This window comes from Geodermatophilus sp. SYSU D00867, assembly GCF_054050315.1.
This window is the reverse complement of sequence record NZ_JBJGZC010000006.1, coordinates 57,672-113,449: the sequence shown is the minus strand read 5'-3', so window position 1 is coordinate 113,449 and position 55,778 is coordinate 57,672. Positions and strand designations below refer to the sequence as shown.

57 protein-coding genes and 1 pseudogene (1 of these 58 only partly in view) are annotated in these 55,778 nt (G+C 75.6%); 16 read left to right on the top strand and 42 right to left on the bottom strand.

The features are described from left to right. The 8 genes from ACI8AK_RS07475 to ACI8AK_RS07440 all read right to left on the bottom strand — a co-directional run. Positions 1-404, bottom strand: partial view of an AAA family ATPase gene (locus ACI8AK_RS07475; protein ID WP_387989840.1) — the 5' portion only. 43 nt of this gene lie to the left of the window's left edge; 404 of the gene's 447 nt are visible here — the first part of the coding sequence; the start codon lies at positions 402-404; its stop codon lies beyond the left edge, outside the window. A 146-nt stretch (positions 405-550) separates the two neighbouring features. Next, the gene (locus ACI8AK_RS07470) at positions 551-817 is read right to left on the bottom strand and encodes a hypothetical protein (RefSeq protein ID WP_456955685.1); all 267 of its coding nucleotides are present in this window, start codon (positions 815-817) and stop codon (positions 551-553) included. Positions 818-902: 85 nt separating this feature from the next. Further along, complete coding sequence (locus tag ACI8AK_RS07465) at positions 903-2,228, bottom strand: AI-2E family transporter (protein WP_456955683.1); 1,326 nt, start codon at positions 2,226-2,228, stop codon at positions 903-905. A 71-nt stretch (positions 2,229-2,299) separates the two neighbouring features. Continuing rightward, positions 2,300-2,698 (bottom strand): ankyrin repeat domain-containing protein, encoded by a 399-nt coding sequence (locus ACI8AK_RS07460; RefSeq protein WP_456949616.1) that lies wholly within the window; start codon positions 2,696-2,698, stop codon positions 2,300-2,302. Then, positions 2,695-3,462: a dienelactone hydrolase family protein gene (locus tag ACI8AK_RS07455; protein ID WP_456902987.1), complete on the bottom strand. Its 768-nt coding sequence runs from the start codon at positions 3,460-3,462 to the stop codon at positions 2,695-2,697. Before ACI8AK_RS07455 ends, ACI8AK_RS07460 begins: the two co-directional genes overlap by 4 nt. 47 nt (positions 3,463-3,509) lie before the next feature. Further along, positions 3,510-4,049, bottom strand: a complete 540-nt coding sequence (locus ACI8AK_RS07450) for a hypothetical protein (RefSeq protein ID WP_387989826.1) — start codon at positions 4,047-4,049, stop codon at positions 3,510-3,512. A 68-nt stretch (positions 4,050-4,117) separates the two neighbouring features. Further along, on the bottom strand, positions 4,118-4,663 hold the full coding sequence (locus ACI8AK_RS07445; protein WP_456955681.1) for a hypothetical protein: 546 nt from the start codon (positions 4,661-4,663) through the stop codon (positions 4,118-4,120). A gap of 61 nt (positions 4,664-4,724) precedes the next feature. Next, on the bottom strand, positions 4,725-5,189 hold the full coding sequence (locus tag ACI8AK_RS07440) for a PPOX class F420-dependent oxidoreductase (protein ID WP_387989820.1): 465 nt from the start codon (positions 5,187-5,189) through the stop codon (positions 4,725-4,727). A 78-nt stretch (positions 5,190-5,267) separates the two neighbouring features. Here ACI8AK_RS07440 and ACI8AK_RS07435 point away from each other — a divergent pair, with 78 nt between their 5' ends. Both ACI8AK_RS07435 and ACI8AK_RS07430 read left to right on the top strand, forming a co-directional pair. Beyond that, positions 5,268-6,641, top strand: a complete 1,374-nt coding sequence (locus ACI8AK_RS07435; RefSeq protein ID WP_456955679.1) for an AI-2E family transporter — start codon at positions 5,268-5,270, stop codon at positions 6,639-6,641. Between the two features lie 85 nt (positions 6,642-6,726). Beyond that, positions 6,727-7,680 carry a proteasome assembly chaperone family protein gene (locus ACI8AK_RS07430; RefSeq protein WP_456955677.1) on the top strand — a complete coding sequence of 318 codons (954 nt, stop codon included), beginning with the start codon at positions 6,727-6,729 and terminating at the stop codon, positions 7,678-7,680. On the opposite strand, the gene ACI8AK_RS07425 is transcribed toward ACI8AK_RS07430, so the two are convergent. The 8 genes from ACI8AK_RS07425 to ACI8AK_RS07390 form a co-directional block, all read right to left on the bottom strand. After that, positions 7,677-8,984: an MFS transporter gene (locus ACI8AK_RS07425; protein ID WP_456955675.1), complete on the bottom strand. Its 1,308-nt coding sequence runs from the start codon at positions 8,982-8,984 to the stop codon at positions 7,677-7,679. The two genes, ACI8AK_RS07430 and ACI8AK_RS07425, sit on opposite strands and share 4 nt — an antisense overlap. 163 nt (positions 8,985-9,147) lie before the next feature. After that, complete coding sequence (locus ACI8AK_RS07420) at positions 9,148-10,812, bottom strand: catalase (protein WP_387989809.1); 1,665 nt, start codon at positions 10,810-10,812, stop codon at positions 9,148-9,150. Then, a complete protein-coding gene (locus ACI8AK_RS07415) occupies positions 10,809-11,309 on the bottom strand; it encodes a Fur family transcriptional regulator (protein ID WP_387989806.1) in 501 nt (166 codons plus the stop codon). Before ACI8AK_RS07415 ends, ACI8AK_RS07420 begins: the two co-directional genes overlap by 4 nt. A gap of 106 nt (positions 11,310-11,415) precedes the next feature. Continuing rightward, the gene (gene purU / locus ACI8AK_RS07410; RefSeq protein ID WP_456955673.1) at positions 11,416-12,300 is read right to left on the bottom strand and encodes a formyltetrahydrofolate deformylase; all 885 of its coding nucleotides are present in this window, start codon (positions 12,298-12,300) and stop codon (positions 11,416-11,418) included. 46 nt (positions 12,301-12,346) lie between these two features. Beyond that, complete coding sequence (gene ligD, locus ACI8AK_RS07405) at positions 12,347-13,267, bottom strand: non-homologous end-joining DNA ligase (protein ID WP_387989800.1); 921 nt, start codon at positions 13,265-13,267, stop codon at positions 12,347-12,349. Positions 13,268-13,277: 10 nt separating this feature from the next. After that, on the bottom strand, positions 13,278-14,261 hold the full coding sequence (ligD, locus tag ACI8AK_RS07400) for a non-homologous end-joining DNA ligase (protein WP_456955671.1): 984 nt from the start codon (positions 14,259-14,261) through the stop codon (positions 13,278-13,280). Between the two features lie 9 nt (positions 14,262-14,270). Continuing rightward, positions 14,271-15,257: a non-homologous end joining protein Ku gene (gene ku, locus ACI8AK_RS07395; RefSeq protein ID WP_387989794.1), complete on the bottom strand. Its 987-nt coding sequence runs from the start codon at positions 15,255-15,257 to the stop codon at positions 14,271-14,273. A 131-nt stretch (positions 15,258-15,388) separates the two neighbouring features. Continuing rightward, positions 15,389-16,003, bottom strand: a complete 615-nt coding sequence (locus ACI8AK_RS07390; RefSeq protein ID WP_387989791.1) for a DUF1360 domain-containing protein — start codon at positions 16,001-16,003, stop codon at positions 15,389-15,391. 155 nt (positions 16,004-16,158) lie between these two features. Between ACI8AK_RS07390 and ACI8AK_RS07385 the strand changes: the two genes are divergently transcribed. Both ACI8AK_RS07385 and ACI8AK_RS07380 read left to right on the top strand, forming a co-directional pair. Beyond that, positions 16,159-16,674, top strand: coding sequence for a hypothetical protein (locus tag ACI8AK_RS07385; protein WP_387989788.1), 516 nt, complete (start codon positions 16,159-16,161; stop codon positions 16,672-16,674). Positions 16,675-16,935: 261 nt separating this feature from the next. Beyond that, on the top strand, positions 16,936-17,334 hold the full coding sequence (locus ACI8AK_RS07380) for an STAS domain-containing protein (protein ID WP_387989785.1): 399 nt from the start codon (positions 16,936-16,938) through the stop codon (positions 17,332-17,334). Between the two features lie 64 nt (positions 17,335-17,398). On the opposite strand, the gene ACI8AK_RS07375 is transcribed toward ACI8AK_RS07380, so the two are convergent. Continuing rightward, on the bottom strand, positions 17,399-18,409 hold the full coding sequence (locus tag ACI8AK_RS07375) for a DNA topoisomerase IB (protein ID WP_387989782.1): 1,011 nt from the start codon (positions 18,407-18,409) through the stop codon (positions 17,399-17,401). A gap of 55 nt (positions 18,410-18,464) precedes the next feature. Further along, positions 18,465-20,324: a SpoIIE family protein phosphatase gene (locus ACI8AK_RS07370; RefSeq protein WP_456902984.1), complete on the bottom strand. Its 1,860-nt coding sequence runs from the start codon at positions 20,322-20,324 to the stop codon at positions 18,465-18,467. A gap of 250 nt (positions 20,325-20,574) precedes the next feature. Between ACI8AK_RS07370 and ACI8AK_RS07365 the strand changes: the two genes are divergently transcribed. Together ACI8AK_RS07365 and ACI8AK_RS07360 are read left to right on the top strand one after the other, a co-directional pair. Beyond that, positions 20,575-21,072, top strand: a complete 498-nt coding sequence (locus ACI8AK_RS07365; protein WP_456902983.1) for an ATP-binding protein — start codon at positions 20,575-20,577, stop codon at positions 21,070-21,072. A 62-nt stretch (positions 21,073-21,134) separates the two neighbouring features. Next, entirely contained in the window at positions 21,135-22,142 is a 1,008-nt protein-coding gene (locus tag ACI8AK_RS07360; RefSeq protein WP_456955669.1) for an RNA polymerase sigma factor SigF, read from the top strand. Positions 22,143-22,181: 39 nt separating this feature from the next. On the opposite strand, the gene ACI8AK_RS07355 is transcribed toward ACI8AK_RS07360, so the two are convergent. Together ACI8AK_RS07355 and ACI8AK_RS07350 are read right to left on the bottom strand one after the other, a co-directional pair. After that, a complete protein-coding gene (locus ACI8AK_RS07355; RefSeq protein WP_387989770.1) occupies positions 22,182-23,396 on the bottom strand; it encodes an SPFH domain-containing protein in 1,215 nt (404 codons plus the stop codon). 78 nt (positions 23,397-23,474) lie between these two features. Next, a complete protein-coding gene (locus tag ACI8AK_RS07350; RefSeq protein ID WP_387989767.1) occupies positions 23,475-23,915 on the bottom strand; it encodes an NfeD family protein in 441 nt (146 codons plus the stop codon). A gap of 67 nt (positions 23,916-23,982) precedes the next feature. Here ACI8AK_RS07350 and ACI8AK_RS07345 point away from each other — a divergent pair, with 67 nt between their 5' ends. Next, entirely contained in the window at positions 23,983-24,723 is a 741-nt protein-coding gene (locus tag ACI8AK_RS07345) for a hypothetical protein (protein ID WP_387989764.1), read from the top strand. 52 nt (positions 24,724-24,775) lie between these two features. Here the strand turns inward: ACI8AK_RS07345 and ACI8AK_RS07340 are convergent, their stop codons facing one another. The 5 genes from ACI8AK_RS07340 to ACI8AK_RS07320 all read right to left on the bottom strand — a co-directional run bounded on the left by ACI8AK_RS07340 (position 24,776) and on the right by ACI8AK_RS07320 (position 29,462). Continuing rightward, a complete protein-coding gene (locus tag ACI8AK_RS07340; protein WP_387989761.1) occupies positions 24,776-25,612 on the bottom strand; it encodes a class I SAM-dependent methyltransferase in 837 nt (278 codons plus the stop codon). Positions 25,613-25,732: 120 nt separating this feature from the next. Beyond that, positions 25,733-26,875 (bottom strand): ferrochelatase, encoded by a 1,143-nt coding sequence (locus ACI8AK_RS07335; RefSeq protein WP_456955667.1) that lies wholly within the window; start codon positions 26,873-26,875, stop codon positions 25,733-25,735. Between the two features lie 68 nt (positions 26,876-26,943). Then, positions 26,944-27,717 carry an enoyl-ACP reductase FabI gene (gene fabI / locus ACI8AK_RS07330; RefSeq protein ID WP_387989756.1) on the bottom strand — a complete coding sequence of 258 codons (774 nt, stop codon included), beginning with the start codon at positions 27,715-27,717 and terminating at the stop codon, positions 26,944-26,946. Then, positions 27,717-28,421, bottom strand: coding sequence for a 3-oxoacyl-ACP reductase FabG (gene fabG, locus ACI8AK_RS07325; protein ID WP_387989753.1), 705 nt, complete (start codon positions 28,419-28,421; stop codon positions 27,717-27,719). Before fabG ends, fabI begins: the two co-directional genes overlap by 1 nt. A gap of 60 nt (positions 28,422-28,481) precedes the next feature. After that, the gene (locus tag ACI8AK_RS07320) at positions 28,482-29,462 is read right to left on the bottom strand and encodes a patatin-like phospholipase family protein (protein WP_456955665.1); all 981 of its coding nucleotides are present in this window, start codon (positions 29,460-29,462) and stop codon (positions 28,482-28,484) included. A gap of 66 nt (positions 29,463-29,528) precedes the next feature. Here ACI8AK_RS07320 and ACI8AK_RS07315 point away from each other — a divergent pair, with 66 nt between their 5' ends. Continuing rightward, positions 29,529-29,732: a zinc-ribbon domain-containing protein gene (locus tag ACI8AK_RS07315; protein WP_387989747.1), complete on the top strand. Its 204-nt coding sequence runs from the start codon at positions 29,529-29,531 to the stop codon at positions 29,730-29,732. Between the two features lie 34 nt (positions 29,733-29,766). On the opposite strand, the gene ACI8AK_RS07310 is transcribed toward ACI8AK_RS07315, so the two are convergent. Both ACI8AK_RS07310 and ACI8AK_RS07305 read right to left on the bottom strand, forming a co-directional pair. Continuing rightward, a complete protein-coding gene (locus tag ACI8AK_RS07310) occupies positions 29,767-30,102 on the bottom strand; it encodes a cytochrome P450 (RefSeq protein WP_456955663.1) in 336 nt (111 codons plus the stop codon). 577 nt (positions 30,103-30,679) lie between these two features. Beyond that, positions 30,680-30,733 (bottom strand): annotated as a pseudogene (locus tag ACI8AK_RS07305) (ferredoxin); the annotation flags it as partial. Positions 30,734-31,241: 508 nt separating this feature from the next. Here ACI8AK_RS07305 and ACI8AK_RS07300 point away from each other — a divergent pair. Beyond that, positions 31,242-31,421 carry a hypothetical protein gene (locus tag ACI8AK_RS07300; protein ID WP_387989744.1) on the top strand — a complete coding sequence of 60 codons (180 nt, stop codon included), beginning with the start codon at positions 31,242-31,244 and terminating at the stop codon, positions 31,419-31,421. Between the two features lie 4 nt (positions 31,422-31,425). Here ACI8AK_RS07300 and lhgO read toward each other — a convergent pair whose 3' ends face one another. After that, on the bottom strand, positions 31,426-32,643 hold the full coding sequence (gene lhgO, locus ACI8AK_RS07295) for an L-2-hydroxyglutarate oxidase (RefSeq protein WP_456955661.1): 1,218 nt from the start codon (positions 32,641-32,643) through the stop codon (positions 31,426-31,428). 100 nt (positions 32,644-32,743) lie between these two features. After that, positions 32,744-34,039 (bottom strand): 3-deoxy-7-phosphoheptulonate synthase, encoded by a 1,296-nt coding sequence (locus ACI8AK_RS07290; RefSeq protein WP_456955659.1) that lies wholly within the window; start codon positions 34,037-34,039, stop codon positions 32,744-32,746. A 94-nt stretch (positions 34,040-34,133) separates the two neighbouring features. Here ACI8AK_RS07290 and ACI8AK_RS07285 point away from each other — a divergent pair, with 94 nt between their 5' ends. The 3 genes from ACI8AK_RS07285 to msrA all read left to right on the top strand — a co-directional run bounded on the left by ACI8AK_RS07285 (position 34,134) and on the right by msrA (position 36,772). Further along, on the top strand, positions 34,134-35,051 hold the full coding sequence (locus tag ACI8AK_RS07285; protein WP_456955657.1) for a hypothetical protein: 918 nt from the start codon (positions 34,134-34,136) through the stop codon (positions 35,049-35,051). 266 nt (positions 35,052-35,317) lie between these two features. Further along, positions 35,318-36,142, top strand: coding sequence for an alpha/beta fold hydrolase (locus ACI8AK_RS07280; protein WP_456955656.1), 825 nt, complete (start codon positions 35,318-35,320; stop codon positions 36,140-36,142). Between the two features lie 114 nt (positions 36,143-36,256). Next, positions 36,257-36,772 (top strand): peptide-methionine (S)-S-oxide reductase MsrA, encoded by a 516-nt coding sequence (msrA, locus tag ACI8AK_RS07275; protein WP_387989729.1) that lies wholly within the window; start codon positions 36,257-36,259, stop codon positions 36,770-36,772. A gap of 416 nt (positions 36,773-37,188) precedes the next feature. Here the strand turns inward: msrA and ACI8AK_RS07270 are convergent, their stop codons facing one another. After that, positions 37,189-37,707 carry a hemerythrin domain-containing protein gene (locus ACI8AK_RS07270; RefSeq protein ID WP_387989726.1) on the bottom strand — a complete coding sequence of 173 codons (519 nt, stop codon included), beginning with the start codon at positions 37,705-37,707 and terminating at the stop codon, positions 37,189-37,191. Positions 37,708-37,821: 114 nt separating this feature from the next. On the opposite strand from ACI8AK_RS07270, the gene ACI8AK_RS07265 reads away from it, so the two are divergent. Further along, on the top strand, positions 37,822-38,793 hold the full coding sequence (locus ACI8AK_RS07265; protein WP_387989723.1) for a quinone oxidoreductase family protein: 972 nt from the start codon (positions 37,822-37,824) through the stop codon (positions 38,791-38,793). A gap of 40 nt (positions 38,794-38,833) precedes the next feature. On the opposite strand, the gene ACI8AK_RS07260 is transcribed toward ACI8AK_RS07265, so the two are convergent. The 7 genes from ACI8AK_RS07260 to ACI8AK_RS07230 all read right to left on the bottom strand — a co-directional run bounded on the left by ACI8AK_RS07260 (position 38,834) and on the right by ACI8AK_RS07230 (position 46,977). Continuing rightward, entirely contained in the window at positions 38,834-39,793 is a 960-nt protein-coding gene (locus tag ACI8AK_RS07260; RefSeq protein WP_456902970.1) for a VWA domain-containing protein, read from the bottom strand. Between the two features lie 31 nt (positions 39,794-39,824). Next, on the bottom strand, positions 39,825-40,844 hold the full coding sequence (locus tag ACI8AK_RS07255) for a DUF58 domain-containing protein (protein WP_387989718.1): 1,020 nt from the start codon (positions 40,842-40,844) through the stop codon (positions 39,825-39,827). Beyond that, entirely contained in the window at positions 40,841-42,139 is a 1,299-nt protein-coding gene (locus ACI8AK_RS07250) for an AAA family ATPase (RefSeq protein ID WP_456955654.1), read from the bottom strand. Before ACI8AK_RS07250 ends, ACI8AK_RS07255 begins: the two co-directional genes overlap by 4 nt. Positions 42,140-42,528: 389 nt before the next feature. Continuing rightward, positions 42,529-43,959, bottom strand: a complete 1,431-nt coding sequence (locus ACI8AK_RS07245) for a C40 family peptidase (RefSeq protein WP_456955652.1) — start codon at positions 43,957-43,959, stop codon at positions 42,529-42,531. Between the two features lie 147 nt (positions 43,960-44,106). Then, positions 44,107-45,645 carry an AMP-binding protein gene (locus ACI8AK_RS07240; RefSeq protein ID WP_456902967.1) on the bottom strand — a complete coding sequence of 513 codons (1,539 nt, stop codon included), beginning with the start codon at positions 45,643-45,645 and terminating at the stop codon, positions 44,107-44,109. Between the two features lie 65 nt (positions 45,646-45,710). Further along, positions 45,711-46,139 carry a DUF1772 domain-containing protein gene (locus ACI8AK_RS07235; protein ID WP_456902966.1) on the bottom strand — a complete coding sequence of 143 codons (429 nt, stop codon included), beginning with the start codon at positions 46,137-46,139 and terminating at the stop codon, positions 45,711-45,713. A gap of 79 nt (positions 46,140-46,218) precedes the next feature. Then, the gene (locus ACI8AK_RS07230) at positions 46,219-46,977 is read right to left on the bottom strand and encodes an SIR2 family NAD-dependent protein deacylase (protein ID WP_456955650.1); all 759 of its coding nucleotides are present in this window, start codon (positions 46,975-46,977) and stop codon (positions 46,219-46,221) included. Between the two features lie 140 nt (positions 46,978-47,117). Here ACI8AK_RS07230 and ACI8AK_RS07225 point away from each other — a divergent pair, with 140 nt between their 5' ends. From ACI8AK_RS07225 to ACI8AK_RS07215, 3 genes are read left to right on the top strand one after another with little or no spacing between them, the layout of a single operon-like run. Next, positions 47,118-49,970, top strand: coding sequence for an aconitate hydratase (locus tag ACI8AK_RS07225; RefSeq protein WP_456902965.1), 2,853 nt, complete (start codon positions 47,118-47,120; stop codon positions 49,968-49,970). 18 nt (positions 49,971-49,988) lie between these two features. Next, positions 49,989-50,744, top strand: a complete 756-nt coding sequence (locus tag ACI8AK_RS07220; protein ID WP_387992886.1) for an SDR family oxidoreductase — start codon at positions 49,989-49,991, stop codon at positions 50,742-50,744. Continuing rightward, positions 50,741-51,448, top strand: a complete 708-nt coding sequence (locus ACI8AK_RS07215; RefSeq protein ID WP_387992889.1) for a sirohydrochlorin chelatase — start codon at positions 50,741-50,743, stop codon at positions 51,446-51,448. Before ACI8AK_RS07220 ends, ACI8AK_RS07215 begins: the two co-directional genes overlap by 4 nt. Positions 51,449-51,457: 9 nt before the next feature. Here the strand turns inward: ACI8AK_RS07215 and ACI8AK_RS07210 are convergent, their stop codons facing one another. The 5 genes from ACI8AK_RS07210 to ACI8AK_RS07190 all read right to left on the bottom strand — a co-directional run bounded on the left by ACI8AK_RS07210 (position 51,458) and on the right by ACI8AK_RS07190 (position 55,774). Further along, on the bottom strand, positions 51,458-52,291 hold the full coding sequence (locus ACI8AK_RS07210) for a sulfurtransferase (RefSeq protein ID WP_456955648.1): 834 nt from the start codon (positions 52,289-52,291) through the stop codon (positions 51,458-51,460). Then, the gene (locus ACI8AK_RS07205) at positions 52,288-52,755 is read right to left on the bottom strand and encodes an SgcJ/EcaC family oxidoreductase (protein WP_387992895.1); all 468 of its coding nucleotides are present in this window, start codon (positions 52,753-52,755) and stop codon (positions 52,288-52,290) included. Before ACI8AK_RS07205 ends, ACI8AK_RS07210 begins: the two co-directional genes overlap by 4 nt. A 43-nt stretch (positions 52,756-52,798) precedes the next feature. Beyond that, the gene (locus ACI8AK_RS07200; protein WP_387992898.1) at positions 52,799-54,691 is read right to left on the bottom strand and encodes an ABC transporter ATP-binding protein; all 1,893 of its coding nucleotides are present in this window, start codon (positions 54,689-54,691) and stop codon (positions 52,799-52,801) included. Positions 54,692-54,767: 76 nt separating this feature from the next. After that, positions 54,768-55,550: an enoyl-CoA hydratase/isomerase family protein gene (locus ACI8AK_RS07195; protein ID WP_456902962.1), complete on the bottom strand. Its 783-nt coding sequence runs from the start codon at positions 55,548-55,550 to the stop codon at positions 54,768-54,770. Beyond that, positions 55,547-55,774, bottom strand: coding sequence for a helix-turn-helix domain-containing protein (locus ACI8AK_RS07190; protein WP_387992902.1), 228 nt, complete (start codon positions 55,772-55,774; stop codon positions 55,547-55,549). Before ACI8AK_RS07190 ends, ACI8AK_RS07195 begins: the two co-directional genes overlap by 4 nt. Between the last annotated feature and the right edge of the window lie 4 nt (positions 55,775-55,778).

Here is a 55,778-nt window from a genome sequence, read left to right as displayed (position 1 = left end):
CGCGCGGCGTCACCCCGCACGACGTCGACCCGGTCGAAGCCCTCGGCCGCGGTGGGCGGGGCGAACCGCGCGCGGGCGGCGTGCACGCCGACCAGCGGCACCGGCGACTCGCGGGCCGCGTTGCGGGCCAGGCACTCCTCGAGCGGGGTGTCCACCCAGACCGCGCGCACCGGCACGCCGGCCGCGCGGGCCGCGGCGACCAGCGGCGCGCGCTCCTCCGGCGAGGGGCTGGTGTTGTCCACGACGACGCTGCGCCCGGCCGCCAGCAGCCCGGCGACGAGCCGCTGCTGCCGGGTCTCCCGCCGCCGGGCGCGGGGCCAGTGGTCCTTGCTCACCACCTCGTGCGTCGCGGCGAGGGTCCGCTGCACCCAGGTCGACTTGCCCGCTCCCTGCAGGCCGACCATCACCACCAGCTCGGGTGAGCTGCCGGAACGGCCTCCCTGCAGGGGCCCGCTGGGAGCCTCGACCGGCCTCCCTGCAGGGTCCCGCCGCGAGCCTGCGAGTGGCGGGGGGCAGGAGGGTCCTTCGAGGGGGGCAGGGAGGTCCTCCCTCACGCGCTGCGGCGCAGCGGGGTCACCGGCTCGTCGTCGTCCTCGAACGCCGGGCGGGCCGCCGGGTGCTCGACCAGCGCGAGCACCCTCCCGGACATGAAGCGTGCGGTGCGCACGGGCGTGCCGCCGCGGGTGGTCTCGGTGACCTCCACGACGCCGCGGCCGTGGGACACGTCCACCCGGCGCCCGGCGCGGGTGGCCTCGATCTCGTAGGTTCGGGTGTCGCCACCGGCGTCGATGACGACCTCGACACGATCGCCCTTCACGGGTCCTCCTCGGGGTCTCGCCGGGACCGTTCCCCGGCTTGTGGACAACGTCCTCCCGACCCCTGACATTCCCCGAACGCGCTGGTCAGTCCCCGGATCCACGCCGCGAGGGCCAGTGCGGGTGCAGCGCGCGGACCGAGGCCAGCGCCGCCCGCCGGGCCTGCGCGCGCTGCCGTGCGCGGCTGGTCCGCGGGGCTCTCGGCTCCTCCCGCAGCAGCGCGTCGAGCCAGTGCCCGCGCGGGTCGACGTCGACCAGCAGCGCCTTCACCAGCAGCGTGAGCGGGATGGCCAGCAGCGCGCCCAGCGCGCCCAGCACCCAGCCCCAGAACAGCAGCGCGAGGAAGGTGACCGTCATCGACAGGCCCACCGAGTCGCCGACGAAGCGCGGCTGGATGAGCGTCTGCACGACGAAGTTGAGCAGCGAGTAGACGACGATGACCACCCAGAACTCGGTCCAGCCGCCGGCGAGCAGCCCGAGCAGCGCCGGCGGGATGACGCCGAGCACGAACCCGATGTTGGGCACGTAGTTGGTGATGAACGACAGCAGGCCCCACAGCACCGGCAGCGGGACCTCGAGGATCGCCAGCGCGACGGTGTCGCCCACCGCCACGATCGCGCCGAACACCGTGCTCACCAGCAGGTAGCTGCGGGTGCCGCGGGCGAACAGGCCGAGCGCGATGGGCAGGTGCGGCCGGTCCTCGGCGACCAGCGCCAGCCGGCGGCCGAACCCGCCGGACTCGATGGCGAGGAAGACCATCGCCGACAGCAGCAGCACCAGCGTGCTGGCGGTGTCGGTGACCCGGGCGAGCAGGTCGGTGGCCAGGCCCACGAGCTGGCCGTAGTCGAACCGGTCGACCAGGTCCTGGATCTGCGTCGAGGACAGCCCGGCCTCGTCGAGCCGCTGCACCGTGTCGTCCAGCAGCACCGCGAACTGCGGGGCGTAGTCGGGCAGCAGGACGGCGAACTGGGCGATCGCGACGACCAGCAGCGACCCGAGACCGAGCAGCACGCCCCACACGAGCAGCAGCAGGACGCCGGCCGCCGCCCAGCGCGGCACGTGGTGGCGCAGCAGCCAGCGCTGCACCGGCATGAGCGCCACGACGACGACCAGCGCCAGGAGCACCGGCGCGACCAGCCAGGCGATCTCGCGCACCCCGGCGACGGCGATCGTCGCGGCCGCGGCGCCGACCAGCAGCACCAGCCAGCGGGGCAGCCCGCCCGGGCCGGTGAGCGGGGCGGCCGGTCCCGGCGCCGGGCCGCCGTCGACGGGTGCGAGCGGGACGTCGGCGGCCAGGGGCAGCCCGTCGGCGAGGTCCCCCGGCAGCTCGGTGGGCTCCGGGGGGACCACCCGGGAGGCGCCGGAGCGCGCCCGCTCCGTACCCGGCTCGGGCAGGTGCGAGTGCGCGACCATGGACGTCCTCCCCCCGTGACGGCGCCGTGACGCCCCAGGGTGTCACGGCGGTGCGGCTCCCGCGGGGAGCCTCAGCCGGTGCGGCCCTCGAGCAGCGCGGCCATCTCCGGCAGGTCGAAGAACGCCGCGGTCTCGCGCGCGCTCGGCCCGCCGGCGTCGGGGTCGGCGCCGGCGGCCAGCAGCGTCCGCACGCCGGCCTCCGAGCGGCGGAACACCGCCGCGGCCAGCGCCGTCTGGCCCCGGTCGTTGGCCCGGCCCGGGTCGGCGCCGCGCTCGAGCAGCGCGGCCACCGTCCCCGGGTGGTCGTGGTAGGCGGCGAGGATCAGCAGCGTGTCGCCCTTGTCGTTGGTGAGGTCCACCGGGACGCCGGCGTCGACGTAGGCGACCAGCTCCTCGGTGTGGCCGAAGCGGGCGAGGTCGAAGACCCGCGCGGCCAGCTCGATGACCCCGGGGTCGATCGGCTCGCTCACGACCGCACCCCCGCCCCGAGGCCGTCGACGAGGGCCAGGATCCGCCGCCAGGCGTCCTGGCAGGCCTCCTCCCACTCGGGCGCGGCGCGGTCGAAGAAGGAGTGTGGGGCGCCGTCGTAGACCGCGGTCTCGACGTCGGCGCCCGCGGCGCGCATCGTCTCCGCGAGGGCGAGCTGGTCCTCGACGGGGGTGGCGGCGTCGGCACCGGCGATCACCATCAGCGTCGGGCGCGAGGCCCGCGCGGCGGCGTCGCCGACCATGGCCGGCCGGCCGTAGAAGCCCACGCAGGCGGCGACGTCGAGGTCGCCGCCGGACTGCCGCCAGGAGTGGCTGCCGCCGAAGCAGAAGCCGACGGTGACCACCGGCAGGTCGGGCCGGGTGCGCCGGCGCAGCTCGGCGACGGCCGCGGTGAGGTCGGCGTCGACGCCCTCGGGCGTGGTCTGCGGGACGTGCGTCTGCCAGTCGAAGCCCGCGTCGCGCGTGCCGCTCCCGGCCGTGCCGGCGGTGCGGCCGAAGTAGTCGAGGGCGACGGCGGGCACGCCGGCCTCGGCGAAGCGCTCGGTCAGCGCGACGTAGTACGGGTGCAGCCCGCGGATGTCCGGGAGGACCACCACGCCGGCGGGCGCGGCCGCGACGTCGGCGGGCAGCGCCCAGGCGGCGGAGACCTCCGTGCCGTCGGCCGCGGTGAGCACGGTGAGGCCGCGGTCGCCGACCTCCCCCGTGCGCGGCGGGGCGGGCGGGCGGCTGGCGGGGTCGTGGCACATGACCCTGTGCTACCAGGCGGCGCGGAGCACCGCGCGAGGGACCCGGGTCAGACGCCGCCGGTGCGCTCGGCGGCCCCCGCGCGGCCGCCGAAGACGGCGGCGGCCACCTCGCGGCGGGCGTCGGTGAGCCACGAGTACTGCCGGTGCGCCTGGTCGATGAGCCGGTCGAGCTCGGCCCGGTCCAGGCGGTCGTCGGCCTCGGCGACGATCCGCAGCGTCTCGAAGCCGCTGCGCTTGGCGCGCACCCCGGAGGCGAGGAACTCGAACTCGACGAGGTCCGACAGCGGCGAGCGGGACAGCAGCCGGCCGTTGAGCTTGGCGCGGGTGATCTTCTCCGCCAGCCAGACGCCGAGCTGCTTGTACTGCCGCACCGGGATGCCGAGCGCCCGGGCCGTGGCCAGCAGCGAGGACTTCTCCTCGCGCAGCTCGCCGAGCAGCTGGGTCAGCGGCGCCTCCCAGCGCGAGCCGCGGTGCACGCCCAGCATCCGGCAGACCAGCTCGATGCCGCCGGTGGCCGAGGCGAGGTGGTCGTTGACGTAGACGCCGAGGAGCTCGGCGTTGCGCAGCGGCTGCACGGGTTCGGACACGGGACCTCCTGCGGGGTGGGACGACCCCATCCTCCGCGACCGGTGATCACCGCGCGCGGCGGCGTCCCTCAACCGGGCGGCCGGCCGGCGGCGCGGGCGAGCAGCCGCGCGGCGGCCGGCCGCAGCTCCAGCTCCAGCTCCCAGGACCCGGCGGCCAGGCGCTGTGCGACCGCCTGCCGGGAGACGCCCAGCTCGGCGGCCGCGGCGGCCCGCGTGGCGCCGGCCGCGACCAGGTCGACGGCGGCCCAGGCCGCGGCGCTGCGGCGGGCGAGGAGGACGGCGAGCGCGGTGAGCACCGCCTGGGCGTCGGCGGCGGCCTCGGCGTCGGACCCGCGCACGGCCAGCCGCGCCGGGCGGCGCCCGGCGGCCTCCAGGGCGCGGCGCGCGGCGAGCAGCACCGGGCCGTCACCGGGACCGGCCGGCGCGGCGCCGATGCCGATCCGCCGGCCGCCCTCCCGCACCAGCGCGACGACGGTGTCGACCGCGACCGGGGCGTCGTCGAGGACGGCCGCCCAGCCCTCCCCCACCGCCCGCGCGCCGGCCCCGAGGACCGCCGGGGGCGCGCCGGCGGCGGGGCCCGCGGTCAGCGGGGCGCAGGCGACGGCCAGGGGCACGCGCGCAGCGTCGCCGCCGGCCGGGCCGGGTGCAAGCTCCTGGGCTTGCCCGGCGCGCCGGTCAGTCCTGCGCGAGCTCGGGCGGGAAGCCGCCGGTGGCCACCGGGCCCCAGCGCTCGATCGTGACGCGCAGCAGCGACTTCCCCTGCCGGGCCATCGCGGCGCGGTACTCGTCCCAGTCGGGGTGCTCGCCGCTGATCGACCGGAAGTACTCGACCAGCGGCTCCAGCGCCTCCGGCAGGTCCAGCACCTCGGCCCGGCCGTCCACCTGCACCCACGCGCCGTCCCAGTCGTCGGACAGCACGCAGAGGGAGACGGCGGGGTCGCGGCGGGCGTTGCGCACCTTGGCGCGCTGCGGGTAGGTGCTGACGACGACCCGCCCCTCGGCGTCGACGCCGTAGGTCACCGGGGACAGCTGCACCCCGCCCTCGCGGCGCCGGGTGAGCAGCACCGCGCGGTGCCGCGGGCGGAGGAAGTCGAGCAGCTCGGCGCGCTCGACCCGGTCGGCTCTGGCGGTCCTGGGCACGTCCCCGACGCTAGCCGCGGCCTGCGCCCCTCCCGCCGTCGGGCGGTGGGCCGCGGTGATCCGTGGTGCGATGTGACCATGAGGTTCCGCCTGTCCGGACGCCGGGACGACGCCCCGGCCGGTGGCGGCGCGTCCGCCGCCGGTGCTCCCCCGGCCCGGGACCGCGCGGCAGGCGCTGCGCCCGGCGACGTGCCCGGCGGCCGGCCGGTCGGCGACGAGCGCGCCACCCCCACGCTCACCGGCGAGGGCGGCCCGGGCGACCCGCGCGCCGACGACCACGACGCCACGGCGGCCCCCGCCCCGGCCTGGCAGCGCGGCGAGCGGGCGGTGTCGGCCACCCGCACGCTCGCCGTCGCCTCCGCGCAACTGCTGCTCATCAGCGCGGCACTGGTGGTGATCGGCTGGGTCCTCGGCAAGCTGTGGGTCATCCTGCTGCCGGTCATCCTCGGCCTGCTGTTCGCCACCGTGCTGTGGCCGCCCACCCGGTTCCTGCGCCGGCACGGCTGGCCCCCCGCCCTGGCCGCGGCGGTCGTGCTGCTGCTGTTCCTGGGCCTCATCGGAGGGCTCATCGCGGTCATCGCGCCGCAGGTCGCCGACCAGGTCACCGAGCTCGCCGACCAGGCCGCCAGCGGCCTGGAGCAGGTCCAGCAGTGGCTGCAGGGGCCGCCGCTGAACATCGACGAGGAGCAGATCGGCCAGTACGTCGACCAGGCCATCGACTCGGTGCAGTCGAACGCCTCCAACATCGCGGGCTACGCCGCCACCGGCGCCTCCGCCGTCGGCAACGGCCTGCTCAACCTGCTGCTGGCGCTGGTGCTGGCGTTCTTCTTCATCAAGGACGGGCCGCGCTGGGTGCCGTGGCTGGCCGCGCAGACCGGGCCGAAGGCCGCCCCGCACGTGGCCGCGCTGTCGCAGAAGACCTGGTCGACCCTGTCGGAGTTCATCAAGCAGCAGGCCCTCGTCGGCTTCGTCGACGCCTTCTTCATCGGCCTCGGGTTGTGGATCCTCGACGTGCCGCTGGTCGTGCCGCTGGCCGTGCTGACCTTCTTCGGCGCGTTCGTCCCGATCATCGGCGCGTTCGTCGCCGGCGCCTTCGCGGTGCTGATCGCCCTGGTCGACGAGGGCTTCACGGTGGCGCTGATCGTCTTCGGGATCGTGCTGCTGGTGCAGCAGATCGAGGGCAACGTGCTGCAGCCGATCATCCAGGGCCGCGGGTTCAACCTGCACGCCGCGGTGGTCATCCTCGCCGTCACCGCCGGCGGCAGCCTGGCCGGGATCGTCGGCGCCTTCCTCGGGGTGCCGGTGGCCGCGCTGATCGCCGTCGTCTACCGGTACACCCGCGACGCGCTCGACGGCCGCCATCCCGAGGTCGCCGACGACGGCACCCGCCACGAGGTGTCCGGCGACGATGACGGCGCCGTCCTGACCCGCTCCCCCGCGCCGCCGGCCTGACCGGACGGGAATGCCGGCCGGGCCGCCGTCGCTGTCGCCTGACGACGTCCGATCAGCAGGCGTCCGACCAGCAGGAGGTGCCCCCGTGGCGCAGCGACCGGAGGAGCTCGTCGAGCTCACTCCCGAGGCCGATCCGTTCGTCGCCGCCGAGGCGGCGGTCACCGGGGCCGCGCAGCGGCGGGGCCTGGTGCTCGTGCACGCCCTCGCGGGCGACTTCGACGCCGCCTCGTCCGCCCAGCTCGCCGCCTCGCACCTGCTGGCCTCGCTGCCGCACCGCACCGTCGCGCGCTTCGACGCGGACCTGCTGGTCGACTACCGCGCCCGCCGGCCGCGGATGACGTTCAACGGCGACCACTACGAGGACTTCGCCGCGCCGGAGATCGTGCTCTCGGCGCTGGAGGACGACGCCGGCGAGCCGTTCCTGCTGCTGCACGGCCCCGAGCCGGACTACCGGTGGGAGGGCTTCGCCGCCGCCGTCGTCGGGACGGTCGAGCGGCTCGGGGTGACCTCGGTGGTGGCGCTGCAGGCCATCCCGATGCCGGTGCCGCACACCCGGCCGGTGACGGTCACCGCGCACGCCACGCGCCGGCAGCTCATCGAGACCTACCCCGTCTACTGGGGCGAGCTGCGCGTCCCGGGCAGCGCCTCGGCGCTGCTGGAGCTGCGCCTGGGCGAGGCCGGCGTGGACGCCCTCGGGGTGGCCGCGCACGTGCCGCACTACCTGGCGCAGGCCAGCTACCCGGCCGCCACCCTCACCCTGCTCGAGGAGCTGGGCCGGCTCACCGGGCTGCTGCTCCCCACCGAGACGCTGCGCGAGGCGGCGCAGCAGCACCGCACCGAGGTCGACGAGCAGATCGCCCGCTCGGCCGACAACACCGCCGTCGTGGCGGCGCTGGAGCAGCAGTACGACCAGTTCGCCGCCGCCCGCGAGGGCGAGGACCTGCTCGGCGGGGCCGGTGAGGTGCCCAGCGGCGACGAGATCGGCGCGGAGTTCGAGCGCTTCCTCGCCGAGCAGGACCGCCGCGGTCGAAGCGACTAGCGCGCGGGGCGCCGTGTCCGGGTGACGCTCAGGGCCAGCGCGCCCAGCGCGCCGACGACGGCGAACACGTAGAAGCCCCACGGGAAGGCGATGCCCGCCGTCACCAGCGCGCCGGTGACCACCGGCCCGACGATCGCGCCGATCCGGCCGGCGCCGGCCGACCAGCCCAGCGCGGTGGCGCGCACGGCCGGCGGGTGGTTGGCGCTGGTGAACGCGTAGACGAGCACCTGCGCCGAGAAGACGAAGCAGCCGGTGAGGAAGCACATCAGGTAGAGGCCCGCGGTGGGCAGCTCGACCGACAGCAGCGCCAGGAACAGCGCGCCGGAGGCGAACCAGATCATCCCGGCGGTGCGGGCGCCGATGCGGTCGGCGACCGTGCCGGCCACCAGCAGGCCGACGATGGCGCCGACGTTGAGCACCAGCAGGAACGCCAGCGAGTCGCCGAGGTCGTAGCCGGCCTCGCGCATGATCGTCGGCAGCCAGTTGTTCAGGCCGTAGACCAGCAGCAGCCCCATGAACGAGGTCACCCCGATGGCCACGGTGTTGCGGGCGAACCCGCCGGTGAACAGCGAGCGGACGGTCGAGGCGGCGCCTGCGGTGGCGCCGGCCGGTGCCGGGCCGGGCCTGCTCTCCAGCTCCAGCCCGTGGCGGCGGGCCACCTCCTCGGCCTCCGCCCGCCGGCCGGCGGCCTGCAGGAAGGACGCCGACTCCGGCAGCCGGGCGAGCATGAGCGGGACGAGCACCAGGGCCGGGGCCGCGCCGATGACGAACATCCACCGCCAGCCCAGCGACGGGATGACCGGGATGGCCAGGGCCGCGGTGGCCACGGCGCCGACGTGGTAGCCGGTCATGATCGTCGTGGTGGCCCGGCCGCTGCGCCCGGCGCGGGTGAACTCGTTGACCATGGCGATGGCCGTCGGCAGGCAGCCACCCAGGCCCAGGCCCGCGAGGAAGCGCAGCAGCCCGAACACGACCTGGTTGGGCGCGAACGCGCACAGCAGGGTGAACAGCGAGAAGGACGCCACGGCGCCGATGAGCGCCTTGCGGCGGCCGACCAGGTCGGTGAGCGTGCCGATGGTCAGCGCGCCGATCATCATGCCGACCAGGCCGACGGTGATCACCGCGGTGGCGCCGGTACCGGTGAGGCCGAACTCCTCCGGCTCCTGCAGCGTGGGGACGACGGTCCCGACGACGACCAGGTCGAAGCCGTCGAGCAGCACCGCGATCCAGCACAGCGGCGCCACCCACCCGGCGGCGCGGGCGGCGGCGCCGGGCGTCGTCGAGCGGACGGGGGTCGAGCTCATCGGTGTCCTCCACGGCGACGGCGTCGGGGGTCGACCGACGGTAGGAGTGCCCCGCGCCGCGGCCCAATCGGCTCCCGCCCAGCGGAAGTCGGCCCGCCTGGAACGACAGCGGGCCGCGCCCGGGGATCCCGGACGCGGCCCGCTGCGGTGTGCCCTGCGGTGATCAGGCCTCGACGGTGACGTGCTCGTTGGGCACGCAGTGCGTCATCTGGTGGCCGGTGACGTCGCGCGGACCGTTCTTGCCGAGGTTGGCGGCGCGCTGCAGCTCCTCCTCGGTGAGGGTCTGCGTCTGCAGCGGCTCCAGGCCGCGGACGTCGTCGGCGGTGATGCCCAGGCCGTCGCCGACCCGCTGGCCCCACTCGTCGTCGCACATGAAGAAGTGCCAGACCATCCGCTCCTGGATCTCGCGGCGGCACTGCGAGAGGGCGTCGACCAGGTTCTTCACCAGGTCGTCCTTCTCCCACTGCTCCGAGAGCTGGTAGCGCTCGCCGGCCTGCGCGTAGTCGTTCGTGCGCGGGATCCGCTTGCGGGTGAGCCGGCCGGTGATGACCGGGCCCTGCTCGTCGTGCGTCGGGTATTGCGCCTCCCGCAGGCCGCCGAGGATCGACGGCTCGTAGTTCACGTGCGGGTTGGTGCCCTCGGCCCGGTCCACGCCGTAGGCCATCTGGCCGTCGCGCTGGTTGGTGGCCACCCGGGCCTTCGGCGCGTTCACCGGCAGCTGCAGGTAGTTCGGGCCGACCCGGTAGCGCTGGGTGTCGGAGTAGGAGAACGTCCGGCCGACGAGCATCTTGTCGTCGGAGAAGTCCAGGCCGTCGACCAGCACACCGGTGCCGAACGCGATCTGCTCGTTCTCGGTGAAGTTGTCCACCGGCATCCGGTTGAGCGTCATCGTCCCGACCTTGCGGACCGGGAACAGCTCCTCGGGCCAGACCTTGGTGTCGTCGAGCGGGTCGAAGTCCAGCTCCGGGTGCTCGTCGTCGCTCATGATCTGCACGTAGAGGTCCCACGACGGGTGGTCGCCGGCGGCGATGGCGTCGTGCAGGTCCTTGGTGTGCGTGCCCAGGCTCTTGGCCTGCGCGGCCGAGGCGTCCGCGGCGGTCCAGGACTTCACGCCCTGCTTCGGGTACCAGTGGTACTTGACCAGGACGGTCTCACCCTGGGCGTTGACCCACTTGTAGGTGTTCACGCCGAAGCCCTGCATGTGCCGGTAGCTGGCCGGCGTGCCCCGGGGGCTGAAGACCAGCGAGATCATGTGCATGGCCTCGGGGGTCTGGCTGAAGAAGTCGAACGCCCGCTCGGCGACGCTCGCCTCGAAGGTGACCGGGTCCGGCTTCTGGGAGTGGATGAAGTCGGGGAACTTGATGGCGTCGCGGATGAAGAAGACGCCGAGGTTGTTGCCGACGAGGTCCCAGTTGCCCTCCTCGGTGTAGAACTTCACGGCGAACCCGCGCGGGTCACGCGCGGACTCCGAGGAGTCGCGGCCACCGGCCACGGTGGAGAACCGCAGCGCGACGTCGGTGCGCTTGCCCTTCTCCTGGAACAGCTTGGCGCGCGTGTACCGGCTGATCGGCTCGTCGCCGACGGTGCCGTCGGCCTCGAAGTAGCCGAACGCGGTGATGCCGCGCGCGTGCACGACGCGCTCGGGGATCCGCTCCCGGTCGAAGTGGCTGATCTTCTCGAGGAACTGGTAGTTCTCCAGCGTCGCCGGGCCGCGCGCGCCCACCGTCCGCTGGTTCTGGTTGTCGTAGACCGGGTGGCCCTGACGGTTGGTCAGGACCGGGCGGTCCGCCTCGCTCGGGGCCGGGCCCTGCGATGCGACGTCGGTCATGCTCCTGCCTCTCCTCGGGTGTGGTGCTGTCCGGCCGTGGAACGGACGCGGACGGACGGGCCGGGGACGCCGGCCGGGTGGCCGGCGCCCCGGCAGTCGGGGCACAGGCCCCAGAACACGACCTCGGCCTCGTCGACGACGAAGCCGGCCGTGTCCGACGGGACCAGGCACGGTGCCGCGCCCACGGTGCAGTCGACGTCGGCGACCGCACCGCACGAGCGGCAGACCAGGTGGTGGTGGTTGTCCCCCACGCGGACCTCGTACAGCGCCGGCGCGCCCGCGGGCTCGACCCGGCGGGCCAGCCCGACGGCGACCAGCGCCTTGAGGACGCCGTACACCGCCTGCGGCGAGAGCGTGGGGTGCGCCCGGCGGGCCACCGTGACCAGCGTGTCCGCATCGGCGTGCGGATGGGCGGCGAGGGCGTCGAGGACCGCGAGCCGGGGCCGGGTGACCCGCAGCCCGGCGTCGCGCAGCCGCGGCGCCCACGTCGTCTCCATCGGGTCCCACCCAACCCGCTTTTCTTTAGTCAGTCAAATCAAGGGCACGTGTCGGGTGGGGCTCCCCGCCGGTCCACCGGTACCCGGGTGGGGAGGAACACACGCCTCAGGCGAAGACGATGGTGCGGTCGCCCAGGACGACGACGCGCTCCTCCACGTGCCAGGTCACCGCCTGGGCGAGCACCTGGCGCTCCACGTACCGGCCGATGCGGCGCATGTCCTCGACGGTGGCGCGGTGGTCGACCCGGGCCACCTCCTGCTCGATGATCGGGCCGGCGTCGAGCTCCGGGGTGACGTAGTGCGCCGTGGCGCCGATCAGCTTCACGCCTCGGTCGTGCGCCGCCTGGTACGGGTTCGCCCCGACGAAGGCCGGCAGGAAGCTGTGGTGGATGTTGATCAGCCGCTCGGGGAAGCGGCTGCAGAAGTCCGCCGAGACGATCTGCATGTAGCGGGCGAGCACCACCAGGTCGACGTCGCCGACCAGCTCCAGCGCCCGCGCCTCGGCCTCGACCTTGGTCGCCGGCGTGACCGGCACGTGGTGGAAGGGCACCCCGGCCGCCGCGGCCACCGGCTCGAGGTCGGGGTGGTTGGAGACGACGGCGGTGATGTCGGCGCGCAGGTCACCGGCGCGGACCCGGTAGAGCAGCTCCTGCAGCACGTGGTCGGTCCTCGACACGAACACCGCCAGCCGCGGCCGGCGCGCGGCCTCGGACAGCCGCCAGGTCAGCTGCCACTGCGCGGCGAGCAGCTCCAGCGCGCCCTCCAGCTGCCGGCGGCGGCTGGCCAGCCCGGGCAGCACGAACTCCAGCCGCAGGGTGAACACCCCGCCGGTCGGGTCCGAGGAGTGCTGCTGCGACTCGGTGATGTTCGCGCCGACGTCGGCCAGCAGCCGGGACAGCACCGCGACGATCCCCGGCCGGTCCGGGCAGCGGACGACCAGCCGCCCGACGTCGGCGGTGGCGGGGTCGTGCGCGATCGGGGCAGCGGACACGGTCGGCATGGTGGCAGGGACGCCCGCCTCCGCCGCCCGGCGGGGGTCAGACGGCGGGCAGGCGGGCGCGGGTGCGGGCGGCGACGTCGAACAGGTCGCCGTACTCCTCCACCCGGGCGAGCACCTCCTCGGTGCGGAAGCGCAGCTCGGCGGGGTCGGCGCCGTCGCGGACGGCGTCCACCTCGTCCCACCCGATCGGCGTGGACACCGGGGCGTCGGGGCGGGCGCGCATCGAGTACGGGGCGACCGTCGTCTTGGCGGGGTTGTTCTGGCTCCAGTCGACGAGCACCTTGCCCGGCCGCAGCACCTTCTCCATCCGCCAGACGACGCGGTCGGGCGTCTCGGCCGACAGCTCCTGGGCCAGCGCCTTGGCATAGCGGGACGGGTGCTCGCGGTCGGTCACCCGGATCGGCGCGTAGACCTGCACCCCCTTCGACCCCGACGTCTTGACCACCGGGTCCAGCCCGTCGTCGACCAGCCGCACCCGCAGCCGCTCGGCGACGTCGCAGCACTCGCGGATCCCGGCGTCCGGGCCGGGGTCGAGGTCCAGGACGAGCAGGTCCGGCAGCGTCGGCTGCAGCTTGCTGCCCACCTGCCACTGCGGCACGTGCAGCTCCAGCGCGGCCAGGTTCGCCGCCCAGGCGAGGTCGGCGACGGTCTCCAGGACCACCATCTCCAGCACCTCGCGGTCCCGCGAGCTGCCAGGGCTCGGCACGGTCACCTTCCGCACCCAGTCCGGCGCGTGCCGGGCGCTGTTCTTCTCGTAGAACGCCTGCCCCTCGACGCCGTCGGGCCAGCGGGTGAACGTGACCGGCCGGCCGGACAGGTGCGGCAGCAGCACCGGCGCGATCCGCACGTAGTAGTCGATCACCGCGGCCTTGGTGAACGAGACCTCGGGGAAGAGCACCTTGTCGAGGTTGGACACCGACAGCTGCCGGCCCTCCACCCGCACCCGCTGGCGGTCCATCAGGCTCCCCTCAGGGGGACCACTCCACGACGACGTCGTCGACGTCGAGGTCCTCGCGCAGCCCCCGCCACGCAGGGTGGCGCATCCGGCCGTCCGCGGTCCACGCGGCGAAGGCCACCTCGCCGACCAGCTCCGGCTCCGCCCACCGCGCGTCGCGGGCCACGTCGCGCGGGACCGCGCCGGCGAAGGGCGGGGTCCGGCGCGGGGTGAGCAGCCCGCCGAGCTCACGCAGCACCGCGTCGGTGAACCCGGTGCCGACGTGCCCGGCGTAGACCAGCCGGCCGTCGTCGTCGTGGACACCGACCAGCAGCGACCCCACTCCCCCGGCCCGCCGCCCCCTGCCCGGCCGCCACCCGCCGACGACGACGCTCTGCGTGCGGACGTGCTTGACCTTGCGCCACTCCGGCGAGCGCGCGCCCGGCCGGTACGGCGAGTCCAGCCGCTTGGCGACCACGCCCTCCAGCCCGTTGTCCCGGCTGGCCGCGTGCACGTCGGCGCCGCCGCCGCGGAACCACGGGGTCGCCGCCCAGCGGTGCCCCTGCGGGGCGAGCGCGTCCAGGCGCTCCCGCCGCCGCGCGTAGGGCAGCCCGAGCAGGCTGCGTCCGCGCTCGGCCAGCAGGTCGAAGACCAGGTAGGTGACCGGTGCCGCGGCCGCGAGCCGGGCGACCTCCGGGCCGCCGGTGCGGTGCATGCGGTTCTGCAGCAGCCCGAAGTCCGGGCGCCCCAGCCGGTCGAGGGCCACCACCTCGCCGTCCAGGACGGCGTCGACACCGGCGAGGGTGTTCGGCAGTCGGCCGAGTTCGGGATAACGGTCGGCCAGCTGGGTGCCGCTGCGCGCCCACAGGTCCACCCGGCCGTCGCGGACCGCCGCGAGCGCCCGGACGCCGTCCCACTTGAACTCGTAGCCCCACGCGGCGTCGTCGGCCGGCAGCTCGCCGGCGACGGCGAGCATCGGCGCCGGCACCGGCGGCTCGGGCAGGGCGGGACGGACCATCCGCGCGGCTCAGGCGCTGCGGCGGGACGTGCGCTTGGCCGGCTCCTTCTTGGCGGCCGTGACCTTGCGCGCGCGGGTCGTGCGGGCCGGCGCCTCCTCGGCCGCCTCCTCCGCCGGTGCCTTCCTCGCCGACACCTTCTTCGCCGCCACCTTCTTCGCCGCGGCCTTCCTGGCGGGCTCGCGGGCCGGTGCCGCCTCCGCGGGCGCCGCGTCGTCGGCGGCGCCGCCGCGGGCGCGTTCGACGCTGCGCCGCAGCGCGCTCATCAGGTCGACGACGGCCGCGCCGGGGTCGGCGGTCTCGGGCACCGGCTGCACGTCGCCGCCGGTCTGCTTGGCCTCGAGCAGGGCGGTCATCGCCTCGCGGTAGTCGTCGGTGAACTCGGCGGGGTCGAAGTCGCCGGTCATCGAGGTGATCAGCGCCTCGGCCATCTGCAGCTCCTGCGGCCGCACCGGGACGTCCTCGTCGAGGAAGCCGAAGTCGGGACGGCGGATCTCGTCGGGCCAGCGCATGGTGTGCAGCACCAGGACGCCGTCGCGGACCCGCATGGCGGCCAGCGACTCCCGCTGCCGCAGCGCGATCTTGGTGATCGCGACCCGGCCGGTGTTCTCCAGCGCGTCGCGCAGCAGCACGTAGGGGCGGGTGGCCGGGCCGTCGGGCTCGAGGTAGTAGGTCTTCTCGAACTGGATCGGGTCGATCTCCGCCTGCTCGACGAACTGCAGGACCTCGATCTCCCGCCGGGTGGCCAGCGGCAGCTCGGCGAGGTCGTCGTCGGTCAGGACCACCAGCTGGCCGTCGGGCAGCTCGTAGCCCTTGGCGATGTCGCCGTACTCGACCTCCTCGCCGTCGATCGAGCAGATCCGCTTGTACTTGACCCGCCCGCCGTCGACGGCGTGCACCTGGTGGAAGCGGACGTCCCTGTCCTCGGTCGCGGTGTAGAGCTTCACCCCGATGCTGACCAGGCCGAACGAGACCGCGCCGCGCCAGATCGAGCGCATGTCACTCCCCTTCCCCGGGCTCCGCGACCGCGGGGCGGCGCGGCCCGCAGGATAGGTGCGGGCCGGCGCCCCCAGCAGCGCGATCGCTGGTGATCTCCTCCGCCCGGGGGAAGCGGGCGTCCTCCTCGGCTCTACTCGGCGTGCCGGCCCGTGGGGTCGGCGTCGGTGTCAGCATCCACGCCCGCCGCCTCCCGTGGCGACGGCTCGAGCGCGCCGTTCTGGATGGCGTCGTAGACGAACTGCAGGACGTCGCTGCCCGCCACCAGCGTCATGGTGAACGCGGCCAGCCGGGTCGCCCGCGGCGCTGCCGCGTAGCCGAACACCAGCCCCGTGGCCACCCACTGGGCCAGGCAGAACGGGCAGGTCAGCAGCTCGCCGACGGCGTGCTTGACCCCACCGTGCTCACGGACCTCCTCCGCCACCTCCGCGTGCCCGGACGGTCCCTGGAACGCCGTGAAGGGTGCGCGCAGCGGGGCGGTGACGGGGTCCTTGGCGATCCGGCGGGCCAGCCGGAAGGTCGCCACCGCGAGGAGCACGGCGTCCCCCGGCGGGATCCGGTCGGGCAGTTCCCTCCCGGACGCCCGCACCGCCGCCGCGCCGGCCGAGACCAGCCCCAGGTACACCCCCATCGCCCCGAGGTCGCCGGCGAGCGGGCGGGGCTCGCCCTGCGTGTACTCGCGCCCCTGGGTCCGCGCCCAGCGGCGGATCGGCGCTCCGATCCGCTGCACCTCGTCTGCGATCGCCATGCCGCCCCGCTACCCGTGCGGCCGGTGCGCCATGCCGCGGTGCGCCTCCCGTCACGGTCCGCGCCCGCCCGCATGGCTTCCGGGGAGGCGGGTAGGCGGCAGGGCAGTCCGCCGCCGGGAGCACCGTCCGGCGGCCCGAGAGAGAGGAACCCTCCATGACCGAGCCGGACGACCGCGGGGCGGTCCACTCCGCGCAGAACGACGCCGAGTTCCCCGACGACGAGCGGGGTCTGACCGGTGTGCGCGAGGGCGGCGCGCCGGGCTCCCAGGGGCAGACCGCCCGCGACGTCTTCCCCGAGGACAACGGCGTGCCGGACGTCTCGCAGGACGACTTCCCCACCGTGCAGCTCTCCGAGGACCCGCAGTTCGCCCCCGAGCCGGGCGACCGGGAGGACGAGCCGGTCGGTTTCGGGACGACGGCGCGCGAGCAGCAGGAGGGCGAGTCGCTGACCGCCCGCCTGGAGGAGGAGATCCCCGACGACGACCCCGGCGTGCGCCCCGCCGAGGACCCGGGCCGTGGCATCGGCCAGCTCGAGCAGGACTACGACACCACCCCGGACAGCGACTCCGGGACCAACCGCACCGCCGACGACGTCGAGGCCGCGCTCGATCCGGTGGTCGGCGGCGAGGGGCCCGAGGAGGCGGCGGTCCACGTCGTCGAGAACACCTGACGCCACTCTCCAGCACCGTTGCGTCACCGGCCCGGGTGAGCGCCACCACGCGCTCGCCCGGGCTGGTTGGCGGACGGCCACCGGGTTGTCTACGTTGTAAATGCGGTTGAGCAGGCAGCCGCGCGCGCCGGCGGCGGACCGCCTCCGGCGTGTCCACTGCAACGCCGGCCTGCCCGGGGGTGACGACACCCCTGAGGCGCCCGGCGGTAGATTGACCGGTGGCCGCACCGCTCGGCGTGGCCACTGAGAGGAGCTGCGTCCGTGACCGCATCCGACCTGCCCGCCGGGGGGCAGCACGACGTGTCGACCGAGGGCACGGAGGCACCCTTCGACGACGTGATCACGCTCTCGACCTCCACCAGCGAGGACGGCGCGGTCACGGTGACGGTCGTCGGCGAGGTCGACACCTTCACCGCCCCGGTGCTGCGCTCCTCGCTGGACACCCAGCTCGAGCAGCAGCCCCGCGAACTGGTCATCGACCTGTCGGGGGTCCAGTTCCTGGGCTCCGCCGGCCTGGCCGTGCTCGTCGAGACCCAGAAGTCGGCGAAGTCCCGGGACGTCGAGCTGCGCCTGGTCGCCACCACCCGGGCGGTCACCCGCCCGCTGGAGGTCACCGGCCTGATCGACCTGTTCACCATCGTGGACAGCAGCGCCCGCTGACCCCTCCGCACGACCTGCGACGAGGCCCCGCTCCGGCGGGGCCTCGTCGGCTTTCCCGGGCCGACTACGCCGACAGCAGGCGGCACACCGCCTGCTCGAGCACCTTCTGCGCCTCGCGGTCGTCGTCGGCGCCGGCCAGGTCGGCCAGCGCGTCGGCCACCGTCTCCCCGTTCTCGTACCGGTCCACCACCCGCGGGTCCACGTAGCTGGCCTTGCACACCGCCGGGGTGTTGCCGAGGTGCTCGGAGACCCGCACGTAGGCCTCGCGGATCGTCCGGTTCCGCGCCGTCCTGTTCTTCGGCGGCGGCTGCTCGGCCAGCGCGGCGGCCATCATCACCGTGGCGTTCCACGTCCGGAAGTCCTTGGCGGTGATCTCCGCGCCGCTGACCTCCTTGAGGTAGGCGTTGATGTCGGCGCTGGTCACGTCGTGCCAGGTGCCGTCGTCGAGCCGGTAGGCCAGCAGCTCCTCGCCGGCGTCGTCGGGCCGCTCGAGCAGCGACCGGACGACGGTCGCCGTCGGCCGGTCGGTGATCTCCACCTCCCGCTCGATGCCTCCCTTCGCGGTGTACCGGAAGAACGTCCGCTCCCCGCGCACGGTCACGTGCTCGCGGCGCAGCGTGGCCAGGCCGTAGGTGCCGTTCTCCTCGGCGTACTCCTCGCTGCCGATGCGGAAGGTCCCGAGGTCCAGCAGCCGCAGCGCGCAGGCGAGCACCCGCTCCCGGTTGGGCCCGCGGGTGCGCAGCGCGTCGGCCACCCGGTCACGGACCTCGGGCAGCTCCGAGGCGATGGCCAGCACCCGCTCGTGCTTCTCCGCGTCCCGCCGCGCCCGCCAGGCGTCGTGGTAGCGGTACTGGCGGCGGCCGGCCGCGTCGAGCCCGGTGGCCTGGATGTGCCCGTTGGGCCACGGGCAGATCCACACGTCCTTCCAGGCCGGCGGGATCGCGATCGACCGGATCCGGTCCAGCCGCTCCGCGTCCTTGATCAGCTGCCCGTTCTCGTCGCGGTAGGAGAAGCCGCGACCGGCCCGGCGGCGGGTCCAGCCGCGCCCGTGCACGTCGCTGCGCCGGAGTCTCACGCGCAGTGGATGCGCACCAGGCCGGTCCCGTAAACGGACCGTGCCCCGGCCGGGGTCAGCGCAGCTCGACCAGCCGCTGCAGTCCGCTCACCTCGAGGATGTGCCGGGTGACGCCGCCGTCGGGCGCGTGCACCACCAGCCGCCACCCCTCGGCCTCGGCGATCGCCGCGACGGCGAGCACCACCCGCACCGCCGCGCTGCTGAACAGCGTGACCGCGGTGAGGTCCAGCTCCACCCGGACGGTGCCGCCGTGGCTGGCCTCGAGCAGCCGGATGCGCAGCTGCTCGGAGCTGACCAGGTCGACGTCGCCGGCGGCGCGCACGACCGGGTCGGCGCCCTCCCGGTCGACGACGACGGTCGCGCCGCTGCCGCCCACCGGGTGCTCGGGCTCCTGGTCGGGCGTCTGTCGCAGCCGCGTGCGCAGCGTGACCGTCGTGCCGTGCTCGCCGCGCACGACCATCCCGTCGACCAGCTGGCGCATGATCAGCAGCCCGCGGCCGCGGTCGCCGGGGTCGCGGTCCGGCGGGCGCCAGGTGCCCTCGTCGTGCACGGTCACGGTGAGCACGCCGTCGACGTCGACCGCGGCGGTGACCTGCATCGGCCCGGGCTCGGCGTCGCGGTAGGCGTGCTCGGCCGCGTTGGCGCAGGCCTCCCCCACCGCGACCACGACACCCACCCGGTCCTGCTCACCCATGCCGAGCGCGGTCAGCCACGCGCTCAGCCGCCGCCGCACGGCGGGCAGCGCCGCGGGCACCGCCAGCAGGTCCAGCCGCAGCGCCTCGACCGACCGCGCGCGGCGGTGCGCCACGAGCACGGCCACGTCGTCGGGGCGGCCGCCTCCGGTGAGCATCCCGGCGGCGATGGTGGCGGCCAGCCCGGCCGCCGCCTCGCCGCCGAGGGTCTCGGGATCGGCCAGCGCCGCCCGGGCGACCGCGGTGAGCCGGTCCAGCCCCGCGGCGGGCGGCAGGCCGGCGGCGGCGACCGCGCCGTCGGAGTAGAGGACCAGGGTGGCGCCCCGCTCGAGCCGGGCCGCGGCGACCGGCGTCGCCGCGCCGCGCACCGTGCCCAGCGGCGGCCGCGCCTCGACCGGCAGCCGGGTCGCACGCCCGTCGGCCTCCACCAGCAGCGGCGGCGGGTGCCCGGCGGCGGCGTAGGCCAGCGCGCCGGTGGCCGCGTCGAGGACGGCGTAGAACACCGAGGCGCCCTGGACGTCGTCCATCTGGGCGGCGAAGTCGTCGAGGGCGGCGAGCACCGCGGCCGGGGCGGGGTCGCGCAGCGCGCTGGAGCGCATCGCCCCGCGCAGCCGGCTCATCGCGGACGCGGCCGGCACCCCCGAGCCGACGGCGTCGCCGATGACCAGCGCCAGCCGGCCGTGGCCCAGCGACACGGCGTCGTACCAGTCACCGCCGGCGACGCGCCCGGAGCTGGCCGGGTGGTAGCTGCCCGACAGCCGCACGTCGGGCAGCAGCGGCAGGGACGGCGGCAGCAGCGAGTGCTGCACCTCCTCCACGACGTCCCCGGACGCCCCGCCCCGGGGGCCGCCGGGCTCCTCGTCCTCGGCGGTGCTCTCGAGGACCAGGACCGCGGCCGGGTCGGCGCCGGCGGCCAGCGGGCGCACGGCCACGGTGACCTCCGGTCCGTCACCGGCCAGGACACCGGAGAGGGTGACCGGCCGGCCGGTGCGCAGGACGTCGGCGACGACGTCCGCCACCGGGCGGTCCCCCACCACGGGCAGGTCGTGCGGGGTGGGCCCGAGCGTGCGGGCGCGGGCGTTGGCCCAGAGGGTCCGCGGGCCGGGGCCGGCGACGAACCACAGCGCCGAGGGCGCGTCCTCCAGCGCGGCCACCAGCGCGGCCGGGCCCACGTCCTCGGCGGGACGGGGCCCCGGCGGGAGACTGCCCTGGCTGGTGCTCATCCGGGGACCAACAGACCACAGGGCCGGTGCACCGGCAACCGCGCGCGACGCCGTGGGCACACGGTGTTTGCCGACGCGCCGGGGACGGGTACACGGTCCTGCTGGGACACGGCCCGGTCGCCTCCCGCCCCCGCCCCGCGCGCACCGCGGACCCGCGGCGAGGGAGGATGGGACCGGGCGCCGCGGCCCCCGGACACCTGCGGAGCAGACCGGCCGCGGCCGGACGTACTGGATGAGGAGCGGACGACGGATGGTGGACTCGAGGGGTGCCCTCGCCCAGGACAGGCGGCGCGCGGAACGGCTGGAGCTGCGCGTGCCGACCACGCCGAGCCAGCTGCCCGCGGTGCGGGCGATGGCCGGTGACCTGGCCATCCGCATGGACTACGACCTGGACTCGGTCGAGGACCTGCGGCTGGCGGTGGACGAGGCGTGCGCGACGCTCGCGGCGATCGCGCTCGGCGACGCGCCCCTGACGGTCGTCTTCGAGACCACCCGGGCCGGGCTGCACATCGACGCGTGGGTGCCTACCGCCGAGGGGACCGACGTCCCCCGCGACGGCTTCGGCTGGGCGGTGCTGCAGACGCTGGCCGACAACGTCGAGGGCCGGCCCGCCTCCCAGCGGGAGGTGCCGGCCGGCGACGGCGGTGAGGGTCCGGTGGCGGTCATCTCCATGGACAAGTACCTCCCCGGGCAGCGGCCGGCGCAGCTGGTCGGCTCCGCGGGCAGCGACGACTCGGTGGCCCCGTGACGCCGGCGACCGCCGGTCCCCGGGCCCCCGTCGAGGAGGACGCCCTGCACGACGATCCGTCGGTGACCGCCCCGGACCCGGCCGACGGGGCCGAGGACGCCGAGGCCGAGGACACCGGCACCGACACCGACACCGACACCGACACCGACACCGACACCGACACCGACACCGACACCGACACCGACACGGAGAACGACGGCGAGGACGCCGACGGCGAGGAGACCGACGGCGAGGACACCGAGGACGACGCCGGGCCCGTCACCGGCCGGACCGCCGGCGCCCGCGAGGGCGACAGCGCGCCCGTCTCGGACAACCGGCGCCGCGCCGAGCGCACCGCGCCGCTGTTCGCCGAGCTGGCCACCCTGGAGAAGGACGACCCGCGGCGGGAACGGCTGCGCGAGGTCCTGGTCGAGGAGCACCTGCCCCTCGTCCGGCACTTCGCCCGCCGGTTCAGCAACCGCGGCGAGCCGTTCGACGACCTGCTGCAGGTCGGCACGCTGGGCCTGATCGCGGCGATCGACCGGTTCGACCCGACCCGCGGGGTGGAGTTCCTCTCCTTCGCCGTCCCCACCATCACCGGGGAGATCAAGCGGCACTTCCGCGACCAGGGCTGGTCGGTGCGGGTGCCGCGGCGGCTGCAGGAGCTCCACCTGTCGCTGAACTCCGCCGTCGGCGAGCTGGCGCAGAAGAACGGCCGCGCGCCGACGCCGTCGGAGCTGGCCGAGCACCTGGGCATCCCGCGCGAGGAGGTCCTCGAGGGCCTGGCGGTGGCCAACGCCTACCGCAGCAGCTCGCTCGACGAGCGGCTCTCCGGCGAGGACGACTCCCCCACGCTCGCGGCCACCCTCGGCGAGGAGGACGCGGCGCTGGAGGGCGTGGAGTACCGCGAGTCGCTGCAGCCGCTGCTGGCCACCATCCCGGCCCGCGAGCGCCGCATCCTCATCCTGCGGTTCTTCGGGAACATGACCCAGTCGCAGATCGCCGCCGACATCGGCATCTCCCAGATGCACGTGTCCCGGCTGCTGAGCCAGACCCTGGCCAAGCTCCGCGAGGGCCTGCTCAAGGACTAGGGACGGCCTCCCCGCAGGGAGGCCGTCCCCGTCGCCGGGTCAGCCCTGCGGCCGCCCGCCGTCGGGGGTGCCGCCGTGGGCGACGTCCTCCTCGGCCGCCCGCGCGAGCGACGTCGTGGGCGGCAGCTCCGGGGCCGGCAGGGCCGGTCCGGCGTCGGCGATGCTGTGGAGCTCGATCCTCGCCTCGGGCTGCTCGGCGGCCGGCGGCAGCTTCGACTCGAACCAGCCGGTGGTGTCGATGCCGCCCCCGTCGCCGGTGCCGCCGCCGGCGGGAGCTCCGTCGGCGGGCGGCGGGACGTCCAGGAACGACCGGCCGTCGCCGTCGGCGCCGCCGAGCTTCGCCAGGCCCTCCAGCGCGCGGCTGAACTCGCTGGGGACGATCCACATCTTGTTCGCGTCGCCCTGCGCGATCCGCGGCAGCGTCTGCAGGTACTGGTAGGCCAGCACCCCCTGGTCGGGCCGGCCCTCGTGGATCGCCCGGAACACCGTCTCGATCGACTTGGCCTGCCCCTGCGCCTGCAGGTACAGCGCCGCCCGGTCGCCCTCGGCCCGCAGGATGCGGCTCTGCCGCTCCGCCTCCGCCTCGAGGATCGCGGCCTGCTTCTTCCCCTCGGCCGACAGGATCGCGGCGGCCTTCTGCCCCTCGGCGGTGGTGATCGCCGACTGCCGGGCGCCCTCGGCCTGCAGGATGATCGCCCGCTTGTCGCGGTCGGCGCGCAGCTGCTTCTCCATGGAGTCGCGGATCGACGGCGGCGGGTCGATCGCCTTGATCTCCACCCGCGCCACCCGCAGCCCCCACGGGCCGGTGGTGCCGTCGAGCACCTCGCGCAGCTGGCTGTTGATGCCGTCGCGGCCGGTCAGGGACTGCTCGAGGTTCAGCCCGCCGACGACGTTGCGCAGCGTCGTCGTGGTGAGCTGCTCCATGCCGGTGATGTAGTTGGCGATGCCGTACACCGCCAGCCGCGGGTCGGTGACCTGGAAGTAGACGACGGTGTCGATGCCGACCTGCAGGTTGTCGGCGGTGATCACCGGCTGCGGCGGGAACGAGACGACCTGCTCGCGCAGGTCGACCGTCGCGCGCACCCGGTCGACGAAGGGCACGAGCAGCGACAGGCCCGGGGAGAGCGTGCGGCTGTAACGACCGAGCCGCTCGACCACCTTGGCCTGGGCCTGCGGGACGATCGTCACGCTCCTCGCGACGACGAACACCACCAGCAGGGCGACGACGAGCAGTGCGATCAGGGCAGGGGTCACGGCGGCGCTCCTCGGGTCGGGTCCCGCTGTGATCATCCTCCCGGGTGGCACCCGGGGTCACTGCCCCGGCGCGCGGGCTCAGAGCTCGAGCGCCTCGCCGACCACGGCGGTCGCGCCGTCGACCTGGAGGATCCGCACGGTGGCGCCGACGGGGAAGCTCTCCTCGCCGTAGTCGGTGCGGGCGGTCCACTCGTCGGCGCCCACCCGGATGCGGCCACTGGAACGACCGACCTCCCGGGTCACCGTGGCGGTGCGGCCGACGAGGGCCTGCACGCCGTCGACGTGCCTCGGCGTCCGGTTCTCCAGGTGCGCCTTCGCCGCGGGCCGCACGCTCGCCAGCAGGAACACCGAGACGGCGATGAACGCCACGATCTGGAAGGCGAGCGACCCGCCCGCCAGCGCCACCACGGCCCCGCCCAGCGCGCCGCCGGCGAACATCAGCAGGACCAGGTCGAGGCTGGCCACCTCGCCCGCGACGAACAGGCCCGAGGCGACCAGCCAGAGCACCCACGCAGCCACGTCCCCAGTCTCCCAGACCACCCGGCGTCCCCGGGCCCCCGGGACGCGGCCGACGTAGCCTCGCTGGGTGCTCCACGACCTCCCCGCCGGGCGGTTCGCCGTCTGGGCGACCGCGTGGCTGTCCGGCCGCGCCTCCTACGACGACGCGCTGGACGCGCTGACCGACGACCGCGCGCACCGCGTCACCGGCCTGCCCGGCACCGCCGGCGCCGTCCCCCTCGGCTGGGCGCTGACCGCGCTGCGCGGCCTGGGCGAGCGGCGGCTGCGGCTGGTGCTGCCGGTGCCCGGCGACGTCCGCGGCGTGCCGTCCGCACCGGGCCTGGCCGCGCTGGCACTGGAGGCGGGGCAGGTGGCGGTCGGCGACGCCGTCGCGCTGGTGCCGGAGGACCTCGGCCCGGAGGTCACCGCGTGGACGGCGGTCGACCTGACCGGCGTCCCGCCCGCGCCGCCGCCGGTCGAGGGCTCGCTGCGCGCGGTCTCGGGGGCGCTGGACCTCGCCGTGGGCGACGCCGCCCGCACCCTCGCCGCACTCGACCTCGCCCGCTGGAACCCCGAGGTGCCGGCGCTCCTGGCCGGCCTGGGCAGCGCCCGCGCCCCGGAGCTGCCGCCGGACACCGACCCGCTGGCCTCCTCGGTGCTCGCCCGGGCGCAGCGGCTGGCGCGGGTGCTGGACCTCGCGCTCACCGACGCCCCCGGCGGCGCGGTCACCCACGGCCAGGCCGCCGCCCGCGACGAGGCGCTGCGCCCGCTGGCCACCGCCGTCCGCGAGGCGACCGTCGCCGCGTACAACGCGGTCCCGCGCCCGTAGCCGTGCTCCCGGCGGGCCGCCGCCACGGCCGGGGGGCGGGCCCCGTCCGGCGCTAGGGCCGGCGGGCCGTCACCAACCAGGCGGCAGAGCCGAGCTCGACGCCGCCGGGACCGGCGTGGGCCTCGAGCCGGCGCCGCAGGTCGGCCACCGCGCGGTCCCGGGTGGCCGGGTCGAGCCCGTCGAGCATCCAGCCGGCGAGGCCGAGCACGAAGGTCAGCGCCTCGTCGGCGTCGGCACCCCACCACTCCGGCTCGGCCAGACCCTCGACCTCCACCTGACGGTGACCCGCGGCGGTGAGCACCTCGTGGATCCGCGCGGGGTCGGCGAGGGAGAACGGGCCCGGCGCACCCGGGGGCGGTGCCGGCAGCGGGCGGCCGGCGGCCAGGGCCCCGGTGATCTCGGTGATCCACTCGTTGGCCTCGGCCGCCTGCCACACGAGCAGGACCAGCCGGCCGCCGGGGACGAGCGCCCGGCCGACGTTGGCCAGCGCGGCCACCGGGTCGGCGAAGAACATCGCGCCGGTGCGGCTGATCGCCACGTCGAAGGCGGCCGGCGGGAAGGCGGCCACCTGGGCGTCGGCCTGCTCGAACCGGGCGCCGGTCAGCCCCTCGTCGGCGGCGCGGCGCCGGGCGACCTCGAGCATCGCCGAGGACAGGTCGACGCCGAGCGCGGACCCGGTGCGGCGTGCGGCCTCCCGCGTCGTCCGGCCGGTGCCGCAGCCGACGTCGAGGACCCGGTCCCCCGGCCGCAGGTCGGCCGCGGCGAGGAACGCGGCGTCGTAGCGGGCGACCGACCGGTCGAAGCGGTCGGCCTGCGCGGCCCAGTACGCGCCCTGCGCGCCGTCCCACGCGTGCAGCTGCGCGGCGTTGGCGGGAGCGACCTCGACCACGGCACACCGTCCTCGTCCGGCCCCCGGTGGACCGACGGTCTACTCGCGGACGGGCGCCCCGTCAACGGCCGGGCGGTGCACCGGTCGCGGGGGCCGGAGGCTCCCCGACCGGGGCTCGACTCACGCCGGGGACGGCTCCTGGTCGCGGGGTCGCCCGGCAGGGCGACGGACGAAGCAGCACGCCGCGGGGCAGTTCGTGCCCAGCCGCGGCTCGCCGCCCGCGCGCCGCTCCTGCAGCAGCTCGCGGACCATCGCGACGAACGCCGGGTGGGTGCCCGCCGTCGCAGCCCGGACGAACGCCAGCCCGAGCTCCCCGGCGGTCTCCTCGGCCTCGTTGTCGAGGTCCCAGATCACCTCGAGGTGGTCGCTGACGAACCCGATCGGGAACAGCACGACCGCCGTCTCGCCGTTCTCGTGCAGCGCGCGCAGGTGGTCGTTGACGTCGGGCTCCAGCCACGGCACCGACGGCGGGCCGCTGCGGGACTGCCAGACCAGGTCGAGGTCGCGGCCCGGCTCGACGGCGTCGACGACGGCGCGCGCGGCGGCCAGCAGCTCGGCCTCGTAGGCGTGCCCGTCGGGGCCGGCGAGGTCGGCCATCGCGTCGGGGATGGAGTGCGCCGTCGCCACCAGGCGGGCGGTGGCGCGGTGCTCCTCGGGCAGCTGCGCGAGCGCGGCGGCGAGGGCGTCGGCGTTGGCGCGCACGAAGCCGGGGGTGTCGAAGTAGTGCGGCAGCTTCTCCGCCGTCGGGCCGCCGCCGGTGGCGATCCGGGCCCGGGCGACGTCCTCGTGGTACTGCCGGCACCCGGAGTAGGAGGCGTAGGCCGACGTCGCCAGCACGTAGACGTGCTCGATCCCGTCGTCGGTCATCTGCTGCCAGACGTCCTCGACGTAGGGGTCCCAGTTGCGGTTGCCCCAGTACACGGGCATGTCGACGTCGTTGGCGGCGAGGTCCTCGCGGATCGCGGCGACCAGCGCCTCGTTCTGCTCGTTGATCGGGCTCACGCCGCCGAAGTGGTGGTAGTGCTCGGCGACGTCGAGCAGCCGCTCGCGCGGGACGCCGCGGCCGCGGGTGACGTTCTCCAGGAACGGCATGACGTCGTCGTGGCCGCGGGGGCCGCCGAAGGACAGGACCAGCAGCGCCTCGCGGCGGCCGGCCGGGGCGGGCGCCGCCGCGGGCGGCGTCCCCCCGTTGTTGCGGACGGCCAGCGAGGGGTCCTCGTCGGGACGCTGGCCGGGGTTGATGTCGACGGTGGCGCGGGGCACGGACGTCCTTCGGTGCTACGGGGCGGATCGGATGCGGTCAGACGCCCACTGCGTGGCTCTGTGACCGTTCACACGCCCACGGCGTGGAACCCGCCGTCGACGTGCACGATCTCGCCGGTGGTGGCGGGGAACCAGTCCGACAGCAGGGCGACGACGGCCTTGCCGGCGGGCTCGGTGTCGGTGACCGACCAGCCCAGCGGGGCGCGGCCCTCCCAGGCCTCCTCGAACTGGGCGCTGCCGGGGATGGACTTCATGGCCATGCTGCGCAGCGGGCCGGCGGCGACGATGTTGGACCGCACGCCCTCGGGCCCGAGCTCGCGGGCGAGATAGCGGCTGACCGACTCCAGCGCCGCCTTGGCCGCGCCCATCCAGCCGTAGACCGGCCAGGCGACGGAGGCGTCGAAGGTGAGCCCGACGACCGAGGACGGGTCGGCCAGCAGCGGCCGGCAGGCCTGGGTCAGCGAGGCGTAGGACCACGACGACACCTGGAACGCCGTCGCGGCGTGCTCCCAGGCGACCTCGGGGAAGCCCTCCCCCATGGCCTCCTGCGGCGCGAAGCCGATGGAGTGCACCACGCCGTCGAGGGTGTCGAAGCCGGCCTCGCGCAGCCGGTCGGCGAGCGAGGCCAGGTGCTCGGTGTCCGTCACGTCGAGCTCGACGACCGGAGCCTCCTGCGGCAGCCGCTTGGCGATCCGCTGGCACAACGACAGCGCGCGCCCGAAGTTGGACAGCACGACCGTGGCGCCCTGCTCCTGCGCGATCCGCGCGGTGGCGAAGGCGATCGACGCCTCGGTCAGCACGCCGGTGACGAGGACCTTCTTGCCCTCGAGAATGCCGCTCATCAGTGCCCCATCCCCAGTCCGCCGTCGACCGGGACGACCGCCCCGGTGACGTATCCGGCCGCGTCGCTCGCCAGGAAGCGGACGACGGCGGCGATCTCGTCTGCCTCGGCGTACCGGCCCAGCGGCACCTGCGCGAGGATCTCCTGCTGCCGCTTCTCCGGCAGCTCCGCGGTCATGTCGGTGCGCACGAACCCGGGCGCGACGACGTTCGCGGTCACGTTGCGGCTGCCGAGCTCGCGGGCGATCGAGCGGGCCAGGCCCACCAGGCCCGCCTTGCTCGCCGCGTAGTTGGTCTGGCCGGCCGAGCCGAGCAGCCCGACGACGGAGCTGACGAACACCATGCGGCCGAACCGGGCGCGCACCATCTTCGCCGAGGCGCGCTTGGCCACCCGGTAGGCGGCGGTGAGGTTGGCGTCGAGGACGTCGGCGAAGTCGTCCTCCTTCATCCGCATGAGCAGCCCGTCGCGGGTGATGCCGGCGTTGCTCACCAGCACCTCGACCGGCCCCTGCTGCTCCTCGACCTCGGTGAACGCCCGGTCGACGGCCGCGGCGTCGGTGACGTCGCACTGCACGCCGAACAGCCCGTCGGGGGCGCCGCTGCCGCGGTGGGTGACCGCCACCGAGTCGCCCTGCTCGGCGAAGGAGCGGGCGATCGCCAGCCCGATCCCCCGGTTGCCGCCGGTCACCAGCACCGACCTGCCCACGCTCGACCCCCTGGCCACCGGCGACGTTGTCAGGTGCCGAACCTAGTCGCTGGGCGCAGGTCACACCGGGTCGCGGTCGGACGCCTCCCGCAGCACCGCGGCCACCCCGGGCGTCGCGGCGTGCACGCCGGCCTGGAAGAACGACTGCTGGAGCACCTCGTGGACGCGCTCGCCGGACATGAGGTCCGCGCCCATGACCTCCTGCTCGGCCGCGCCGGGGGTGAACACGACGGTCCGGATCCCGGCCGCGCGCAGGGCCCGCACCTCCCGGTCCAGTCGCCGCTGGGAGTACCGGCGCATGGCGGCGGTGAAGTCCTGGCGCCAGCCCGGCGAGCCGCTCATCGGCGCCAGCACGACGACGACGTCCACCCCGGCGCGGCGCAGCACGGCGGCGTTGGTCGCGGAGTGCACCCCGCCGTCGACGTAGGCGTGCCGGCCGATCTGCACGGGGGCGAAGTAGCCGGGCACCGCGCAGGACGCGGCGACCGCCAGGTGCACCGGCGCCGGCGGCGCCCCGGGCCGGCCGAAGACGACGCGGCGCCCGTCCCGCCGGCGCACGGCGGTGATCCACAGGTCGCGCTCGGGCCACGTCGGGCCCTCGACCTCGCGCAGCGCCCCCAGCTGGGACACGATGTCGTGCCGGCCCGGGGCGAGCAGCGTCATGCCGGCGGTCAGCGGGCGGAACCGCCACGGGCGGGCCAGCGCCCGCGCGACCAGGTGCGGGCCGGGCACGCGCATCGGCCGGCGGAGCACGTCGAGCGGGCGGAACGGCGCGAGCTCGGGGACGGCGGTCTCGGCCATGGTGCGCAGCACGTCGTCGTCGCCGGACAGCGGCGCCCTGACCGTCCACGCGGCGAGGTCCTCCGGCGAGACGCCGGCCCGCAGCAGGGTGCCGGTGATCGACCCGGCGGAGGTGCCGACGACGACGTCGGCGGTGCGGGCGTCGAAGCCGACGTCGTGCTGCAGCACCGCCAGCACGCCCGCGTGGTAGGCCTGCCCCACCACGCCGCCGCCACCCAGCACCAGACCGACCCGGACCATCCCTCCACGGTCCCACGGCCGGGTCGGCGCGGCTCCCCGGCCCCGGGCCCCACCTACGCTGGACGGGTGTTCCTCCTCTTCGGGTTCGGCACGCGGCAGCAGGACCTCGGCCCGGGGGAGGTGCGCACCTGCCCGCGGTGCGGCAACACCACCCGGTGGGCGCGGGTGCGGCAGTTCCGCCAGCTGAGCGTGTTCTTCGTGCCGGTCGCCCGCTGGCGGCGCCGGCGGCTCGAGGTCTGCGGCGTCTGCGGCACCGCCGTCGAGGTCTGAGCCGCGACGGCGGCGCCGCGGGCCGGGCGGGTCCTCAGCCGACGCGCAGCGACAGCGAGCGGCGGCCGCGGATCTGGCCGGTGGACCAGCGCACCGCCGCCGGGTCGGCCAGCGAGGACTCGGGCACCCGGTCGAGCCAGACGTCGAGCGCCACCCGCATCTCCGTCCGCGCCAGGTGCGAGCCGACGCAGCGGTGGATGCCCAGGCCGAAGGCGGCGTGCCGGTTGGCCTGCCGGTCGACGACCACCTCGTCGGCCCGCTCGAACCGCGCGGGGTCGCGGTCGGCCGCCGGGAAGGACGGCAGCAACCGGTCCTCGGCCCGCGTCTCCACGCCGCGCCAGGTCACGTCCTCCTCGACCAGGCGCGCCACGGTGACCGGGGCGTAGGCGCGGAGGAACTCCTCGACGGCGGTGGGCCGCAGCCCGGCTCGGCGACCAGCCGGCGCCGGTCGTCGGGGTGGCCGGCGAGGTGCCACAGCGAGGCGCCGATCGCGCTCCAGGTGGTGTCGATGCCGGCGATGAGCAGCAGCGCCATCGTCCCGGCGACGTGCGCGGGCTCGAGCCGGCGGCCGTACAGCTCGACCTCGAGCAGGTGAGCGGTGAGGTCCTCGCGCGGGTGCTCGAGGTGGTCCTGGATCTGCGCGAGCAGGTACTCGAACAGGGAGCTGCTGCGCGCGAGGCGCTCTTCGGGCGGCAGGTCGATGCCCTCGAGCGCGTTCTCGACGAACTGCCGGAACCGCGGGCCGTCCTCCGGCGGGAAGCCGAGCAGGTCGGCGATGACCCGCACCGGGATGTGCTGCGCGTGGTCGGCGGCGGCGTCGACGACGTCCCGGCCCTCCAGGGCGTCGACCAGCGAGTGGCAGAACGCCCCCGTGCTCTCCTCCTGCCGGCCGACCGCGCTCTCGGTGAGTAGCCCTCGTCGTCGGCGCCGAACAGGTCCGGCGCGAGGTCGTAGCAGCGGCCGTGCCCCTGGCACAGCGACGGGTCGATCGAGATCCTCACGGGCGGCTCTCCGTTGCTCGGGCGGGCGGTTCCTGCGGTGCGCGTCCGGCGGCGAGGCGGGCGGGGACGTCGGCGGCCGCGCGCGGCAGCGCCTCGCGCGGCCGCCGCGGTGGCGCCCGGACTGCGGTCCACGTTCCGGATCGGCCAGCGGTCCGTCCCGCGCCGTCGAGGTCCGCGGGTCGCGGGGGAGGGGGCGCGTCGCCCGCCCGGCCCCCGCCGACCGGCGCGCGGTGTGACCTTGACAACACCCCGGGCTCGCCCGAGGGTCCTCCTCGCGTTCCGGCACGGAGCACTCCCGGGGCGTCCCGCCGCGGCCCGCGGCGGGCACCGACCGGCCTGAGGCGCGCCGGCGACGTCGCGCCGGAGGAGGCGCCGTGCCCCGCTCCCCCGTCCGCCGGCCCGACACGTCCCCGACCGGGCGGAGCCCCGCGACGCCGTCCCCGGCCGGCCCGGTCCGCCCGCCCGGGACCGCGCCCGTGACCGGGCCCGGGCGCTGAGGATCGGCGTCGTGCCGTCCTGGTGGGAGCGGGCGTGGGCGCGCTGGCTGGTGCACCGGCTGGAGGTGGCGAACCGGCGGTCCGCGTGCCCGCACGACGGGCTCTCCCTGCTCTGCCCGACCTGCCTGGCCGTCGCCGCGGCGGGCTTCCTGCTGCCGGCCGCTCCTCCCGTGCCGCGCGACCGCGGCTGACCGGTCAGTCCCCGTCGTCGGCGAGGACCCGCTCGGCCACGTGCTCGCCGATCGCCAGCGAGGAGGTGGCCGCCGGCGAGGGCGCGTTGCGGACGGTGACGACCGGGCCGAGCCGGTGGACGCGGAAGTCGTCGACCAGGCTGCCGTCCCGGTCGACGGCCTGGGCGCGGACGCCGGCGGGGGCGCGCACCACGTCGTCGTCGGTCAGCGCGGGCACGAACTCCCGGGCCGCGGCGAGGAACACCCGGCGGGACAGCGACCCGCGGAACTCGGCCACGCCCGTGCGCCAGTGCTGCCGGGCCAGCGGGCGCATGCCGGGCCAGGTGAGCGTCCGCAGCAGCTCGGCCGGCCGGACGTCGCGGCGCCGGTAGCCCTCGCGGGCGAACGCGAGGACGGCGTTGGGCCCGACGTCGACCCCGCCGCCGACCCGGCGGGTGAAGTGCACGCCGAGGAAGGGGTACCGGGGGTCGGGCACCGGGTAGATCAGCCCGCGGACCAGGTGCTCGCGCTCGGGCACCAGCCGGAAGTACTCGCCGCGGAACGGCACGATCGCCGGGCCCGCGTCGTCCCCCGCCAGCCGGGACACCGTGTCGCTCTGCAGCCCGGCGCAGACCACCAGCCGGTCGACCGCGAAGGCCTCGCGGCCGGAGGACACCACCACTCCCCCGCCGACCTGCGGCAGCACCGCGGTGACCTCGAAGCCGAGCCAGACGTCGTGGCCCTTGTCCCGCAGGTCGCCGGCCATGGCCCGGGCGACGGCGCGGAAGTCGACGATCGCGGTGTGCGGCGAGTGCAGCGCCGCGACGCCGGCCGCCTCCGGCTCGACCTCGCGCAGCCCCTCGGCGGACAGCCGGCGCAGGCCGGGCACCCCGTTCGCGGTGGCCCGCCGCTCGATCTCGTCCAGGGCGGGCAGCTCGTCGTCGCGGCGGGCGACGACGAGCTTGCCGCACTCGTCGTAGGCCAGGCCGTGCTCGGCGCAGAAGTCGCGCAGCAGGCCGCGGCCGCGGGTGCACAGCCGCGCCTTGAGCGAGCCGGGCGCGTAGTACAGCCCGGCGTGCACCACGCCGCTGTTGTGGCCGGTCTGGTGGACGGCGACGTCGTCCTCCTTGTCCACGACCGTGACGTGCAGGTCGGGCCGGAGCTCGGCCAGCCGGCGGGCGACCGCCAGGCCCACGATCCCGGCGCCGACGACGCCGATCCGGTCGACGGTCCCTGCGGTCACCGGCCACCTCCGTCCTCCGGGCAGGACCGCGAGCCCCGCCGTGGGCAGGGATGGTGCCCGCCCGGGGCGGGGACGGCCAGGCCCCTCGGCGCGCGCCCGGTCAGGCGGTGCCGCGGCGGGACCGGACGGCGGCGGCCAGCTCGGCCAGCAGGGCCTCCGTCGTCGCCGGGTCGACGCAGGCGTCGGTGACGCTCACGCCGTACTCGAGCCGCTCGGGGTGCTCGCGGTCGAGGTCCTGCCGGCCCTCGGCGAGGTTGGACTCGATCATCACGCCGCGGATCGCCCGCTCCCCGCCGGCGACCTGCCCGGCCAGGTCGCCCACGACCGCGGGCTGGCGGCGGTGGTCCTTCTGGCTGTTGCCGTGGGAGGCGTCGACGACGACCACCTCCGGCAGCCCGCGCGCGGCGAGCTTCCGCTTCACCTCGGCGACGTGCGCCGCCGAGTAGTTGGGGCCGTCCTTGGTGCCGCGCAGGATGACGTGGCCGGTGTCGTTGCCGGTGGTCGACAGCTGCGCCGAGACCCCGTGGTGGTCGACGCCGAGGAACTCGTGCGGGGCGCGCGCGGTGACGACGGCCTGGATGGCGGAGTCGACGCTCCCCTCGGGCGAGTTCTTGAAGCCCACCACGGACGAGAAGCCCGACACCCGCTCGCGGGCGGTCTGGTCGGTGACGTTGCGCGCGCCGACGCCGTTGTAGGTGACCAGCCCGTTGACGTACTGCGGCGTGAGCGCGTTGAGCGGCTCGGCGGCGACGGGGACGCCCATGCCGGTGATGCGGCACATGAGCATCCGGGTGGCGACCAGGCCGACGCTGATCCGGTTGGACCCGTCGAGGAACGGGTCGTAGGCGAAGCCCTTCCAGTCCACCTCGGTCCGCGGCTTCTCCGTGTAGGTCCGCATGAGGATCTCGAGGTCGTCGCCGTGCCGCGCCCGCATGCGGCCGAGGAAGGCGGCGTACTCCAGCGCGGCGGCGGGGTCGTGCACCGAGCAGGGGCCGGCGATGACGACGAGGCGGTCGTCGGCGCCGGTGAGGACGTCGGTGACCGCGGCCCGCGCGGCGCGGGTCGTCGCGGCCGACTCCGGCGACAGCGGGACGACGGTGGCCACCGCCGCGGGGGTGACGACGACGCTCAGGCCGGTGATCCGCGCGTTCACCAGGCCGGACAGGTCGGCGCCGTCCGCCGCCGAGACGCCCACCTGCCGCTGGACGCCGGGCAGCAGGTCGGCGAGCGTGGCGTCGATCTGCGCGTTCACCGTCGTCTGGACGTCGAGCAGCAGGTCGGCGATCCGCGTCGCCGCCTCCAGGATCCGGTCAGCGGGGATGGGGGCCTCCTCGGTCGTTCCCGACCGTCGAGCCAACCACAGCGGCGCAACCGCCCGGCGCCCGGTGGCGCACACCCCGCACGCGGACTCCGGCGTGACGGGTGTGGCGGCCGGGGCGGGTGGGGCGCGGCGCCGCCGCCCGCGGAGACGGCGCGCGCACCATGGGCGCGTGCCCGCCCGACCGGACGCCGTCGCCGTGCTGCCGGCCGCTCCTGGCGTGTACCGCTTCCGGGACGGCGTCGGGCGCGTCCTCTACGTCGGCCGGGCCACGCACCTGCGCTCCCGCGTCGGCTCCTACTGGGGCGACCTGCGCGACCGCCGCCACCTGCGGCGGATGGTGGGCCGGGTCGCCCGGGTCGAGGCGCTCGTCTGCGACTCCGTGCACGAGGCCGCGTGGGCCGAGCGCAACCTGCTCGAGCGCTCGCTGCCCCCGTGGAACCGGATCCCCGGGGGCCTGGAGGTCCCCGTGCGGATCCGGCTGGACCCCTCGGCGGACGCGCCGCGCCTCGACGTCGTCTCCGACGCCCGGCCCGGGCCGGGAGTGCGCCACTTCGGCCCCTACCTCGGCCGCCGCAGGGTGCGGTCGGCCGTCTCCGGGCTGTCCCGCGTGTACCCGCTCGCCCACGCCGGCCCCGGCCGGAGCGCCGGCGAGCGGGAGCTGGCGCGGCTGCGGGGCGCGCAGGACGCCTCCCTCCCGGAGCTCGCCGCCGCGCTGACGGCCGTGCTCGACCGCGAGCCGGGAGCGGTCGCCGCCGCGCTGGCGGCGCTGGGCGCCCGGCGGGACGCCGCGGCCGCGGCGCAGGCCTACGAGGCCGCGGCCCGGCTGCAGGAGGAGATCGAGGCCGTGCAGTGGGTGGTCGCGCCGCAGCGGGTCACCGCGCCCGGGGAGCAGGCCGACGGCGACGTCACCGGCTGGACGGGCGAGGTGCTCGTGCGGCTGCGCATCCGGGGTGGCCGGGTGCGCGGCTGGGACCAGGAGCCCTGCACCCGCGCCTCGTCGGGGACCCGCGCGCCGGCCGGGTGGACGCCGTTCCTCCGCCGCAACGCCGAGCTGGCCGCCCGTCTGGTCGCGCTGCCCGTCACCTGAACCGGCGCACCGGTCGACCCGCCGGGCGCCGGCTCCGGCGCCGCGGGGGTTGCGCTCGTGCGGGCGGCCCCACCACCCTGTGGCGGCCGGAGGACTGACCCCGGGGCCCGTGGCAGCGGGCGACGCCGCGGCCCCGTCGACCACCGAGTTCACCGAACCGCCCCACCGCGGCCGCTCGCCGACCACCGACTCCGGCTGGGATGAGGTCGCACCCGGGCGATCCACCTGCGGACCCGCCACCCCCGCGAGACCGACGGAGGCACGACATGGGCACGATCACGACCGACGACGGCACCGAGATCTTCTACAAGGACTGGGGCTCCGGTCAGCCGGTCGTCTTCAGCCACGGCTGGCCGCTGTCGGCCGACGACTGGGACGCGCAGATGATGTTCTTCCTGGCCCAGGGCTACCGGGTCATCGCGCACGACCGGCGCGGGCACGGCCGCTCGACCCAGACCGGCGACGGGCACGACATGGACCACTACGCCGACGACCTGGCCGCGCTGACGGCGCACCTCGACCTGCACGACGCGGTGCACGTCGGCCACTCGACCGGCGGCGGCGAGGTCGCGCGCTACCTCGGCCGGCACGGCGAGGAGCGCGTCGCCAAGGCCGTGCTGATCAGCGCGGTGCCGCCGCTCATGGTGCGGACCGACGCCAACCCCGGCGGCCTGCCGAAGAGCGTGTTCGACGACATCCAGACCCAGGTCGCCACCAACCGGTCCCGGTTCTACCGCGACCTGCCGTCGGGGCCGTTCTACGGGTTCAACCGGCCGGGCGCCGAACCGTCGGAGGCGATCATCGCCAACTGGTGGCGCCAGGGGATGACGGGCGGCGCGAAGGCCCACCACGACGGCGTCGTCGCCTTCTCCCAGACCGACTTCACCGACGACCTGCGCAAGATCACGGTTCCGGTCCTCGTGATGCACGGCGACGACGACCAGGTCGTCCCGTACGAGAACTCGGGGCCGCGGTCCGCGGAGCTCCTCCAGAACGGGACGCTGAAGACCTACGCCGGCTTCCCGCACGGCATGCCGACGACGCAGGCCGAGACGATCAACGCCGACCTGCTCGAGTTCATCCGCTCCTGACCCCGTCGCCGTTCCGGGCTGGTCTCCCCACCGGCTCCCGGCCACGGGAGCCGGTGGGAAGACCAGCCCCGGTCGCGGTGTTCAGCCTCTGGCCTGACTCAGAGGGAGGCACACGTGACCACCGAGACCGCGATCCTCGCCGGCGGCTGCTTCTGGGGCGCGCAGGACCTGCTGCGCAAGCGCCCGGGGGTGCTCTCGAGCCGCGTCGGGTACTCCGGCGGCGACACCCCGAACGCCACGTACCGCGACCACGGCGACCACGCCGAGGCGGTCGAGATCGTCTTCGACCCCGACGTGATCTCGTTCCGGGAGCTCCTGGAGTTCTTCTTCCAGATCCACGACCCCACGACGGTGGACCGGCAGGGCAACGACGTGGGCCGGAGCTACCGCTCGGCGATCTTCTACACGAGCGAGGAGCAGCGACGCGTCGCCCTCGACACGATCGCCGACGTCGACGCCTCGGGCCTGTGGCCCGGGAAGGTCGTGACGGAGGTGTCGCCGGCCGGCCCGTTCTGGGAGGCCGAGGAGGAGCACCAGGACTACCTGCAGAAGTACCCGTGGGGCTACACCTGCCACTACGTGCGGCCCGACTGGGTGCTCCCGCGCCGGGAGGCGCAGACCGCTCGATGACGTGAGGTCCCGGCCGGCCCGCCTCACCCGGCGGGCCGGCCGCCCACCGGCAGCACGACCGGCCGCGGACGCCCCGGGCCTCATGGGCACGCGAGCCGTGCGGATCACCCGCTCCGCCGGCCCCGAGGTCCTCGACGTCGTCGACCTCCCCGACCCCGTCCCCGGCGAGGGCCAGCAGCTCCACGAGGTGGGCGCGGCCGGCGCGGACCACGCCGACGACCCGCCGACGGCTGTCCTGCGGCTGACCTCACGGCTCCGGCCCACGCGACCCGACGGAGACGGTCAGCCGACAGCCGGGGTGCGGTCGCCCGGGTCGGTGGCCACTGGGACGAGGAGTCCGCACCGACCAGCAGTCGCCGGATCCGCGACCCGGGGTCCGGCCGGACAGCCGGCCGCCCGGACGAGGAGCGGCGCGCTCAGAGGGACGGATCACCCTCCGGCACCTCGGTCGCGACCACCTCGGCCAATTCCGCGTCCTCGCCGGACAGCCCCTCGGCCTGCTCGTGCTCGTCGTGGAACGCCAGCCAGCGCATCCCGAGGGCCTCCCGCTGCTCGTCGTCGACGGCCTCCTTGAACGAGGGGAAGAAGTCCGTCTCCTCCTCGGCCATGTGGTCGGCGTTGACCTGCCGCGCGGTGCGCACCGCCTCCCACCAGGCCTCGCTGCCGACCTCGTGCTCCCCGACGGCGGCCGCGGCGTGCCGGATCTCGTTGTGGTCGTGCACGCCCTCCGCCGTCTCCTGCTCGCCGTCCGCCTCCTGCGCGAGCAGCGGGTAGAACAGCTGCTCCTCGGCGACGGCGTGGACCTCGAGCTTGGCGTGCAGGGCCTCCCACGCCGCGGCGAGCTCCTGGCCGGACAGGTCCTCGAGCGCCGAGAACTCCCGCCGGAAGACCTCGTGCTCGGCCAGGACGAGGGCGGTGATCTCGAAGTCGGACATGCCGGACACCTACCCGCACCGAGGGGAGGTAGGCCGGCGGAGCAGGCCCGGGCGCTCCCGGGGCCGGCCGCCGCCGTTCACGGTCGGCCGGGCCCACGCCATAGCCTCAGCTGCATGCGTGCCGTGCAGATCACCCGCTTCGGCGGCCCCGAGGTCCTCGACGTCGTCGACCTCCCCGACCCCGTCCCCGGCGACGGCCAGCAGCTCTACGAGGTGAGCGCGGCCGGCGTGAACTACGCCGACACCCACCAGACCGAGGACAGCTACCTCGCCCCGCAGACGCTGCCGCTGATCCCGGGCGCGGAGTTCGTCGGCCGGCCGGTGGGCGGCGGCGAGCGCGTCGTCGGCCTGCTCGACGGCGGCGGCTACGCGGAGAAGGTCGTCGCCAACCCGCGGCTGACCTGGCCGGTGCCCGACGCCGTCACCGACGAGCAGGCCCTCGCCCTCGTGCTGCAGGGCACCACCGCCTGGCACCTGCTGCGCACCAGCGCGCACCTGGCCGCGGGCGAGTCGGTCGTCGTCATCGCCGGCGCCGGCGGGGTCGGCTCGCTGGCCGTCCAGCTGGCCAAGCGGTGGGGCGCCGGGCGGGTCGTCGCGACCGCCTCCAGCCCGGAGAAGCGCGCGCTGGCCGAGGAGCTCGGCGCCGACGCCACCGTCGACCCGGCGCTGGCCGACGACGACCCGAAGACGTTCACCGCCGCGCTGCGCGAGGCCAACGGCGGCAAGCGGGTCGACGTCGTCCTGGAGATGACCGGCGGCAACGTCTTCGACGGCTCGTTGTCCGCGCTGGCGCCGTTCGGCCGGCTCGTGGCCTACGGCATGGCCGGCCGTCGCCCGCCGAAGCCGGTGCAGGCGCCGTCGCTCATGGGCACCAGCCGCGCGGTCGTCGGCTTCTGGCTGGCGCACTGCTTCAGCCGCCCGGCCATGCTCGACGACGCCATGACCGAGCTGCTCCAGCTCACCGCCGACGGGGCGCTCAAGCCGGTCGGCGGCGGCCGCTACCCGCTGACCGCCGTCCGCGAGGCGCACCAGGACATCCTGTCCCGCCGCACCGCCGGCAAGCTCGTCCTCGACCCGACCGAGTAGGGCCCCGGGCCGGGGAGGGTGCCCTCCCCGGCCCGGTCCGTCAGAAGAGGCGCTGCAGGCGCCAGGCCGCGAGGCCCAGCCCGCACGCCAGCAGCAGCGTGGCGACGCGGACGAACCAGTACGAGACGTCCCGCGGCTCGGTGGTGTAGCCGATCTGGCTGCCGAGGTCGTCGTAGACCGCCTCGAGCTCGGCGCGGCTGCGCGCCTCGTTGTACTGCCCGCCGGTCTCGTCGGCGATCTGCCGCAGCGCGTCGCGGTCGATCGGCACCGGCGTCACCTCGCCGCCGATCTCGATCGAGCCGTAGTCGGTGCCGAACGCGATCGTCGACACCGGCACCTCGGCCGCCTGCGCCGCCGCGATGGCCTGCGTGTTCTCCCGGCCCACGGTGTTGTAGCCGTCGGACAGCAGCAGGATCCGCGCCGGCGGCAGCTGCTCGGGGTCCTCGACGTCGAGCGTCGACTGGAACGTGGTGATCGTGGTCAGCGAGGTGAAGATGGCCTCGCCGATCGCCGTCGCCTCCGACAGCTCCAGGTTCTGGATCGCGCCGCGCACCTGCTCGCGGTCGGTGGTCGGTGCCACCAGCGTCGAGGCGGTGCCGGAGAACGACACCAGCCCCAGGTTGATCCGCTCCGGGAGGATGTCGACGAAGTCGCTGGCGGCGTCCTTCATCGCCTCGAACCGGCTGGGCTCGATGTCCTCGGCCTGCATCGACAGCGAGACGTCCAGCGCGAGGACGACGGTCGCGGTCTCCCGGGGCACCCGGACCTCGGTGCTCGGCTGCGCCAGCGACAGCACCAGCCCCAGCAGCGCGGTCAGCGTCAGGCCGAACGCGACGTGCCGCACCCAGCCGGCCCGCTTGGGCAGCAGGCTCTGCGCCAGCCCGGTCTGGGAGAACCGCGCCGCGTACACCCGGCGGCGCAGCTGGCGGACGACGTAGAGGACCGCCAGCGCGACGACGGGGACGAGCGCGATCAGCCACAGCGGTGACTGGAAACTCACGGGCGGGCCTCTCTCGTGGTGCGGGGGGAGCTCACCGGGACGCCCCGCCGCTGCCGGCGCGCCGCCGGTCGGCGACGAACCGGACGACGTCCATCACCCAGTCGCGGTCGGTGCGCAGCTGCAGGTGCCCGGCCCCGGCGCGGCGCAGCGAGGCGGCGATCGCCCGCCGCTGCTCGGCCGCGGCCTCGGCGAAGCGGGCGCGGAAGCGCGGGTCGCCGGTGGGCACCTCGAGCGTCTGCCCGGTCTCCGGGTCGACGACGGTCAGCGGGCCGACGTCGGGCAGCTCCAGCTCGCGCGGGTCGACCACCTCGATGGCCAGCAGCTCGTGCCGGGCGCCCAGACCCCGCAGCGGGCGCTCCCAGTCCAGGTCGCCGAGGAAGTCGGAGACGACGACCACCAGCCCGCGGCGGCGCGGCGGGCGGCGCAGCGTCTCCAGCGCGGCGGCCAGGTCGCCGCGGCGGCCGGTCGTGGCCCGCGGGGTGGCGACGACGGCGCGCAGCAGCCGGTCGGCGGCCAGCCGCCCCGCCTGCGCCGGGTACCGGTCGACCCGCTCGCCGGTGGTGACGACGGCGCCGAGCCGGTTGCCACCGCGCACCGTGAGGTGGCTGACCGCGGCGAGCCCGGCGATCGCGAGGTCCCGCTTGTCGCAGTTGCCGGTGCCGAAGTCGAGGCTGGCCGAGAGGTCGACCACCGCCCAGGTCTCCAGCTCGCGGTCGGCGATCGTCTCGCGGACGTGCGGCACCTGCGTGCGGGCGGTCACCGGCCAGTCCATGCGCCGGACGTCGTCGCCGGGGTGGTAGGTCCGGGAGTCGCCGGCCTCGCTGCCGGAGCCGGGCACCAGACCGAGGTGGTCGCCCTGCAGCAGCCCGTCCAGGCGCCGGCGGACGGTGAGCTCCAGCCGCTGCAGCAGCACGTCGGCCGGGCCCTCGCCGAAGTGCGGCAGGTCGCCGTCGGGGTCGGCCGTCGCTACGGCAGGGGCGCCGGCGTCGGGCTCGTCGGCGGGCGCGGCCGGGTCCTCCCCGGTCCGCGCCCGGCCGCGCCGCAGTCTCACGCCTGCGGGGTCCCCGGGACGTGCCCGTTGCCGCCGGGAGCCTGGGGCGCCTGGCCGTTGCCGGTCCGGGCCTGCGGGGAGGAGCCGTGGGCGGACGCGCCGTGCGGGGGCTGGCCGTTGGGGACCGGGCCGCCGGGCTGGGGCTGCGGGGCGGGCGGGAAGCCGGGCCCGTAGGGGCCCTGCGGACCGCCCGGCGGCGGGCCGTACTGCGGCGCCCCCGGCGGCGGCACCTGCGGCCCGCCCGGCGCGGCCGGGCCGAAGCCGCCGGCCCGCTGCCGCGGGGTGACCTGGGGCAGCGGCACCGTCTGCAGGATCCGCTTGACCACGTGGTCGGCGGGCACGCCGTCGGCCAGCGCGTCGTAGGACAGCACCAGCCGGTGGCGCAGCACGTCGGTGGTGACGTCGAGGACGTCCTGCGGCAGCACGTAGTCGCGGCCGCGGACCAGCGCCAGCGCCCGGCTGGCGGCGATCAGGCCGAGCGAGGCGCGCGGGCTCGCGCCGTAGGAGACCCACGAGGCGACGTCGTCCATGCCGTGCTCGCGCGGCTGCCGGGTGGCGACGACGAGCCGGACGACGTAGTCGACCAGCGCGTGGTGCACGAACACCTGCGAGGCGGTGCGCTGCATGCGGCGCAGGTCCTCGGGGCCGAGGACGGTCTCGGGCACCGGCGGGTTCGCGCCCATCCGGTAGATGATCTCGCGCTCCTCCTCCGGCGTCGGGTAGTCGACGAGCACCTTCATGAGGAAGCGGTCGCGCTGGGCCTCGGGCAGCGGGTAGACGCCCTCGGACTCGATCGGGTTCTGCGTGGCCAGCACGAGGAACGGGTCGGGCAGCGGGTGGGTGACGCCGCCGATGGAGACCTGCCGCTCGGCCATGACCTCCAGCAGCGCCGACTGCACCTTCGCCGGCGCGCGGTTGATCTCGTCGGTCAGGACGAAGTTGGCGAACACCGGGCCGAGCTCGGTGTCGAAGGCGTCCTGCCCGGCCTTGTAGATGCGGGTGCCGAGGATGTCGGCCGGCACCAGGTCGGGGGTGAACTGCAGGCGGGCGAACTTCCCGCCGACGACGGTGGCCAGCGTCTCGACGGCGAGGGTCTTCGCGACGCCGGGCACGCCCTCGAGCAGCACGTGGCCGCGGGCGAGCAGGGCCACCAGCATCCGCTCGACCAGCCGGTCCTGGCCGACGATGACCCGCTTGATCTCGAACAGCGCGCGCTCCAGCAGCGCGGCGTCCACCGAGGGCGGGACCGGTGCGCCGGCGGGCTTCTCGAGCGGGGTGCTGGCGGCGGTGGTCACAGGGCTCCCTGTCGTGCCGGTCCGCGGCCTCCGGACGCGTCACGGGAGCGACACGGGGGCCGGTGACGGGGCCTCTCGCCCGTCCCACGAGCCAGTGTCCTACACGCGGCCGGGAGTCCGACCGCCGTGCGCGCTGGCACGCCGGGCGCCCGTCCCGGGGTGCTCCGCGCGACGCGCCGGGCGACGCGCCGATCGGAGGACGAAGGCCGCGGCGCGCCGGGTCTTCCCCCTGCCCCGCCGGGGCCCCTGCTGCTAGCGTGGCCCCTGCGTCGGGCAGCTCCCCCCGTGGCTGCCCGACGCCCCGAACTCTCGCCCCGTCCGCTCCCCGTGGCCTCCCCGCAGGGTCCCGCCGCGGGCCTGCGAGCGGCGGGGGGCAGCGAGGTCCTCCCTCAGGCGGTCGGCCGCACGGCTCCGAAGTAGTCGCTGCCGTACCACATCGACGACACCCGGACGACGTCGCCGCTCTGCGGCGCCTGCACCACCTTGCCGTCGCCGATGTAGAGCGCCACGTGGTAGATGTCCAGGTACGAGCTGCCGTTGGCCCAGAAGACCAGGTCACCGGCGCGCAGGTCCGCCCGGGCGACGGTCTTGCCGCGGTTGAGCCACCACTGGTCGCGGCTGGTGCCGCCGATCCGGATGCCGGCCTGGGCGTAGGCGTACTCGGTCAGCCCCGAGCAGTCGAAGCCGTAGACCCGGGTGTCCGGCGGGATGCCGTAGGACGGGCCGTTGGCGCCGCCACCGCCCCAGCTGTAGGGCAGGCCGCGCTGCGACAGCGCCGCGTCGACGGCCGTCTGCACCGCCGAGCCGGAGGGCGCGCCGGCCGTCGTGGTGGCCGGCGGCGTCGGGTTGCTGCTCGACGACCCGCCCGACGACGACCCGCCCGACGACCCACCCGACGACGAGCCGCCCGACGACGGGCGGCTCGAGGACGAGCCCGAGGACGAGCCCGACGAGGACGACGACGAGGAGGACGAGCTGCCGGCCGGGCCGCGCGACGGCGCGGCCTGGCTCGCCGAGGCGGCCGCCGCCTGGCGGGCGGCCGCGGCGGCCTGGGCGGCCGCGGCCGCGGCGGCGGCCTCGGCGGCGTCCTGCTCCGCCTGCATGCCGGCCACCTGCTGCCCGGCGGCCTCGGCCTGTGCGGCGACGGCGTCGCGCTGCTCGGCGAGCGCGGCGCTCTGCTCGCGGGAGGCGGTCTCCTGGGCCTGCGCGCCGGCCAGCGCCTGGGCGGCCTGCTCCTGCAGCGTCTCGGCCTGCACGGACGCCGTCTGCGCCTGCTGCTGGGCCTGGGTGGCCTGCTCCTGCAGCACGGTCAGCTCGCCGACGACGTCGACGCGGTGGGTGCCGGCCGCCTCGAGCAGCGCGGCGCGCTCGACCAGCTGGGCGGGGCCGGCGGCGGAGAGCAGCGCGGTGGCGCCGGGCGCGGTGCTGCCCTGCATGTAGACCGTGCGGGCGTGGCGGGCGACCTGCGTGCGGCCCTCGGCGAGGTCGGCGTCGGCCTGCGCGGCGGCGGCCGTGGCGGCGTCGGCGGCCGTGCGGGCGGCCTCGTAGGCGGCCTGCGTCTCCTCGTAGTCCTGCAGCGCGATCTGCGCGGCCTGGTGCGCCTCCGCGGCGGCGGCCTCGGCCTGGGCCAGCTGGGCGCTGAGCACGCCGACCTGCGCGGCGGCCGCGTCGCGGGCGGCCTCGGCGGCGGCGATCTCGGCGTCGCTCGGCGCGGCCGACGCGGTGCCCGGCGCCAGCCCGAGGACGACCAGCCCGGCGACCGCCGTGCCCGCCGCCCGGACCGCCCAGCGGTGATGTCGCGTGCGCGTACCCGTACCCACGTGCCGACCCCTCCCGGTGCGCCGGCGTCGCAGGCCGGGCGCTGGTCTCCGGACGCCCGTGCGGGCGCCACCCGGACCGGTTGTCGACCGGTCCGGGTGACCTCCGGAGGGGCAGGCGGGCGGATCTCCCCCCTAGGGGGGAGCGCGCTAGTTCACCTGGCGGCCGCCGGTCCCCGACCAGAACGGCTCGCGCAGCTTGAACTTCTGGATCTTGCCGGTGGCGGTGCGGGCCAGCTCGTCCCGGAACTCGACCCGCTTGGGGGCCTTGTAGCCGGCCAGCCGGGACCGGCAGTGGGCGATGATCTCCGCCTCGGTCGCCGTCTCGCCCTCGGCGAGCACCACCAACGCGGTCACCAGCTCGCCCCACTTCTCGTCGGGGATGCCGATGACGGCGACCTCGGCGACGGCGGGGTGGCTGAAGACGGCGTCCTCGACCTCGATCGAGGAGACGTTCTCACCGCCGGTGATGATCACGTCCTTCTTGCGGTCGGAGATCGTCAGGTAGCCGCCGTCGTCGAGGCTGCCGCCGTCGCCGGTGTGGAACCAGCCGCCCTCCAGTGCCTCGGCGGAGGCGTCGGGGTTCTCCCAGTAGCCGGCGAGCACGGTGTTGCCCTGCGCCAGCACCTCCCCGGACTCGCTCACCGCGATGCGGGTGCCGATCGCCGGCACGCCGGCGCGCGACAGCCGCCTGGCGCGCTCCTCGGGGTCGAGCTCGTCGTACTCGGCGCGCGGCCGGTTGATCGTGAGCAGCGGCGCGGTCTCGGTGAGGCCGTAGATCTGGTTGAACTCCCAGCCGAGCTCGGCCTCGACCCGGGCGATCGTCCGCGACGGCGGCGGCGCCCCGGCGACGACGATGCGCACCCGGTCGCGGCCGGGGACCTCGCCGTCCCACTCGGCGGCGGCGTCGAGGACGGCGTTCCACACCGCCGGCGCGCCGGACATCATCGTGACGCCGTGCCGCTCGACCCGGCGCAGGATCTCCGCGCCGTCCACCTTGCGCAGCACCACCTGGCGGGCGCCGACGCCGGCCATCGTGTACGGCAGGCCCCAGCCGTTGCAGTGGAACATCGGCAGCGTGTGCATGTAGACGTCGCGGTCGCCGACCTGCATGTGCATGCCGAAGGTGACCGCGTTGACCCAGATGTTCCGGTGGGTCATCTGCACGCCCTTGGGCCGCGCCGTCGTCCCGCTCGTGTAGTTGATCGTGGCGGTGGCGTCCTCGTCGGGCTCGCTCCACGGCCGCGGCTCGGCGTCGAAGGCCAGCAGCTGCTCGTACTCCTCGCCGGTGGTGAACCGGTGCTCGGCCTCGACGCCCTTGAGGCTCGCCTCCAGCTCGGGGTCGACCAGCAGCACGCGCGCGCCGCAGTGCCCGACGATGTAGGAGACCTCCTCGGGGTTGAGCCGGAAGTTGACCGGCACCGCCACGCGCCCCGACGACGGGACGGCGAGCAGCACCTCGAGCAGCCGGGCGGCGTTGTGGCTGACGACAGCGATCCGCTCGCCCTCCCCCACACCGAGCGCGTCGAGGCCGGCCTGCAGCGCGCGGCCGCGGCGGGCCACCTCGCGCCAGGTCACCTCGCCCACCGACGGGGCGGGCTGGTCCGGTTCGTCCACGACGCCGACGCGGTCGCCGTAGACCAGCTCGGCGCGGTCGAGGAAGTCGCGGGTGGTGAGGGGCACGCGCATGCCGGGCTCCCGGTGGCCAGGGCTGCCGGCGCGCCGGTCAGCCGCTCGACGTGGTCGGGGTCACGCTAGCCGCTGACGAGCAGCAGCCACCCGGCCGCGACCGTGCCGAGGGTGGCGGCCACCGCCCGGACGGTGTCCGCCCGCAGCAGCCGGCCGAACGCGCCGGCGTCGAACCCCTCGCCCAGCCGCCGGTGCAGCGGCACGGCGAGCAGCGCGGTGACGCCGAGGACGACGGCCAGGCAGGCGCCGCCCGCGAGCACCGGCAGCAGCGGGACGCCGTCGGGCCGGGCGGCCAGCAGCCACAGCGTGGTGACGCCCTGCCCGGCGAACAGCGGGCCCACGACCCGGGACACGCGCCGCTGGTGCGCCCGCTCGTAGGCCGGGAACGCCGCGGCCGGGACCTGCGCGAACTGCGGGTAGACCAGTGCCCGCACGGTCCACTGGAAGCCGGCGTAGGCCGCCGTCAGCGCCAGGTGGACGACGAGCAGGGTCACCGCGTCCGCAGGACGCGCGCCCGCCGCGGCAGCTCGTCGAGCACCGGTGCCCGATGGCGCGCCTCCGGTCCGGCCCGGGTCACGCCGTCCCCAGCAGCCGCGGCAGCGCCGTCGAGATGGGCTCGCGGACGACGAGGTCGGCCAGCCCGTCGTAGGGCGTGGGCTCGGCGTTGACGATGACCACCCGCGCGCCGTGCGCGGCGGCGATCTCGACCAGCCCGGCCACCGGGTACACGACCAGCGAGGTGCCGACGGCGAGGAAGACGTCGCAGTCCGCGGCGGCGGCGGCCGCGGCGTCGAGGACCCGCTCGTCCAGGGCCTGCCCGAAGCTCACCGTCGCGGACTTGAGGATGCCGCCGCAGACGGTGCAGGCCAGGTCGGGGTCGCCGGCGTCGATGCGGGCCAGCGCCTCGTCCATCGACGTCCGGTCCCCGCACGACAGGCACTCGACCGCGTGCACCGTGCCGTGCAGCTCGAGCACCGCCCGCGGCGAGGACCCGGCGGCCTGGTGCAGCCCGTCGACGTTCTGGGTGAGCAGCGCCCGCAGCCGGCCCTGCCGCTCCAGGTCGGCCAGCGCCCGGTGCCCGGCGTTCGGGGCGATCGTGGCCGCCCGCACGTCCGCCCGCATGCGCCACGCCTTGCGCCGGATCTCCGGGTCGGCGACGTAGTAGGACAGCGTCACGAGCTTCTCGGCGTCCGGGTCACGGGTCCACACGCCGTTGGGGCCGCGGTAGTCGGGGATGCCGCTGTCGGTGGAGATCCCGGCGCCGGTCAGGACGGTCACCCGCCGGGCCTGCGCCAGCCAGGCGGGCAGCGGGTCGGGGACGGCGCCGGTCACGCGCCCCACGGTAGGTCGCCGGTGGGAGCGACGTCACCGGGGAAGGGAAGGGTCGCCTCACCAGTGCGTCTCCGCAGGCGGCTGGGATGATGGGGGGTGGCATTCAAGCCCGATGGACTCTCGAGGGTGAGGCGCAAGCAGTGGCAGCCAGCAAGGACAGCTTCGGAGCCCGGTCGACGCTCAGCGTCGACGGCACCGACTACGACATCTACCGGCTCGACGCGGTCGAGGGCGCAGACCGGCTCCCCTTCAGCCTGAAGGTCCTCCTCGAGAACCTGCTGCGCACCGAGGACGGCGCGGACATCACCGCCGACCACATCCGGGCGCTGGCGAACTGGGACCCCTCGGCCGAGCCCGACCAGGAGATCCAGTTCACCCCGGCCCGCGTGGTCATGCAGGACTTCACCGGCGTCCCCTGCATCGTCGACCTCGCCACCATGCGCGAGGCCATGGCGGAGCTCGGCGGCGACCCGAACAAGATCAACCCGCTCGCCCCGGCCGAGCTGGTCATCGACCACTCCGTCATCGCCGACGTCTTCGGCACCCCGGACTCGTTCGAGCGCAACGTCGAGATCGAGTACCAGCGCAACGGCGAGCGCTACCAGTTCCTGCGCTGGGGCCAGGGCGCCTTCGACGACTTCAAGGTCGTCCCCCCGGGCATGGGCATCGTCCACCAGGTCAACATCGAGCACCTGGCCCGCGTGGTGTTCCCGCGGCAGGAGGGCGACCGCGTCGTCGCCTACCCCGACACCTGCGTGGGCACCGACTCGCACACCACGATGGTCAACGGCCTGGGCGTGCTGGGCTGGGGCGTCGGCGGCATCGAGGCCGAGGCCGCGATGCTCGGCCAGCCGGTCTCGATGCTCATCCCGCGCGTGGTCGGCTTCAAGCTGACCGGCGAGCTGCCCGAGGGCTCCACCGCCACCGACCTGGTCCTCACGATCACCGAGATGCTGCGCCGGCACGGCGTCGTCGGGAAGTTCGTCGAGTTCTACGGCGAGGGCGTCTCCGCGGTGCCGCTGGCCAACCGCGCCACGATCGGCAACATGAGCCCGGAGTTCGGCTCGACCGCGGCGATGTTCCCCATCGACGAGGAGACCATCGCCTACCTGCGGCTCACCGGCCGCTCGGCCGAGCAGGTCGCCCTGGTCGAGGCCTACGCCAAGGAGCAGGGCCTCTGGCACGACCCGTCGCGCGAGCCGGCCTTCTCCGAGTACCTCGAGCTGGACCTGTCCACGGTCGTCCCCTCGATCGCCGGCCCGAAGCGGCCGCAGGACCGCGTCGCGCTGTCGGACGCCAAGGCCTCCTTCCGCGCCGCGCTGCCGGACTACGTCGCCGACGACCAGACCGGCGGCGACGACCGCAAGCCCGGCGTCCCGCAGAACGAGCAGCCCTACGGCGTGGTGTCCGCGGCCGACGAGGCCTCGGCCGAGTCGTTCCCGGCGTCGGACCCGGTGAGCCCCTTCGCCCACGGCAACGGCGAGGACGGCAAGCCGCACCCGTACCTGCCCGGCGAGTCGCTGCCCGACCGGCCGAACAAGCCGACCAGGGTGGTGCTCGAGGACGGCACCGAGACCTTCGTCGACCACGGCCACGTCGTGATCGCCGCGATCACCTCCTGCACCAACACCTCCAACCCGCAGGTGATGCTCGGGGCGGCGCTGCTGGCGAGGAAGGCCGTCGAGGCGGGCCTGCAGACCAAGCCGTGGGTCAAGACGACGCTGGCGCCCGGCTCGAAGGTCGTCACCGACTACTACGAGAAGTCCGGCCTCACCCCGTACCTGGAGAAGCTCGGCTTCTTCCTGGTCGGCTACGGCTGCACCACCTGCATCGGCAACTCCGGCCCGCTGCCGGAGCCGGTGTCGGCCGCGGTCAACGAGGCCGACCTCGCCGTCGTCTCGGTGCTGTCGGGCAACCGGAACTTCGAGGGCCGGATCAACCCCGACGTCAAGATGAACTACCTGGCCAGCCCGCCGCTGGTCATCGCCTACGCGCTGGCCGGCTCGATGGACGTCGACATCACGTCCGAGCCGCTGGGCAAGGGCAAGGACGGCCAGGACGTGTACCTGCGCGACATCTGGCCCTCGCCGGCCGAGGTGCAGCGGGTCATCGACGAGGCGGTCTCGGCCGAGCAGTTCGGCCGCAGCTACGAGGACGTCTTCGCCGGCACCGAGCAGTGGCAGAACCTGCCCACGCCCACCGGTGACACGTTCTCGTGGGACGCCGAGAGCACCTACGTCCGCAAGCCCCCGTACTTCGAGGGCATGCAGGACCGGCCGGCCCCGGTCCAGGACATCACCGGCGCCCGGGCGCTGGCGGTGCTCGGCGACTCGGTGACCACCGACCACATCTCGCCCGCGGGGTCGATCAAGGCCGACAGCCCGGCCGGGAAGTACCTGCGCGAGCACGGCGTGGAGCGGCGCGACTTCAACTCCTACGGCTCCCGCCGCGGGAACCACGAGGTCATGATCCGCGGCACCTTCGCCAACATCCGGCTGCGCAACCAGCTGGTGCCCGGCACCGAGGGCGGCGTCACCAAGAACCACCTGACCGGCGAGACGACGACGATCTACGACGCCTCCGTCGCCTACCAGGAGGCCGGCATCCCGCTGGTCGTGCTGGCCGGCAAGGAGTACGGCTCCGGCTCGTCGCGCGACTGGGCGGCCAAGGGGACGGCGCTGCTCGGCGTCAAGGCGGTCATCGCGGAGAGCTACGAGCGGATCCACCGCTCCAACCTCATCGGCATGGGCGTGCTGCCGCTGCAGTTCCCCGAGGGCGAGAACCGCGAGTCGCTCGGCCTGACCGGCGACGAGGAGTTCACGATCACCGGGATCACCGAGCTGAACGAGGGCCGCACGCCCCGCACGGTGAAGGTGAAGGCGGGCGACGTGGAGTTCGACGCCCGCGTCCGCATCGACACCCCCGGCGAGGCGAACTACTACCGCAACGGCGGGATCATGCAGTACGTCCTCCGCTCGCTGCGCAACGCCTGATCGGAGGCTGATCCCCCGATGGACCTGGGCCTGGGCGGTCGCGGGTACCTGCTCACCGGCGCGAGCCGGGGGCTGGGCCTGGCGACCGCCCGGGCCCTCGTCGCCGACGGGGCCCGGGTCCTCGTCAGCTCCCGCTCCCCCGAGTCGGTCTCCGCGGCCGTGGCGGAGCTGGGCGACGGCGCGTCCGGGGTGGCCGCCGACCTCGCCGACCCCGGCGCCGCCGACCTGCTCGTCGGCCGCGCGCTCGAGGTGCTCGGCCGGGTCGACGGCGTGCTGGTCTCCGTCGGCGGCCCGGCGCCGGGGACGGTGCTGACGACGGCGGAGGACGACTGGCGGGCCGCCGTCGACAGTGTGCTGCTCGGCCCCCTGCGGCTGGTCCGGGCGCTGGAGCCGCACCTGTCCGCCGGGGCGGCGATCGGGTTCGTGCTGTCGACGTCGGTGCGCCAGCCGATCGGGCACCTGGCCATCTCCAACGCGCTGCGCCCGGGCCTGGCCATGACCGCGAAGGCGCTGGCCGACGAGCTCGGCCCACGCGGGATCCGGGTGGTCGGGCTGATGCCCGGCACGATCGCCACCGACCGGATCACCGACATCGAGGCCGCGTCCGGCGACCCGGCGGCGATGCGGGCGCGCACCGAGGCCGGCATCCCGCTGCGCCGCGTCGGCGAGCCCGACGAGTTCGGCCGGGTGGCGGCCTTCCTGCTCTCCCCCGCCGCCGGCTACGTCACCGGCACGATGGTGGCGGTCGACGGCGGCGTCCTGCGCACCCCGTGAGCGACGCTCCGGTCCTCGTCGCGTGCGCGCACGGCACGCGCAACCCGACCGGGCGCCGGCTGGTCGCCGAGCTGGCCCTGGCCGCGCGCCGGCTGCGCCCGGGGCTGGTGACGACGGCCGCCTTCGTCGACGTGCAGCCGCCCACGGTGGTCGACGTCGTCGCGGGCCTCGCCGCGGAGGGGCGGCCGGCCGTCGTCGTGCCGCTGCTGCTGTCCGGCGGGTACCACGTGCACGTCGACATCGCGGGCGCCGTGGCCGCGCACGAGTCCGCCGTCGCCGCCCGCCCGCTGGGCCCCGACCCGCGGCTGGCCGACGTCCTCTCCGACCGGCTGGTGCAGGCCGGCGCCGACCCGCGCGACCCCCTCACCGCCGTGGTCCTCGCCGCCGCGGGCTCCAGTGACCCGCGGTCGGTGGCCGACGTCGAGGACACCGCCGACCTCCTGCAGCGCTCCTGGGCCGGCCCCGTCACCACCGGCTACGGCTCGGCCGCGCAGCCCCCGGTCGCCGACGCGGTCGCCGCCGCGCGGAAGGCCGGCGCCGAGCGGGTCGTCGTCGCCGCCTACCTGCTCGCGCCCGGCCACTTCCACGGCAGGCTGGCCGAGGCCGGCGCCGACGTCGTCACCGCTCCCCTGCTGCCCGACGAGCGCATCGCCGCCGTCCTGCTCGACCGCTACGACGCCGCGGTCGGGAGCCGTCAGGGCTAGGAGGGTGCCTCAGGGGCCGGTGGCGACCGGGCGGGACGGGTCGGCCGACCACTGGGACCAGGAGCCCGGCCACAGCGCCGCCTCGACGCCCGCCTCGGCGAGCGCCGCCACCTCGTGCGCGGCGGTCACGCCCGAGCCGCAGTAGACGCCGACCGCCGTCCCCGGCCGGACGCCGAGCGCGGCGAACCGCTCGGCCAGGTCGGTCCGGAACCGGCCGTCCGCCCGCAGGTTCTCCCCCGTCGGCGCGCTCACCGCGCCCGGCACGTGCCCGGCCCGCGGGTCCACCGGCTCGCGCTCGCCGCGGTAGCGCTCGCCGGCCCGCGCGTCGAGCAGCACCCCGCCGCGCGCGGGGAGCGCCGCGGCCTCGTCGGCGGTGAGGGTCGGCATGCGGCCGCCGGTCAGCACGACGTCGCCGGGTTCCGGGACGACGTCGCCGGTCTCCAGCTCCCCGCCGGCCGCGACCCAGGCGTCCAGGCCGCCGTCGAGCAGCCGGACGTCGGTCAGCCCGCCCCAGCGCAGCAGCCACCACGCCCGCGCGGCGGCCTGCCCGCCGGTGGCGTCGTAGGCGACGACGGCGTCGCCGGACCGGATGCCCCACCGCCGGGCCGCGGCCTGCAGGGCCGCAGGCGACGGCAGGGGGTGCCGGCCCCCGGCGGCCGACGGCGGTGCGGCGAGCTCGGTCTCCAGGTCGACGAACACCGCGCCCGGGAGGTGGCCGGCGAGGTACCGCTCCCGGCCGTGCGGGTCACCCAGCGCCCAGCGGACGTCGAGCAGCACCGGCCGCCGCCCCGCCGGGAGGTCCGGCCCCGCCAGGAGGTCCGCGGCCGCCACCAGCACGCTCACCGGGCGGTGGCGAGCAGCCCGCGCAGCTCCTGGGTCAGCGCGTCCCGGGCGTCGCGGCGGCCCAGCCACGCGGCCGGCGTCGCCTGGAACAGCGTGGTCTTCCAGCGTCCGCCGCCCTCGTCGACGGCGACCAGCGTGTGGATGCTGTGCAGCCCCGGGTCCACGTCGTCCTCCCCCGGCGGGATCATCCCGGCGTGCGCGTGCAGCACGGCCACGCCGTCAGTGACCGCGCGCACCGAGCGGACCACGGCCACGTAGGTCGCCGTCGGGTGGCTGCCGAACACCCGCCGCAGGTCCGAGGCGATCGACAGCCGGCCGCTCACCGACGTCCCGTCGTAGCCGATCATGTCGCCGTCGTCGGCGAAGACCGCGGCCACCGCCGCGCCGCTGCGCCGGTTCCAGCCGTCGACGAAGTCGGCGTAGAGGGCGCGGATCTGGGCGTCGTACGGGTGCGCGGACGTCACGGAGCTCCTCCTGGTGCAGCTGGGGCAGGAGGAACGCTAGTTGCTACGCCGCGCCGACCGTCCGACGCTCGCCGTCGGCGAACTGGGTCCGGTAGAGGTCGGCGTAGCGGCCCCCGAGCGCCAGCAACTCCTCGTGAGTGCCCGACTCCGCGATGCGACCGTCGTCGACCACGAGGATCTGGTCGGCGCTGCGGATCGTGGACAGCCGGTGCGCGATCACCAGCGACGTCCGGCCCGTCAGCGCGGTGTCCAGCGCGTGCTGCACCGCCACCTCGGACTCGCTGTCCAGGTGCGCGGTCGCCTCGTCGAGGATGACGATCCCCGGCGCCTTGAGCAGCACCCGCGCGATGGCCAGCCGCTGCTTCTCCCCGCCTGAGAGCCGGTAGCCGCGGTCGCCGACGACGGTGTCCAGGCCGTCGGGCAGCGCCGCCACGAGCGCGGCGATCCGGGCACCGGTCAGCGCCGCCCACAGCTGCTCCTCGGTGGCGTCCGGGCGGGCGTAGAGCAGGTTGGCGCGGATGGTGTCGTGGAACAGGTGCGCGTCCTGGCTGACGACCCCGATCGCGTCGCGCAGCGACGCCAGCGTCGCCTCCCGGACGTCGAGCCCGCCGACCCGCACCGCGCCCCCGGTCACGTCGTACAGCCGCGGCACCAGGTTGACGATCGTCGACTTGCCGGCACCCGAGTGCCCGACCAGCGCCACCATCTGCCCGGGCTCGACCCGGAACGACACGTCATGCAGCACCGCCGTCGGGCCGCCGTGCTCGGGCAGCGACACGTCCTCCAGGGAGGCCAGCGACACGTCGGTGGCGGCCGGGTAGCTGAAGGAGACGGCGTCGAACTCGATCGACCGGTCGCCGGCCGGCACCGGGACGGCGCCGGGCGCCTCGGCGATCATCGGCGCGAGGTCGAGCACCTCGAAGACCCGGTCGAAGCTGACCATCGCGCTCATGACGTCGACCCGGACGTTCGACAGCGCGGTCAGCGGCCCGTACAGCCGGGACAGCAGCAGCGCCAGCGCGACGACGTCGCCCGGCGACAGCGACCCGTCGAAGGCCAGCCAGCCGCCCAGGCCGTAGACCAGCGCGGTGGCCAGCGCCGCCACCAGGGTCAGCGCGGTGAAGAAGGTGCGGCCGTACATGGCCGACAGGACGCCGATGTCGCGCACCCGCGCCGCGCGGCCGCGGAAGCTCTCGGCCTCGGTGTCGGGCCGGCCGAACAGCTTGACCAGCAGCGCCCCGGCGACGTTGAACCGCTCGGTCATCGTCGCGTTCATCGACGCGTTGAGCCCGTAGGACTCCCGGGTGATCTCCTGCAGCCGCCGGCCGATCCGCCGCGCGGGCAGCACGAACAGCGGCACCATCACCAGCGAGAGCAGGGTGATCTGCCAGGACAGCGTGAACATGACACCGGCGGTGAGCACCAGCCCGATCACGTTGGACACGACGCCGGACAGCGTCGAGGTGAACGCCTGCTGCGCGCCGACGACGTCGTTGTTGAGCCGGCTGACCAGCGCACCGGTCTGGGTGCGGGTGAAGAACGCGACCGGCATCCGCTGCACGTGCTCGAACACCCGGCTGCGCAGGTCGTAGATGACGCCCTCGCCGATCCGGGCGGAGTACCAGCGGGTGGCCACCGAGATCGCGGCGTCGACCACCGCCAGGCCGGCGATGAACAGCGCGATGCGGACGATGCCGCCGGCGGTGCCGTCGAGGCGGGCGATCCGGTTGACGATGTCGCCGGCCAGCAGCGGGGTGAGCACGCCGATGACCGAGGAGCCGACCACCAGCAGCAGGAAGAACGTGAGCTCGCGCCGGTAGGGCCGGGCGACGCCGAGGATGCGGCGCACGGTGCCCTTCGGCAGCGGCCGCGAGGTGACCGACGGGTCCCGGCGGAACGAGCGCATCGCCGCCATGGAGGTCATGGGACTGCTCACGACGCGACCTCCTCACGGCCGGACGGGGACCGGCCGCCGGTCCAACAGCGGCCGGTCCCCTCCTGTTCCGGATCCCTCAGCGGCGCGCCAGCCCCGCCAGCTCGGCCAGCCGCCGGGACTGCGCGGCCCGCTCGGCCGCGTCCTGCGCCTCCGGGGGGTTGCGGACGGCCGAGCGCACCAGCGCCGCGGTCTCCCGGACCGCTCCCGCCGGTGGCGCGGTGAGCGCGGCGACCAGCGTCGCCACCGCCCCGTCGAGCTCCGCGGCCGGGACGACGGCGTTCGCGATGCCCCACGCCAGCGCCTCCGCCGCCGGCACCGGCCGGCCGGTCACGCAGACCTCCATCGCCCGCGCGTAGCCCACCAGCTCCGCCAGCGTGCTCGTGCCGGTGAGGTCGGGGACGAGGCCGAGCGTCGCCTCGGGGAGCCGCAGCGACGCGTCGTCGGTCATCACCCGCAGGTCGCAGGCGAGCGCCAGCTGCGCGCCGGCGCCGATCGCGTGCCCCTGCACCGCGGCCACCGAGACGATCCCCGGCGAGCGCAGCCACCGGAAGCCGCCCTGGTACCCGCGGATCCGCTCCTGGGCGAGCTCGGCCGGCATCGTGCCCAGCTCGCCGAGCCCGCCGGGGGTCGACGGGTCGGCGCCGAACAGGCTGCGGTCCAGGCCGGCGGAGAAGGAGCGGCCGCTGCCCCGCACGACGACCACGCGCACGTCGTCGTCGAGCGAGGCGCCCACGGCCGCCAGCGCCGCCCAGGTGGCCGGCGTCTGGGCGTTGAGCTGGTCGGGTCGGTCGAGCGTGACGGTGAGGACGGCGCCGTCCCGGCTGGTGCGGACCCAGCCGTCGGCGTCGGCCGCCGTCACGCGGTCTTCTTGCTGTTCCGGTTCGCCCCGCCACGGCTGCGCAGCGTGGCACCGGACTCCGACAGGAGCCGGTGCACGAACCCGTAGGACCGGTTCGTCGAGGTGGCCAGGGAGCGGATGCTCTCCCCGCCGTCGTACCGCTTCTTCAGCTCGTCCGCCAGGGTGGTGCGGTCCCCACCGGTGATGCGCTTGCCCTTGCCGAGGTCCGTGCTCGAGTCGGCCATGACT

Bases quoted from the DNA above. Each gene is read 5' to 3' on its own strand.
- ACI8AK_RS07465 (WP_456955683.1), bottom strand. From the start codon at position 2,228: ATGGTCGCGCACTCGCACCTGCCCGAGCCGGGTACGGAGCGGGCGCGC.
- ACI8AK_RS07455 (WP_456902987.1), bottom strand. From the start codon at position 3,462: ATGTGCCACGACCCCGCCAGCCGCCCGCCCGCCCCGCCGCGCACGGGG.
- ACI8AK_RS07435 (WP_456955679.1), top strand. From the start codon at position 5,268: ATGAGGTTCCGCCTGTCCGGACGCCGGGACGACGCCCCGGCCGGTGGC.
- ACI8AK_RS07425 (WP_456955675.1), bottom strand. From the start codon at position 8,984: ATGAGCTCGACCCCCGTCCGCTCGACGACGCCCGGCGCCGCCGCCCGC.
- ACI8AK_RS07420 (WP_387989809.1), bottom strand. From the start codon at position 10,812: ATGACCGACGTCGCATCGCAGGGCCCGGCCCCGAGCGAGGCGGACCGC.
- ACI8AK_RS07415 (WP_387989806.1), bottom strand. From the start codon at position 11,309: ATGGAGACGACGTGGGCGCCGCGGCTGCGCGACGCCGGGCTGCGGGTC.
- ligD (WP_387989800.1), bottom strand. From the start codon at position 13,267: ATGGACCGCCAGCGGGTGCGGGTGGAGGGCCGGCAGCTGTCGGTGTCC.
- ligD (WP_456955671.1), bottom strand. From the start codon at position 14,261: ATGGTCCGTCCCGCCCTGCCCGAGCCGCCGGTGCCGGCGCCGATGCTC.
- ku (WP_387989794.1), bottom strand. From the start codon at position 15,257: ATGCGCTCGATCTGGCGCGGCGCGGTCTCGTTCGGCCTGGTCAGCATC.
- ACI8AK_RS07390 (WP_387989791.1), bottom strand. From the start codon at position 16,003: ATGGCGATCGCAGACGAGGTGCAGCGGATCGGAGCGCCGATCCGCCGC.
- ACI8AK_RS07385 (WP_387989788.1), top strand. From the start codon at position 16,159: ATGACCGAGCCGGACGACCGCGGGGCGGTCCACTCCGCGCAGAACGAC.
- ACI8AK_RS07370 (WP_456902984.1), bottom strand. From the start codon at position 20,324: ATGAGCACCAGCCAGGGCAGTCTCCCGCCGGGGCCCCGTCCCGCCGAG.
- ACI8AK_RS07365 (WP_456902983.1), top strand. From the start codon at position 20,575: ATGGTGGACTCGAGGGGTGCCCTCGCCCAGGACAGGCGGCGCGCGGAA.
- fabI (WP_387989756.1), bottom strand. From the start codon at position 27,717: ATGAGCGGCATTCTCGAGGGCAAGAAGGTCCTCGTCACCGGCGTGCTG.
- ACI8AK_RS07320 (WP_456955665.1), bottom strand. From the start codon at position 29,462: ATGGTCCGGGTCGGTCTGGTGCTGGGTGGCGGCGGCGTGGTGGGGCAG.
- ACI8AK_RS07280 (WP_456955656.1), top strand. From the start codon at position 35,318: ATGGGCACGATCACGACCGACGACGGCACCGAGATCTTCTACAAGGAC.
- ACI8AK_RS07270 (WP_387989726.1), bottom strand. From the start codon at position 37,707: ATGTCCGACTTCGAGATCACCGCCCTCGTCCTGGCCGAGCACGAGGTC.
- ACI8AK_RS07265 (WP_387989723.1), top strand. From the start codon at position 37,822: ATGCGTGCCGTGCAGATCACCCGCTTCGGCGGCCCCGAGGTCCTCGAC.
- ACI8AK_RS07240 (WP_456902967.1), bottom strand. From the start codon at position 45,645: ATGCGCGTGCCCCTCACCACCCGCGACTTCCTCGACCGCGCCGAGCTG.
- ACI8AK_RS07220 (WP_387992886.1), top strand. From the start codon at position 49,989: ATGGACCTGGGCCTGGGCGGTCGCGGGTACCTGCTCACCGGCGCGAGC.
- ACI8AK_RS07190 (WP_387992902.1), bottom strand. From the start codon at position 55,774: ATGGCCGACTCGAGCACGGACCTCGGCAAGGGCAAGCGCATCACCGGT.